This is a genomic window from Coprococcus sp. RTP31081st1_H1_RTP31081_211007, assembly GCF_040227275.1.
In the GTDB taxonomy this organism is placed as follows: Bacteria; Bacillota; Clostridia; order Lachnospirales; family Lachnospiraceae; genus Coprococcus; species Coprococcus aceti.
On record NZ_JBEHVP010000001.1, the window covers coordinates 403,701 to 461,371 of the forward strand.

The following is a 57,671-nucleotide window of genomic DNA, read 5'->3' on the forward strand; positions in this document are numbered from 1 at the left end:
TCCCTTTCATTCTGCGGAACCTTTATTCTCACATTTGTGGATGCCGGAATGTATGACAGAGTGTAATACTCGCTGTGTATCTCCTCCCTGAATGCCTTCTCCTGATCCTTATCATCGTATATGACCGTATAGTATGATGTCTTTGTGTCATCATTTATCTGCGCAAATGCAGACTCACTCACTACTGCATATCCAAATGTATCAAACAGGAACATGTTGTCAGACAAATTCTTGTATACCGCCAGATAATCAGGTCTCGCCATCGTTCCTACTATTTTGTAGTTTCTTCCATCGATATCAAGAAAGTCCCCTATCTGCAGTCCCCTGGCATCCATCAGATGAGGATTCAAGAGTATCTCGTCATCAGAAGTCACATCCTCACCATCCAGCAGCTTATATGTGTCGATCTTCTTTGACGGCGTGAATATCCTTAATGTGTAATCCTCCGCTATATCCTTACCTGTCCTGTCATCGCAGTTCTCCTCAGTCAGATCAATATCAGCATATGTCTGCTTTTCAAGCTGTACATTGTACTTCTCTTCAAGATTATTGATAGATTTAGCATATATAGGATTTGCTGTGACAAACTGAGCCTCCTCAACATTTGTATCTTCATAGAACGAATCAAGATATCTGCCCTCTCCATCATAAGCACCTGTAAAGCCGATATACATGACTATCACCAGCGCGGTGAGGATAGTAACACATATGTAGAAAGAAAGATTGTGCTTTATATTCCTTATATATCTTCTATTTAATGTCATGTCCCCACCTCTTATAATTCAAGCTGTTTTGCCGGTATTTTGTTTTCATTTGCCTTGCTGAGTGATACCTTGCCATCTTTTATTCGGATTATCCCATCGGCCATCCCCGCTATAGCCTCATTGTGGGTGATGATTGCAACAGTTGTTCCAAACTGTCTGTTGACCTTCTCCACAAATTCAAGAACACTTCTCGATGTCTTTGAATCGAGGGCACCTGTAAGCTCATCACATAGCAAAAGTTTCGGATTCTTGATGATGGCTCTGGCGATGGCAACTCGCTGCTGCTGACCGCCTGACAGTTCATTTGGGAATCTGTCCTTGTACTTCTCTATGTCCACAGCCTTCATGACCTCATCTATAGGAAGTGGATCCTTCGCAATATCTTCTACGACCTGTATATTCTCCTTAACTGTGAGATCCGGCAGCAGATTGTAGAACTGGAACACAAAGCCAACATCAGTCTTTCTGTATTTTGTCAGTTCACCCGACTTCAGTCTGGATATTTCCTTTCCATCCACCGTGATACTTCCCTCATCTAGTCTGTCGAGGCCTCCCATCATATTGAGGAGTGTACTCTTGCCTGAACCCGATGGTCCAAGTATCACATATATTTTCCCCTGCTCCAGTGCCAGCTCTATTCCATCTAAAGCATGAACAGTATTCTCCCCTTTTCCATAACTTTTTCTTGCATTATTCATCTGAATAAACATTCTGCTTACCTCCAAGTAAAATTTTTGTTTCTAACTATTTCATATACATTAAGTTGTCTCTCCGCCCAGTCTCCTGTACTCGAGAGGTGTGCAGCCATATTTGCGCTTGAACACCGTGCCAAACTTACTCTGACTCTCATATCCAACAGAAAGAGCTATATCCGCAACAGATATATTGCTGCCTGTAAGCTGCTTTGCAGCATATGCCATTCTCTTGCTTTGCATATACCTCTTCACAGTATCCCCATACACGATCTCAAAATACTTGTTGATAGATACTGAACTCATACCATACAGACTCTCCAGTTCTGCCATGGACACATCCCTGCTGAGATCCTGTCTGATTGTGTCGTATATCTCCTGCACGATACGTCTCTGTCCCTTTGTCAGATAAAACTGAGTATCACGCACCGCTATATCATCAGTTCTTATAAGATCGAGTACATACAGCATATTTATAAGATATGAATTTTTGTCCTTATCACCATTTTCTATGATATCTCTCAAATCATCAAATGCATGTCGTAGCCGGTCCTGGCACTCGCCGATATAGTATTGACCGTTCTGCTCACAGGCTTTTCTGATACTTTCCGCATCGATCCCTACTCTTCCCAGAAATGCCTCATCCTCACTGCTGATATTGTCGACACATATCACTATCTCCAGACCACCATATATGTCATCATAGAAATTGAAGCTCTTGCCCGCCTCCTGATGCCACTCTATACAGAGTGTTCCTGGCTTCATATATGCATATTTGCCATCATTTACTCTGATCTCCGCCCTTCCCCTGTTGCAGTAGTGGATAACCATTGTATTTTCAAGCGCTCTCACCTTGGAATGTCCCGGAAGTGCATCCATGCCTCCCATATAATATTCCTGTATATCGATTCCCGTCATAGGCGAAACAAAATTCATATACTGTCCATTTTGTCTCATTTTTAAACGGATCACTTCACCATATTTATCCGATATGTCAAGCTGGATCATCTCAAAGAAAAAGGACAGCATCTCCGGTGGAATACGCGATATAAGATTGCTTAAATACGTGCTTTTAGCCATGATTTTCTGTATTTTCTCGTCCATATATCCTCCATTTCTAACTTATGTTTGTTGTAACTAACCCTGTTATAACATGCCGCAAATAAAAATTCTATTCCATTTTCATTATTTTATTCCACTTCTAAAACAGGCTTGTAATCGTACCCGTACCCTGTATGTTTGTTGATATATCACCGCTTACCTATGAAAATGAAAAAAGACACAGGTACTATATAAAATGTCACACCCGTTACAACGGTTTTAACATCTTATATAGCACCTGTGTCTCAACACAAATATATTTATAAATTAAACTTTAAATTCTTTTTCCAGTTCTTATTCTTAAGTTTATTCCAGAATACTCTTTGCAAGCTTCTGCTCCTCATCAGTAGGCGGGTCGATTCCCTCAAGCTTATATGGTATTCCAAGTCTTTCCCACTCAGTGATTCCGAGCTTGTGATATGGAAGTACCTCAACTTTATCGACAGTCTTAAGAGTGTCTATGAACTCCTTAGTCTTTCTCAGATCATCCTCATCAGTTGTGATGGTTGGTACCAGTACGTGTCTGATCCACATATGCTTACCCTGATCTGACAGATACTGTGCAAGATCAAGTATATTGCTGTTGGAGAATCCTGTGAGATCTCTATGCTTGTCATCATTGATCTGCTTGATATCGAGCAGGAACAGATCTGTGAGATTCATCAGCTCATTGAACTTGGAGAAGAATGGCTCCTCCCTTGTAAATGGATTGCCGGCTGTATCTATTGTTGTATGAATACCTTCAGCCTTTGCAAGCTTGAAAAACTCGATGAGGAAATCCATCTGAAGCAGCGCCTCACCACCGCTCACTGTTATACCACCGCCGTTTTTCCAATATGGCTTATAGCGGAGTGCCTGCTTTAACAGATCCTCAGGGGTCCTCGCCTCTATCTTGACGCCCTTATCCTTCAGCAGCTTTGTATTCTCTTCTATCTTCTTCTCAAGTTCTTCTCTCTCAGCATCGCTTGTTTCATCTGAGTAAAGCTTACTATAGTCTGTCACAAGATTCCATGTCTCTGGGTTGTGACAATATTTACATCTCATCTTGCAGCCCTGTAAAAAAACTACAAATCTTATGCCTGGACCATCTACTGCTCCAAAGCTCTCTGTCGAATGGACATATCCTAAAACCTGTTTCTTTTCAGACATATTTCACCTCTAAGTTCTTCCTATTCAAATACAACTCTCAATTAATGAAAGTAATTACAAACAAAACTACATGTCTATTATCTCTTATAAAAATGATATAAATACATATTCTTAAAAAAAGTCCCGGAGAGGTTATCCCCGGGACCATGGTTCTTGTTATATCTGACAAAGCATCTATAACTTCACTGAAAATCCAGCGTCAGCTAAGAATTAAAGTGAGTCATGGAATGTTCTGTTGATAACATCGAGCTGCTGCTCACGTGTAAGTGATATGAACTTAACAGCATATCCTGATACACGGATTGTGAAGTTAGCGTACTCTGGCTTATCTGGATTCTCCATAGCATCAAGGAGCTTATCCTTACCAAATACGTTTACGTTCAGATGATGAGCGCCCTGATCGAAGTATCCATCCATTGCGCTTACAAGCTTTGTAGCTCTCTCTTCCTCATCATGTCCAAGTGCTGATGGGTTCATTGTCTGTGTATTTGAGATACCATCCAGTGACCACTCATAAGGAATCTTTGCAACAGAGTTAAGTGATGCAAGAAGTCCTGATGTCTCAGCGCCGTAGCTTGGGTTAGCACCTGGTGCAAATGGTGTCCAAGCACGTCTTCCATCTGGAAGGTTACCTGTGTACTTACCATAAACTACGTTAGATGTGATTGTAAGGATAGATGTTGTAGGCTCTGAATTACGATATGTGTGTCTCTTCTTGATGTCTGTAAGGAACTCATGAAGAAGCCATACACCGATGTTATCAGCTCTGTCGTCATCGTTACCATACTTAGGGAACTCGCCTTCGATCTCGAAGTCCTCAGCAAGTCCTGTCTCTGCGTTACGGATAACCTTAACCTTAGCGTACTTGATTGCTGACAGTGAGTCGATTACGTGTGAGAATCCAGCGATACCTGTTGCAAATGTACGACGTACATCTGTATCGATAAGTGCCATCTCAGCTGACTCATAGTAGTACTTGTCATGCATGTACTGGATGAGGTTAAGAATATTTACATAAAGTCCTGCTAACCAGTCAAGCATCTTCTTGTACTTAGCAAGTACTTCATCATAGTCAAGGTACTCTGATGTGATAGGTGAGTACTCTGGACCTACCTGCATTGGCTTACCAGTCTTCTTGTCAAGGAACTTCTCATCCTTACCACCATTGATAGCGTAAAGAAGACACTTAGCAAGGTTTGCACGAGCTCCGAAGAACTGCATCTCCTTACCAGTCTGTGTAGCTGATACACAGCAGCAGATTGAGTAATCATCGCCCCAGATTGGCTTCATTACATCATCGTTCTCATACTGGATTGAGCTTGTTCTTACAGAAATCTTAGCAGCATACTTCTTGAATGTATCCTGAAGAGCTGATGAGTAAAGAACTGTAAGGTTTGGCTCTGGAGCTGGTCCCATGTTCTCAAGTGTATGAAGGAATCTGTAATCGTTCTTTGTAACCATTGAACGTCCGTCAACACCGATACCACCAACCTCAAGAGTAGCCCATACAGGATCTCCTGAGAACAGCTCGTTGTATGACTTAATTCTTGCGAACTTAACCATACGAAGCTTCATTGTGAAATGATCGATAAGCTCCTGAGCCTCAGCCTCTGTAAGCTTACCAGCCTTAATATCTCTCTCAATATAGATATCAAGGAATGTAGATACACGTCCAACTGACATAGCTGCACCGTTCTGAGTCTTGATAGCTGCAAGGTATCCGAAGTATAACCACTGAACAGCCTCTTTAGCGTTTGAAGCTGGCTTTGAAATATCATATCCGTATGACTGAGCCATAACCTTCATCTCTTTGAGACGCTTGATCTGCTCTGAAAGCTCTTCTCTCTGACGGATGACATCATCAAACATGTTGCCATCGCCACAGTTAGCCTTATCCTCTTCCTTCCAAGCGATAAGCTGATCAATACCGTAAAGAGCAACTCTTCTGTAGTCACCTACGATACGTCCACGACCATATGTGTCAGGAAGTCCTGTTACGATATGTGTATGACGAGCTGCCATCATCTCTGGTGTGTAAGCATCAAATACTGCCTGGTTGTGTGTCTTGTGATACTCAGTGAAGATCTTGTGGAAGTTCTCGTTTGGAGTATATCCATACATCTGAAGAGCTTCCTCAGCCATCTTGATACCACCATAAGGCATAAATGCTCTCTTAAGTGGCTCATCTGTCTGAAGACCTACAATCTGCTCAAGATCCTTTGTCTCTGGATCAATGTAGCCTGGGCCATAAGATGTGATGCTTGATACAACATCAGCATCCTCCTTTAAAACTCCACCGTTATCTCTCTCAGCCTTCTGAAGTGCCTGAAGCTTATCCCAAAGCTTGTTAGTAGCATCTGTTGGGGCTGCAAGGAAACTCTCGTCTCCATCGTACTGTGTGTAGTTGTTCTGGATGAAGTCTCTTACATTACACTCTTCCTTCCAGAGTCTACCTGTGAATGATTCCCATTCCTGGTTCTGTAACATGATAAAATTTCTCCTTTCAGTGTTTTAATATGTGAAAATGTGACACACTATTTACTTATTATACAGAATAATCTTCTATAATTCAATAACGCTTATCACATTCCTTGCTTTTCATTTGTAAGTATATTATACTTTACTCATAAATTCGGTTGTTATAACCACGTAATGAAGATTTAAACAACTTTTTTTGAAAAAATTTGAGAAAATATATGAATAATATATATTGTGTATGGACAAGGGATAATTTATTACACATATACAATATACTGTGTTTTGAAAAAATATACATTCTATAGCTGAAAGCCTTATCGCACCCCTGCATCATGACACCTTGTCACTATAATATACTACGCTGCAGACTGTTGCTCTGCTTAGAAATAAATAATAAGATGGAGGTTATGTATGAAACTTAAAATCCCTCAATATCAATTGTCTGAGGTACTCAACATGATGGCTTTTAAAGGAATCTCTGAAGCCGATATCAAAACCATGATGGATCTCAGGATCCTGCGCGAACACTATTACAGATACAACTCCACTATATTCAAAGCCGGCGAAATAACCGAGGAGCTTGGAATAGTCATCAAAGGCCGGGTGATTGTTGAGAATGTTGACTACTGGGGCTCCAAAAGTATCCTGAGTTCAGCACTTCCTGGAAAGGTGTTCGGTGAAACATACGCCCTGTCCGGACACAAACTCATGATCGACGCAAGAGCAACAGAGCCTACTATCGTATTCCTGCTCAACGCACAGGATATCATGTCCGGCAAATACAACAGTTATCCGTGGCATCTGCAGATGCTGAAGAATCTTCTTCTCCTATCATCGAGAAGAAGTCTCACACTCTCTCTTCATATCTTCTATATAAAGCCAAAGAAGATACGTGAGCGTGTCAGCTATTATCTCTCAGGACTTGCCAGCTCTCTTGGAACAACTGAGTTCGATATCCCATTTAACAGGGAACAGTTTGCCGACTACCTGAATGTCGACAGAACCGCACTGTCAAAGGAGCTGTCCAACATGCAGAGTGAAGGACTTATAGAGTTCAAAAAGAATCATTTCAAACTGTTGGAGCTTGACCACGAGGAATTGACGTAATACTACTATTCTGAATCCAGTACAAGTCTATCTTATGGTTACCGGGTGCGGAATTGTAAAATGCCAGCACCCGGTAACTGAAATTATATCTAAGAGAATCATGAATTCAATATCTTCATAAACTCCTCGCCTGTGATCGTCTCCTTCTGATACAGATAATTGGAAAGCTCATCAAGCTTCGCTCTGTTCTCGAGGATAATGGTTGCCGCCTTCTCATGCTGCTTTCTTATAAGCTCCACAACCTTCTTGTCTATGAGTGTCTGCGTCTCTGCCGAGCACGAAAGTGATGAATCACCGCCAAGGTATTTGTTAGTTTCTACCTCCATGGCTACCATATCAAAATCTTTGCTCATTCCGTATTTGGTTATCATAGCTCTTGCAAGCTTTGTTGCCTGTTCTATATCGTTGGAGGCTCCCGTTGTAATAGATCCAAATACTATCTCCTCTGCAGCTCTTCCGCCTGTGAGTGTGGCGATCTTATTCTCAATCTCTTCCTTGGTCATAAGATAGTGATTACCCTCATCCACCTGCATGGTGTAACCAAGAGCTCCTGATGTTCTCGGAACTATGGTTATCTTCTGGACAGGCGCTGAATCAGTCTGCTTGGCAGCTACAAGCGCATGTCCAATCTCATGGTATGACACGACAAGCTTCTCCTTGTCTGTAAGTATCGCATTTTTTCTCTGGTAACCTGCAATTACGACCTCTATGCTCTCTTCCATATCGGCCTGTGTCACGAAGCCTCTGCCGGCTCTGACAGCCCTGAGCGCCGCCTCATTTACAATATTTGCAAGCTCGGCGCCAGATGCTCCTGATGCCATTCTGGCTATCTTATTGAAGTCTACATTGTCTCCTATCTTGACCTTCTTGGCGTGAACCTTAAGTATATCCTCACGTCCCTTGAGATCCGGAAGTTCCACAGGTACTCGTCTGTCAAATCTTCCCGGTCTGAGCAGTGCAGGATCAAGTGAATCCGGTCTGTTGGTTGCTGCAAGGATGATGACACCATTGTTGCCCTCGAATCCATCCATCTCGGTGAGAAGCTGGTTAAGTGTCTGCTCACGCTCATCATTGCCGCCTATCTGCCCGTCTCTCCTCTTACCTATGGCATCTATCTCATCGATGAACACTATACATGGAGCCTTTTCCTTTGCCTGCTGGAACAAATCCCTTACCTTTGAAGCACCCATACCTACGAACATCTCAACGAACTCTGAACCGGACATTGAGAAGAAAGGTACATTCGCCTCTCCGGCTACAGCCTTGGCAAGCATGGTCTTACCTGTTCCCGGAGGACCCACAAGAAGAATACCCTTTGGCATGGAAGCGCCGATCTCCTTGTACTTTCCAGGATTGTGAAGATACTCAACTATCTCAGTCAAATTCTCCTTCGCCTCATCCTCTCCGGCGACATCTGTAAACTTTATTCCCTCTGTGGAATTAACATATATCTTCGCATTACTCTTGCCCATTCCAAACATCATGGAATTCTTGCCGCCTCCGGCGTGCTTCATCATCTGATTGGCAAGCATTCTTCCAAGTAATGTGAATATAAGTATAGGCACGATCCAACTGAGTATAAAACTGAGTATCGGTGATGTCTGCTTGATCTCCTGACCTGAGAACTTGGCTCCCGACTTGTAAAGTCGCTCGGTTAAGTTCTCATCACTCACCATAGCAGTCTTATACACCTTCTTGTCATCTTTGCCTGTAAAATAGATGACATTTGACTGTGCCTCAATGTCTACCTCATCGATCTTCTTGTCATCTGTCATGGATATGAACGTACCATAGTCCACCTCCTCTATACTTCTCTCAGCAAACCATGGGACAAATATGAAATTGAGAACCATTATTATGATAAGCACTATCAGATAATAAAATATCAGCGGCTTCTTTGGCTGTTTTACTTCTTTCATATAAAAATCCTCCTTGTGATATTTTTTAGGATATATATGTCTGACACAATACAGAAACGCCATTATCATATATATTATTCTAACCTTATATCACAAGGAGGATTTATTCAATTAATTATTTCTAAAATTTGTATAATTCTTTTAATAATCTTTCACTATTTTCTCATTGACACTAATCCTGTAATCAAGACTCTTGTCATTTCCTGCTCATCTTCTTATATCTACATCGCCGCCCTCATAGCATGATGGTATGCACCATAGGCACAAATTTCATTTACAATGAACTTAATACGCTGTTAAACACCCTGTAATTGAAATCATCATTTGGTCTGCAGTATACAGCAAACTCGATATTCTCAAATGCGTATATATAATCACTTAGAACATTTGCAGCAGCTGATGCCACCGCATGAGGATCGTTGCGGAATGCACCACAGCCAAATGCACCGAGTATCACTGTGTCCGCATGGTTCATAACTGCGCTGTCAAGTATCCTTCTGAGTCTTTTCTCATGAATAATCTGAAGGTCATAATTGCTTACTCCCGCTGCGCTTGCACCATTCTCACAGTTATAAATATTTCCTGGAATTTCCCGTAGATTCGGCGCAGCACATGTGATCACATCCGCTTTATACCAGTCCTTTTGCTCCATGAGTTCCGGCAGATCTGTATCCGTCTTAAACACCACTATACCAGGTGTGTATATAATATCATCATTGTGTATAGGATCTTTTGCCGCTCTGTGAGGAGTATAGAACATTCCCCACATATCAGGAGTGTTCAAACAGAAATACAGATTAGAACATCTGCAGAGACATTCCTCCTGTGCACTCGCTCCATATACAACTCCGCCACCCGGATTTACCGCCGATGCAAAGTTATGCACAGCAACATGCTGTCCCTTATAATATGCCGCTGCCTCATATGTTCTCTTTCTGGATACCACAATCCTGGTCTGTTTCTTATAAATATTAAGATTAAGTCCCGGAATCTTCTCACTTTCTGCAATAAATCGCTGCCCTGACACTGATTTCTTTGTAGCATCTGACAATGCAGCATCCGTCTTGCACATATACTCTGTATTCTGAAATATAATTTTGTTCATCTCTTTGCGATCCATCTGTAATCCTCCTTAATTCTCACTGTCATACATGAAATTATGATAATATGCCCACGCTAAATGTTCTCGTTTTTCAATTTCATTCATTTTCTCTAGTCATAATTTTAAACCACAGGGAACCAATTTACCATATCCCTGTGGTTTAATCTTAAATTAATATTCACCTGTTATTCTATCTCAACTACGCCTGTATCCAGGAAGAATTTGCCAGTGCTCACACTATATTCATACACTGAATCTTCTTTATCCACGAATGAACTATGCATCTTACCAGTCACATCCGCATAGGACACGATCACATACTGCCAGTCACAGTCAAACTTTATTGTATCTGGTATATCCCCAACATCATAGGTTTTGGCGTCCAGCTCTTTGTTATTCTCAGACATAGCTGTAAATGTATACTTTTCTCCTGCTCGTTCAAACTTCCATTCCACATGTATGACCATTTCGTTTTCATCACTTGACGAACTTTCACTACCCGATAACGAAGTCGTCTTATACGACTCTTTTACATCCATTGCACCTGAGCCGTTCTCTGCAGTCTGATCCGTGGCCGCACACCCCATTGAGCTGCCACTCGTTATATAATATGTTCCATCTGTTTTCTCATATACCTTATTGAGGATTATTCCCACATCACCATCTGAGTCTGCATAGCTATCCTTATTGTCCAGATCATAGTACACACATCCGTTCACTGTCCGGCTTCTGGTGACACTTCCATCTGCATTCTCATTATACCCAACATTGTTTGTTCCAACACTTATACCATCAGATACCAGAGTCTCGTACATATCTTCCCCCTCGCCTGATCTGGCATAGATCATATAACATCCGTCAACATCAATGTCTTCATCTGTTATCTTAAGTGTACCTGCATCAATATCGATTTCGCACGAAACATCGGTAACTGTCCCAAGCCTTTCTGTTGTTACAAATACTCCAACCAGTGAATCTCTCTCATCTGTTTCAGTCATTTCTTTGTCCGCAAGCGAACAGCCTGTCAGCATACATGATCCAAGTATTCCAATAATACCCACAGCAGCCAAATTGCTCTTTCGTATCACTCTATGTGTCTCACCTGATTTCCTGTCTGTTTTCTTACCCCTGATAACTTTCATCACAACTCCCGCCTCCTTAGTCTTCTTCTATAAGTTCACCATCAAATGTCAATATGTCTCCAACATCGCAGTGCAGGTAATAACATATCTTGTTGATCGTGGTAAACCGCACCCCCTTTGCTTTCCCGCTTCTGAGAACCGACAGATTTGCCTCTGTTATCCCCACTAGTTTGCAAAGTTCCTTCGATGTCATATTATTCTCTTTTAAAACCCTGTCCAGAGTTACTTTGATCGCCATCCCTACACGTCACCTCAAATTCTATATATATGAATCATTTTCTTCTTTTATCGCTTTTGTCTTAGCAAGGTTTCTGACACCCATATACGCAACGACGAGTATTATCAGCTCATATAATGGAAGTGATATCTTGAAATCTGCATTTGAAAGAGTCGTCATGATAAAAAGCTGAAGCACATTCTTCGAGAGTTCCAGAATCACCATGACTGATATTGCACTCTTGCTCGTCTTTGAAAGTCTCTCTGCCATATGGATTGTTTCATCCGAATACTCATTTTCTATTATGCTGTTGCAAAGCCTGTATCCCCTGATCAGAACCCATATGACAAGAGCAGCATTTACAAGCTGGAAAATAAACAGGATCACTGCCCATCCGGCATCACCAGGCATAGCACCGGCATTTGTCCGATTTGTTCTGACAAGCTCCGGCAGTGACACACAGACAATCACAAAAGCTGTGAATACCACTATCACACCTATTATCTTCTTGATGATTTCTACTATCTGAGTGCTATCCGCCTTGTCTATACTCTCCACGATCCTGAGCACAGCATAACATGCCAGCACCGACCATATCACTGAGCTTATTGCAAGATTCAGCATATCTGAAGTTACCAGAGCATTTCCATCTATGACATACCCTGGATTTATCATCATATATATTCCTATGAAAAGCACCGCCGAAAGTCCCAGCAACAGGTAGTCAGCATCAATTTTTCTATTTCTTATACAGAGCACGATGAATCCAGCAAGTGGCATACATCCTATCAGGCAGAACATAAATATTGCAAATGCGTTCTGGCCTCCTCCTGCAAGTGACATATTCCTTAGCCACACCGCAATATACGCAAATATATTTAAAATACCATTAACCATAGCAGCCTCCAATCCAATGTAAAAATTATTGTTTCACGATAATTATCTTACTTGTATAGTACCATAGAATTATCGTTTGTCAATAATTATTATTGTTTTTCGATAATTAATTACAGTTGATACAAAATGTGTCTCCGTATATTCGACTTCATCGCCAGCATGACCGATGACTATTTCATAGATCTGTATGAATACCTTTTCCCAGATGGACCATACAAGGTCGACTATGTCGGATACTTTGACAACATCTGATCATAATTGTCAAAACAAATACCTCCCAGGCAGATTGTTATATTTCCATCATCCGCCTGGGAGGTATTATCATACATTTTTGTAATTAAAAATAACTATTCACTATCGACTACTTGCCGGTCTGATCTGACATTTTCTCTATAAGTTTCTTACATTCAGCCTCAAATTCATCTTCCACTTCTCGCCATGGTCTTTCGGCCTCAGCAGGGACTGAACTAAGGTTGTCCGTATTCCTGTACTCCTCGCCTTTCATCAGATTCTTAAGTTCGAAATTCATCATCTCATCATCTATCTGTTTCCACATAGCATTTTCTTCTTCGCTCAGATCAGCAAGTCCAAATTGCTCAAGTATAACGTTCATGATCGAACTCTCTATCTCAAGATAATTGGACAAATGCGCTTTTACCGGTCTGATTATGTCTGATATATACGCCTCGCTGGCATCGTGCAACAGACAGGCAAGCTGTAACCGCTCTGACCATCCCCTTGCCTTCGCCTCATTCATACAGTTGATGGAGTGCTGTGCCACAGAAAAGAAATAGGACACATGCCCTCCACCGCGGCACGTGAGGCTTAACGCATGCGCTATATCCTGTATTGATATGTCTGAAGCTGTCATATTCATCGGATCTATTTTGTTTCCTGTATACGTGTTCATCGTTGCCATATCACAGTCTCCTTATCCTTATTTATCAGCATTTTAAGATAGTATATCCTTGTCGTATCATATTCCACTTTTAATTCATTCAATGTCTAGCAATTCAGAAATAATATCATTGAATTGTCTGCTCTGATCTATGTTGCACACGTGACCACAATGCTCTATTATTATCAGCTCCGCATCTGTCAAATCAGCTTCCTCCACGATTCCATTTATAAAACATAGATCACCACGCCCGGAAATATATACATTCTCCTCGTGTAATCTGCTCACGAACTCGTCACAAAGTGAAAAATGCTCAATAAAAATATTCATATACGCCTTAAATTCCTGACTGTTTAATGCCTTGGCACATTTGCAGAACACCTTCCTGCTTGTCTTGCTGACTTTCCATGGCATAAATAACTTTGCCATTATTCTGTAGACAACAGGAAATGGAAGTTTGTCACCTATCTTAGCAAAGACATTGACAGCACGCCTGAGTGGTTTTCCAACCGTGCCAAGCGCACCCACAAGTATTGCTTTATCTATGTAACTTCCGCATCTCATCTCCATATATTTGATAAATATAGTTCCAAGTGATACACCCATAAAAACAGCTCGCTGTATCCCCCGCTCATCAAGCACCTGTGTTATCTCACCCACGACAACATCCAGCGTACTTCCCATCTTGGACAATTTTAGTTCACTGTCTCCATGACTTGGCAAAGTTATCGCCAGAACATTAAACTTCTTCTGAAGCAAGGGAATCTGCTTCTTCCATACCCTGTTGTTTCCTCCAAATCCATGAAGCAGAACTATATATCTATCGGTATCACATGAACTTTCAAAAACTTCATAATGTAACAATATCCTTGCATCCCCTTGATCATTTGTATTTTGTATTACAGCTTTACTATCAATCTGGTATGACCTCTATATACACCTGATCATACTTATCCCTTAGCTCCTGTTTTATCTCGTCTCTCACCTTATGAATGATACTTATATGTATCACATCCGTCTGATTTCCTATATATACCTCAACCCACAGCTTCCGCCCGGTCTGGATGACATCCAGAAAAGTGACCTCATATGGGTAATCCTTCATATGCTGATCCACTATGGCTCGTATCTGACTAAGCGTCTCTTCCTCCGGAGCAAAAAGAATAAGATTCTTGATACTCTGAAATATCTCGCACACCGGCTCTTTTATAAGAAGAAGTGCCATAACCACCGCTACAGCCGGATCAATATAAGGGGTAATAAAACGCAGGTTTGTATGCAACAGAGCAGTCTGTACCGCAAATGCTACAGCAACTCCCATACTGCTTATTACGTCAAGCTTCCACATATACAACTCCGCTTTAATAGTTGTAGACTCATATTTCTTACTGTAATGACCAAGTATCGCATACATAACCGCACAACATACACATACAAGAAATTCGAATACCGCTATGCTCCCCGCATCTACCTCATGTCCACCATGAAACAACAGCTTTATATTCTCAACCATGAGATTACATGTGAGTGCAAGTAATACACTGTACTTCACAAGGAGGAAAAGTGATTCCACCTGGGCATAGCCATATGGATGTTTCTCTGTCACAGGTTTATACAGAAGCGGAACCAGCACCATAAATGGTCCTATCATGACCAGATCTGCGGAGTCGAACAGGCAGTCCGTCCAAAGCGAATGTGAATGGGTATACCATGCCATCACGCCCTCCGCAAGTATGAAGAAGACACTTCCCATAAAAGACAGACGAAGTATTCTCTTCTCTATTGCAAGCTTGTCCTTTCTCGACCTACGTTCCTTCTTCTTAGCTTCTCTTTTACTAATTTCTACATCTCTTTCATTCATTATATATTCTTCCTATGTTTAATTTCCATAGACCACAATATCATCAGTACATAATATAATCAAGTATCGGCTATTGATTTCTCCTTTTGGATATGCATATTTTTTACAAAAAAGTCCCTGTAACCACCTCATGGCAATTACAGGGACTCATATTGTCTTTATTAAGCTAATTACTTACAAGTTCTGTTCGTCCGAATCCTACTTGTTAGCGATTGCAGCCTGAGCAGCAGCAAGTCTAGCGATAGGTACTCTGAATGGTGAACATGATACATAATCAAGACCAATCTTGTGGCAGAACTCAACTGATGAAGGATCTCCACCGTGCTCACCACAGATACCGATGTGAAGCTTTGGATTAACTGGCTTACCAAGCTTAACTGCCATATCCATGAGCTTACCAACACCTGTCTGATCAAGCTTAGCAAATGGATCGTTCTCGAAGATCTTAGCATCATAGTAAGCATTTAAGAACTTACCAGCATCATCTCTTGAGAATCCGAATGTCATCTGTGTAAGGTCGTTTGTACCGAAGCAGAAGAAGTCAGCTTCCTTAGCGATCTCATCAGCTGTAAGAGCTGCTCTTGGGATCTCGATCATTGTACCAACCTCATACTTAAGATCTACGCCAGCAGCAGCGATCTCAGCGTCAGCTGTCTCAACAACTACCTTCTTAACGTACTTAAGCTCCTTAACCTCACATACAAGTGGGATCATGATCTCTGGCTCAACTGTCCAATCTGGATGCTCCTTCTGAACCTCGATTGCTGCACGGATAACAGCCTTTGTCTGCATCTTAGCGATCTCTGGATATGTTACAGCAAGACGGCATCCTCTGTGACCCATCATAGGGTTGAACTCATGGAGTGAGTTGCAAAGTGCCTTAATCTCCTCAACGCTCTTGTTCTTAGCAGCAGCAAGCTTCTCAATGTCAGCCTCCTCTGTTGGAACGAACTCATGAAGAGGTGGATCCAGGAATCTGATAGTAACTGGGTTACCCTCAAGTGCCTCATAAAGAGCCTTGAAGTCTCCCTGCTGATATGGAAGGATCTTATTAAGAGCTTCCTCTCTCTCTTCTACTGTATCAGAGCAGATCATCTCACGGAATGCTGCGATTCTCTCTGGATCAAAGAACATATGCTCTGTACGGCAAAGACCGATACCCTCTGCACCAAGCTCACGTGCCTTCTTAGCATCTGCTGGTGTATCTGCATTTGTTCTAACCTTAAGTGTTCTATACTTATCAGCCCATGCCATAACACGGCCGAATGTTCCTGCGATCTGAGCATCAACTGTCTTGATAACTCCATCGTAAATGTTACCTGTTGTACCATCGATTGAGATGTAATCTCCCTCATGGAATTCCTTGCCAGCGAGTGTGAACTTCTTGTTCTCCTCGTCCATAACGATATCGCCACAACCTGATACACAGCATGTACCCATACCACGGGCAACAACTGCAGCGTGTGATGTCATACCACCACGAACTGTAAGAATACCCTGTGCTGACTTCATACCTGTGATATCCTCTGGTGATGTCTCAAGACGTACAAGAACTACCTTCTCGCCTCTAGCTGCCCATGCCTCAGCATCGTCAGCTGTGAATACGATCTTACCACAAGCAGCACCTGGTGAAGCGCCAAGTCCCTTGCCCATTGGTGTAGCTGCCTTAAGAGCTGCTGCATCAAACTGTGGGTGAAGAAGTGTATCAAGGTTACGAGGATCGATCATTGCAACTGCCTCTTCCTCTGTCTTATGTCCCTCATCAACAAGGTCACAAGCGATCTGAAGAGCTGCCTGAGCTGTTCTCTTACCATTTCTACACTGAAGCATGTAAAGCTTCTTGTTCTCAACTGTGAACTCCATATCCTGCATATCATGGTAGTGATTCTCAAGAGTCTCACAAACCTTGATGAACTCTGCATAAGCATCTGGGAACTCCTGCTCCATCTGAGCGATTGGCATTGGTGTACGAACACCGGCAACAACGTCCTCGCCCTGTGCATTGATAAGGAACTCACCCATAAGCTTCTTCTCACCTGTTGCAGGGTCACGAGTAAATGCAACACCTGTACCAGACTCATTGTTCAGGTTACCGAATACCATAGGCATTACGTTAACTGCTGTACCCCATGAATAAGGGATATCGTTGTCTCTTCTGTATACGTTCGCACGTGGGTTATCCCATGAACGGAATACAGCCTCGATAGCTAACTTTAACTGCTCAACTGGGTCTGAAGGGAAATCTGTTCCTAACTGGTTCTTGTACTCTGCCTTGAACTGCTCAGCAAGTGTCTTGAGATCCTGTGCTGTAAGCTCTACATCGAACTTAACACCCTTCTCTTCCTTCATCTTGTCGATGAGCTGCTCGAAGTACTTCTTACCAACTTCCATAACAACGTCTGAGAACATCTGGATGAAACGTCTGTATGAATCGTATACGAAACGCTCGAATGCTGGATCTGGGTTGTGTGCTATCATAGCTGCAACAACGTCATCGTTAAGACCAAGGTTAAGGATTGTATCCATCATACCTGGCATAGATGCTCTTGCACCTGAACGAACTGATACAAGTAATGGATTCTCAAGATCTCCGAACTTCTTGCCGTTGATCTCCTCCATCTTCTTAACGCCATCCATAGCCTGAGCCATGATCTCGTCATTGATCTTACGGCCATCCTCATAGTACTGAGTACAAGCCTCTGTTGTAATTGTGAAACCCTGTGGAACTGGAAGACCAATTGCTGTCATCTCTGCAAGGTTTGCACCCTTACCACCGAGAAGATTACGCATGGTCATGTCGCCTTCGCTAAACATATAAACCCACTTGTTTGCCATTTGTTTGTTACCTCCTACGTAAACTTTATATTTCATGGTGTGAAGTCCCCGTGAAGTCTCCACACGCGCTAGACTGATTATAACATATATGTCAACATTAGCAAACTCTTTTTTCTATATTTTGTGTATAAACCAGTCCATTTTTACATATAGTTGAATTATATGTATATTCCATTATATTACGCTTAATTACAGCAACATTTGTGTGCCGACCTGAAACAGACCGGCAACTGATCTTCGCTGACCAGTATTCAAAAATTTCCAAATTGGCAAACTGCCCGCACAGCCCTATTCATCCCACCAAAAACATAGGCTGCGGAAAACTCCGCAGCCTATGTTTAACTTTATATCATGTCGCCTATCGGCTTCATGTGGATATTCGCATTATATCAGTCTTGCGCAATTACAACTGTCACAATGCTCATTAAATTACAAATTACTCACCATCAATAGCTGCCTTGAGAATATCAAGACCTGCAATAAGATCCTCATCTGAGATGATAAGTGGTGGCATGATCTTGATGACCGCGTTGTCACGGCCAGCTCTCTCTATTACAAGACCCTTCTTGAAAGCTCTTGCTGTGATGGCACCTGCTGTTGCATCGTCCTTAACCTCTACGCCCCAGAGGAGTCCGATACCACGTGTTGCAATTACATTTGGATCGCCGTCTATATTCTTCTCAAGATACTCTCTAACTATCTCGCCCTTACGTCTTGTCTCTGCCTCGATGTTGTTGTCAAGCATGAACTCAAGTCCTGCCTTTGCAGCCACCATTGAGAGCTGGATTCCACGGAATGTACCTGAATGCTCACCCGGCTTCCAGAGATCATACTCCGGCTTGAACATTGCAAGTCCCATAGGGAATGGGTATCCGCCGATTGACTTTGAAAGTGAGAACATATCAGGCTTGATTCCTGCTCTCTCAAATGAGAAGAATGTACCTGTTCTTGCACAGCCTACCTGTACGTCATCAACAACCATAAGGATATCGTTCTTATCACAGAACTCACGGAGTGCCTTGAGGTACTCTACTGAGAATACATTTACACCACCATCTGCCTGTACTGTCTCGATAAAGATTGCTGCAGGCTTCTCAACACCTGAGTGATCGTCATCAAGAAGTGTCTGCATGAACTTGATCGTATCAAGCTCTGGGAACATGTAAGGAGCTGGAATGTGGTATACGTTGTCAAGTCCAACGCCTGCTCCTGCACGGCTTGCAGCATCACTTGTAAGTGATATTGAGCCAAGTGTCATACCATGGAAACAACCCATATATGCCCAGATCATCTCTCTCTTCTTGACCTTACGTGCAAGCTTTAAGAGTGACTCAACTGCATTTGTTCCTGTAGGACCTGCGAACATGATCTTGTAATCAAGTCCTCTAGGCTCAAGGACCTTTTTCTCAAAAAACTCGATGAATTCAGCCTTTGGTGCTGTCATCATGTCAAGAGAATGCATGATTCCATCGCTCTGGATGTAATCGATAACCTTCTCCTTTATATAATCATTGTTATGACCATAGTTCAGCGCGCCTGCTCCTGCGAAGAAGTCTATATACTCCTTACCATTCTCGTCATACATCTTGGCTCCCTTGGCCTTTGTAAATATCTCTGGGAAACTTCTGCTGTACGATCTTACATTTGCCTCGTATTCTGAAAATAACTCTTTACTATGCATCTTAATGCCTCCTGTAATTCAGTGTCCCGTATTATCTCCGGTCACACCATCAATTAATATTCAAATTTCTTCTCAAAGTAAGCCTTCAGATCTTCAATCTTGACTCTCTCCTGCTCCATGGTATCTCTGTCACGAACTGTGACTGCTCCATCCTCAACAGAATCGAAATCATATGTTACACAGAACGGTGTTCCTATCTCATCCTGTCTTCTATATCTCTTACCTATGTTGCCTCTGTCATCGAACTCACAGTTGTAGTACTTTGAAAGCTCTGCATAAATCTTCTCTGCACCCTCGTTGAGCTTCTTGGAAAGTGGAAGCACACCGATCTTAACCGGTGCAAGCTGTGGGTGGAAATGAAGGACTGTACGGATGTCTGGCTTCTCCTCTGTTCCGATGTTCTCCTCGTCATATGCAGCACACAGGAATGCCAGTGTAACACGGTCAGCACCAAGTGATGGCTCGATTACATATGGAATGTACTTCTCCTTTGTCTCGTCATCGAAGTACTCCATGGACTCTCCTGATGTATTCTGGTGCTGTGTCAGATCGTAATCTGTTCTGTCAGCGATTCCCCAGAGCTCACCCCATCCAAATGGGAATAAATACTCGATATCTGTTGTTCCCTTGGAGTAGAAACAAAGCTCCTCAGGTGAATGGTCACGGGCTCTCATCTCATCATCCTTGATTCCGAGATCCTTGAGCCAGTTGATACAGAAGCTTCTCCAGTACTCAAACCACTCCATATCTGTACCCGGCTTGCAGAAGAACTCAAGCTCCATCTGCTCGAACTCTCTTGTTCTGAATGTGAAGTTACCAGGTGTTATCTCATTTCTGAATGACTTTCCTATCTGGCCAATTCCAAATGGAACCTTCTTTCTTGAAGTTCTCTGTACATTCTTGAAGTTGACAAATATACCCTGTGCAGTCTCCGGTCTCAGGTATACAGTGTTCTTGGCATCCTCAGTTACACCCTGGAATGTCTTGAACATAAGGTTGAACTGTCTGATGCCTGTGAAGTTGTGCTTACCACATGTTGGACAGCAGATATTGTTCTTCTCAACGTACTCTTCCATCTGCTCGTTGCTCCATCCGTCTACTGCGCCCTCTGGAACAACTCCGTTTTCAGCCATAAAGTCCTCTATAAGTTTATCTGCACGGAATCTCTCATGACACTCTTTGCAATCCATAAGAGGATCAGCAAATCCTCCAAGGTGGCCTGAAGCAACCCATGTCTGTGGGTTCATAAGGATAGCACAGTCAACTCCTACATTGTAAGGGTTCTCCTGGATGAATTTCTTCCACCATGCTCTCTTAACATTGTTCTTGAGTTCAACTCCGAGATTACCATAGTCCCATGTATTTGCGAGACCACCGTAAATCTCTGAACCTGGATAAACAAATCCTCTGCTCTTTGCCAATGCAACGATCTTGTCTAATGTCTTTTCCATTGTAATCCTCCAAATCATATTCGAATTTGCATTTTTTCACTCTATCCGCCTTATTTTATACTCATTCAAATATTTTTGCAAGGTTCACGGCATATTTTGTAATATTATTTATACAAAGCTACTATAATTTGTGCCGTCAGACATCACCTTATGACTTCTTCTTATTGCTTACTCGCTATGACTCTTGTATAATAGCACCAGATTGGTTCTTTCTAAAGTTCCAATTTCAAGTATTTTTATAGTTCCAATTTGCAGTATTGGAATATGAACAAATCAAGTAATACGCAAATATCCAATGATACAAGGTATTTTTAACGCTTATAATATGCAGGAAAGGAACACGGAAATGATATCAATAGACAAGGCCTCCGATAAGTCTCTATACGAACAATTATATGAACAAATGAAATCCGAGATACTTAATGAGCACTATGCTGCAGGTGAAAAGCTCCCTGCAACAAGGCAGCTAGCCGCCGAACATAAACTGAGCCGCAACACAGTAGTATCTGCTTACAACCAGCTTGAACTTGAAGGATATATACGCTCCGTGACAGGCTCAGGCTACTATGTTGAGAACATCTCTGCATTTTCTCCGGACAAAAAGCCAAGACAAAGCCACAATATACAGCATTCTTCCAGACAATCAGGAAAGACATTTGACTACACGTTCAGCTACGGCAATCTGGACTACAACTGCTATCACTCCAGGGCATGGCGCAAATGCCTTATGAACGCCTGGGACATGATATCCATGGCCGATACCGCCTCCTACCAGATGTCACAGGGAAGTTACACCCTCCGCAGTCTTATCACCGAATATCTGTACATGTCCAGAGGTGTAAACTGCACACCGGAGCAGATCATTCTCACGAGCGGCCACCAGAGATCAATAGATATAATCACGCATATATTCAGTCCGTCAGACTATTCATTTGCCATAGAGGACCCTGGCTACAACGGAACATGGGAGATCGTCAGCCAGAGTCCGTTCAGGATCATCCCCATACCTCTTGAGAATGACGGTGTATCAATAGACCATATACAGAGGCTCAGAGACACGCTGTTATATGTGACCCCATCCCACCAATTCCCTATGGGAAGCATATTGCCTATCAGCAAGAGGCTAGAGCTCATAGAGTGGGCGGCTCAATCGGGAAGTTATATCATCGAGGATGATTACGACAGCGAGCTCAGATACCAAAGCAGACCAATTCCATCCCTGCAATCCATCGATAACAGCGACCACACTATATATCTCGGGACATTTTCCAAATCCATGTCACCGGATCTTCGAATATCATATATGGTGCTTCCAGCAGATCTGATGAAGGCATATGAATCCAGATATTCACACACCAACTGCACAGTTCCAACGGTTCTGCAGCTTGCACTTATTGAATTTATACAGAGTGGTAATTATCAGCGCCACATAGGCGCCATGAAGAATCACTATAAAAAGAAGCATGATTATATATTGAATTATGTGAAACAGAATCTTGAAGATGATGTGATCATGTATGGTGCCGGAGCCGGTCTCCACTTTGTGGCAGAGGTTAAGAACTCAAAGCTTACCCAGACAGAGCTCATATCAGCTTTTGAACAGAAAGGCATACGAATCTTCTCCACAGAACCATTCTGGATAAGAAAGAATCTCTGTCCTGAGAACCAGCTTCTGTTTGGTTTCAGCGCCATACCATATGAAAAACTTCCCGGCGCGATGAAGGCGTTCTCTAAAATAATACACTCTCTGTGATTTGTATTTTAGACAGGTAATATACAAAAAGAAGAGAATCTCACGTCATGTAGGATTCTCTTCTTTTTTTCATGGCAGCGAGTCTATGATCTCCACCGATTTGAACTTCCTGTCCACATACATATCCATGAACTGCTTCGACACTAGCTGTATCTCCGCCAGTACAGGATCTGACACATTGAAGTTGTACATCTTGCCAAGCGGTGCACCATTTATGTATTGTATCGTGTATACTGCGTCATCCGATAGATGAAGCGGATGTTTTGCCCGGCCTTTGCATCCATCGCAGAGCAGTCCACCCGATGCTGCATCGAATACATTTGACACCTCAGCCTTGCCACATACCGGACAGTGGAAGCTCTGTATTCCCTGTCCGAACACATCCATGAGTTTTATCTCGTACACACACCGGATGAGCTTTGCAGGCATCTGCCCCTTCTCCAGAGCCTTAAGACTCACATACAGAAGATTGAGGTAATCTGCTGCCCTGTCTCCCTCATGGGTCATGAAGCCCATGACCTCGCAGAAATACGATGCATAACAGTATGCATCTATGTCCATGGTGAGCTGATGGAAATATTCATCCACATCTATATTCACAAGCCTGTATGAATCCCGCGCCGGGATCAATGTAAAACTTCCCATGACAAACATCTGTGTCTTGGACTGGAGCGGATTCGTTCCTCTCCTCACACCTGTTGCAAATACTGTGATCCTGCCCCGTTCTTTTGTGAGGACCACCATTCTCCTGTCATATTCGCTCTGGAGGCTGCTGGACAGTACAATTCCATGCAATGTTACTTCTTCTCTCAATTGTATATCCACCTCCATAACAAATTTAACATGACAAGATCGGCAAACTATGCACTGCCCGCAGCAACTGCACATTTACCGATCCTGTTTGCACACACTACTCGTCTCTAAACCCAAAGTTCCTTAGCAATGTATCTGTATCTCTCCAGTCCTTCTTGACCTTTACCCAAAGCTTCAGATTGACCTTGGTGTCAAGAAGTCTCTCTATTCCATATCTCGCATGAGTACCGATCTTCTTCAGCATGACGCCCTGCTTTCCTATGATGATTCCCTTGTGGGAGTCCCTCTCACATATGATTGTCGCATCGATATCGATCAGGCCGCCATCCGGTCTCTCTTTCATGGAATCAATCACAACTGCAATACCATGGGGAACCTCTTTATCAAGCTGACGGAGCGCCTGCTCCCTGATGAGTTCGGCAACTATCTGTCTCTCCGGCTGGTCAGTGATCGTGTCCTCATCATAATACTGTGGTCCATACGGAAGATACTTCATAATGGTATCTATGAGCTCATCTGTGTTCTTGCCCTTTAATGCCGACACAGGAACTATTTCCGCAAAGTCACAGGCATCTTTATAGGTATTTATCGCCTCAAATACCTTGCTCTCCTCCACGTTGTCTATCTTGTTCACAACCACAATTATAGGTGTCTTTACATGCTGGAGCTGTTCTATGATATACCGCTCTCCTGCACCGATAAATGTTGTGGCCTCAACTATCCAGAGAACCACATCGACCTCATCCAGCGTACTCTCAGCAACCTTGAGCATGTACTCTCCAAGCTTGTTCTTCGCCCTGTTTATTCCCGGTGTGTCCAGGAAGATAATCTGTCCCTTATCGCTGGTATACACGGTCTGTATCCTGTTTCTCGTGGTCTGCGCCTTGTTGCTTGTTATCGCTATCTTCTGTCCTATCAGTCTGTTCATAAGTGTCGACTTTCCAACGTTTGGTCTGCCTATGATGGACACGAAGCCTGATTTGTATTCTTTATTCATATATCTCCTTCATCCTGCATGCGCAGGCTAACCTACGCATACGCATCTAGCTTTACTATGTCATGACCCTAATTCGCCGCTCGCAAGTCATGCAAGCACGCCCACTCACTTGCGCTCATTATATCGACTGTCGGCTATACCTAGAAAATCGCAAGTACATCCTTGAAGTTGTCCTTATTCTCCTCTATCTTGCTCTCTCCGCCGATGGCGCAGATGATTCCTGAATCCGTAACAGCCTTCACAAGTGGTGCAAGGGCTCTGATGGCATCTCTGTCGGTGGAGAGGATCTTATCACGCTCTCTCTGGATCTGTTCATCTGTAACTCCCATAAAGTATCTCGCCATATGGCTTATACCCTCCGCAACAGGAGTCGTCGGTGCATCTATCTGAGCCATGGTTCCAATGATATACTTGGTCATATCTCTGTCTGAGCACTCAAAGTTCTCCACGAACTTATATGCATTCTTGAATATGTCATATGTCTCCATGAGGTTTGGATCTCTGTATGAGCTCATATAGCAGGTTCCATTCCTGAGGAATGAGCACATGGCACCATATGCGCCGCCCTTCACACGGACATTTTCCCACAGATAACCATATGAGAATATGATTTTGAGAACGCTCAGTGAGCTGTCGTACTTGTATCCCGCATCCTCAAAATTACCCGCTATGGCAACATACTGAACCTGGCTGGCTGTCTTGAAGCCCTCATTCTTGAGATCCTTCTCAAAAGGCTTCACATCCTTATGTGCAGGTCTTGTAGAGAGTGCCATGCCAAAGTCCGCAAATGATTCCTCAAGCAGATCTGTCACGTCCTCATTTCCTGTATATGAAACCGTAAGTGCCCCCTTTCTGAGTACCTCTGCAAGGGCATACTGAAGCTTCTCAATGAAGTCATCGTACTTCTCATCGAAGTGATCCACTATGTCACACAGGAATTCATAATAAGCGATTCCACAGGTCTCATCCGTGAATCTTGCTCCCTCATCTATATAGGACATGGCTCTGGTGTATGCGGTCACATGTCCCGATGCAGCCATGCCATTCTTCATGCTGGACTTCTCCTCCGTCAGGAGCTCCTTCAGTCTCTTCCTGTCATCGATCTTAGATGAGAACATAATCTCCTTCATCAGTTCAACGGCATATGGAAGCTTCTCATAGAGTGCCTTCATTGACACGTAAAAGAACTTCTTGATATCCGTGTCACTGGCATATCCAACCATATCAAATTCTATTCCACCTATATTACTGTCTATCTCATTTGAAAGCTGTCCATAGGTATGCTTCTCTGTGTCAATATATTTAAACAGGCATGACAGCACAGCAAGATATGGCACAAGGTCATTATCTATATCATTTATATTGAAATAGAACCTCAGATATCCTATACCGTTTGTAAATATATCGTGGCTTACAACCGGAAGTCCGCCGATCTCAGACTCAACATTCTTGAGCTTCTCAGCCTCTTTGTCAATGTCATCTATCGCCAGAAGCGGAACCTTGGCAAGATCCTCTGCGGATGAAGGAGTCGCCTGATACTCCTTGAGCGCCTTTGTATCCTCCACGATCTTCTCAAGCTCCTCACGGCTGAGCGTAGCCTTGTATGCCGCAAGCTCATCAGCGATCTTCTTCTCATTCTCCTGGTCAAGACCCTTCTTAGGGTTCATGGTGAGATACAGGCCAAATGTATTATCAATGAAACATTCCTTTATAAGCTGCTCAAAGTATCCATTCTGAAGATCCTCTCTCAGCTCCTTATACACATCATTCATCTCAAAAAACATGAGTGCCTTGGTATCGTCATACAGCCAGCTGTTAAATGCATCCAGTCCGTACATAAGTCCCTTAGGAAACCTTCCAAAATTGGCCTCCTTGTGCTTGAACTCAAACTTGTTGATTGCAGCCTCAACCGCATCCTTATCTATACCATGGCTGAGTTCTTCAAATGTATCATCTATTATCTTTATGAATCTGTCCTTATCGTTCTTATCCGCGCCTCTTGCTATGATAGAGAATGTGGTCTGCTGACAGCCATTGTCAAATGAGCTGTAGACCTCCTCGCCTATACCCGCATCAGTCAGAGCTTTCTTCAGGACAGCTCCCGGCGCATCCATGAGCACGTACTCAAGTATTTCAAGGGCTGTAACCTTCTTCTTTTCGGTGCTGAGCCCTGTTATCTTGCTGTATGTGAGTATGGAATTGTTCTCCTCTGGATCAGTATCAGCTATGGAGTACTCCTTAGTGATATCCTTCATCTCGTCAAATGGCTTCTGAAGAGGGATCGCTGAATCTATCTCCTTGTAATCGTAATGTGACAGATACTCCTCATCTATAAATTCCAGCTCCTTCGCCATATCACAGTCACCATACAGATAAATATAACTGTTCGATGGATGATAATATGTCCTGTGGAAATCTCTGAATCTCTCAAGGGTGAGTGTAGGTATGGATACCGGATCACCGCCTGAATCATTGCCATATGGAGTGTCCGGCATGAGTGATGACTCTATCTCTCTGTACATAATCGACTCAGGACTTGAGTACACGCCCTTCATCTCATTATACACAACTCCGTTGTACTTCAGGTCTCCGTCCATAGAGTCAAGCTCGTAGTGCCAGCCCTCCTGCTTCATGATCTCATCATGTATATAGATATCCGGATAGAACACTGCATCCAGATACACACTCATGATGTTCTCAAAGTCCTTCTGATTGAAGCTCGCTATAGGATATACCGTCTTGTCTGAATAAGTCATGGCGTTTAGGAAGGTGTTCAGAGAACCTTTTGCCAGCTCAACAAATGGATCCTTTACCGGATATTTCTTTGAACCACAAAGCACTGAGTGCTCAATTATATGAGGTATTCCTGAATCATCATATGGAGGTGTCCTGAAGCCTATATTGAATACCTTATTCACATCGTCATTCTCAATAATGAGGACCCTTGCCTTTGTCTTTATATGCTCCAGCACATATCCCTTGCCATGTACCTCCGGTAGATCCTTCTCCTCAACTATTCTGTAAGCCTTTAAATCTTTGATATTTCCCAATTCATATTCTCCTTCTATATAAATTTTCAACGCTCACTATTCCATCTGTCCGGCACCAAACGAAGCCGGAAGAAACTCTGACAATCTTCTCATGTCGTAATCATCCTCTGAATGTGCTGCGATAACATACATATCCGCAGAAAATTCCGAGAGCACCTGTCTGCATATCCCACATGGATATGTTATTCCATTTATCCCTGTACTATTCAGGCCACCGACAATAGCAATCGCTTTGAAATCTTTATAGCCACTACTCACTGCATTACACACCGCTGCACGTTCTGCGCATATAGTTGCACCATACGAGGAATTTTCTATATTACAGCCCGTGAACACTCTGTATTCATTCGCATTTCTATCGCGGCTGTCTGTCTCTCTGCCAACGACTTCATCTGCATCCGAAGAATTCTCCCGGCCAGCCAGGAGTGCTGCCCCAACCTTAAACTGTGAGTACCTGGCATATGCCATTTCTCTCGCCTCTACCGCTTTCACAATAAGACGCCTGATGTCTGTATCTTCAATAATATAATCACTCTCCATAATACAGGACCTCCTTTCTGATACCTTCTACGCACTTCCATAATAATAACACTAATCCACCTTTAGATTCAATCACCCACACAGTATTAAACGTTCAAATATTATCAGCTTGGTGCACATAACAAGAGGCCGCCCGAAATCCGGCGGCCTCTCGATCACTTCTCTTTATTCAATTTATTACATTTTTAATAGCTTCCTGACTGTATCTGTCTGAGTATTTCGTCCACCATATCCTGATATGTGTCCGATGTAAGAACCAGGATAATACAGAACACCAGGAACACAAGTGCTATTGCGCTCATTATAATACCTGCGATAGCCATTCCCTTGCCAGGCTTCTTATCCTTAAGACTTATGATACCTGTTATCAGTCCCGCAATGGCTGTGGCAATTCCCACATATGTGATACAACATCCAAATGTAAGAGAAAAGATACCAAGCACCATAGATGCTATGGATACGCCTTTGCTCTCCTGTGGCTGCATATTATTCTGTGGATATGCCGGACCTCCGCCCATATTCATGTCCTGGTTAGCATAATTCTGTCCGTATGGATCTCCCGGCTGTCCGTAGCCCTGACCATACTGACCATATCCCTGTCCGTACTGTCCACCTGGCTGGCCATAATTCTGTCCATACTGGCCGCCTGGCTGACCATAATTCTGATCATACTGTCCACCTTGCTGACCATAATTCTGTCCATACTGGCCGTCTGACTGACCATAGTTCTGGTCGTTCTGTCCATACTGGCCGTCTGACTGACCATAGTTCTGGTCGTTCTGTCCATACTGAGGCGCACCGGCGTATGGATTCTGCTGTCCCGCCTGTCTGTTGTCTTCTGTTGGCTGATAGCCGCCAAAGCTGTTGTTATCTTCTCCCATCTCTTCCTGCCTTTCATTTATAACTTTTTTGTAACCCATACTTTCCCTTAGTCGAAAAATATCTGTTCTGATTATCTCACACATGCCGGTTAGTGTCAATTAACCTACATAAAAAAAGAAACACATCACCCGATTACGAATGATGTGATCCTTTTTTATCTTAGTCTTTGTATTTTACTGCGAAATCGTGTCTGACTCTATTCCTTAGAAGCCCATTCCGCCGCCCATTCCTGCTCCGCCTGCTGGCATTGCTGGAGCGTCTTCCTTGATATCAGCTACAACTGACTCTGTTGTGAGCATTGTTGAAGCAACTGATGTAGCGTTCTGAAGTGCACTTCTTGTAACCTTAACAGGATCAATGATTCCTGCCTCGATCATGTTGACATATGTCTCATTGTATGCATCAAAGCCCACACCAACCTCAGACTCTTTGATCTTGTTGATGATGACTGATCCCTCAAGTCCTGCATTGGCTGCGATGTGGAACAGTGGAGCCTCCATAGCCTTGAGAACTACCTTAGCGCCTGTCTTCTCATCGCCCTCAAGATCCTTTACAAGCTCTGCAACCTTCTTTGCAGCGTGGATGTATGCTGAACCACCACCTGAGATGATTCCCTCTTCAACTGCAGCTCTTGTGGCATTAAGGGCATCCTCCATACGGAGCTTAGCTTCCTTCATCTCTGTCTCTGTAGCTGCGCCGACTCTGATAACTGCAACTCCACCGGCAAGCTTTGCGAGTCTCTCCTGAAGCTTCTCTTTATCAAACTCTGATGTTGTCTCCTCAAGCTGAGCCTTGATGACATTTACACGACCTGCGATGTCTTCCTTAGCGCCCATACCATCAACGATAACTGTGTTCTCCTTTGTGATCTTAGCACTCTTTGCACGTCCAAGGTCATCAAGAGTAGCATCCTTGAGCTCATATCCAAGCTCCTCTGAGATTACCTTACCGCCTGTAAGAATAGCGATATCCTGAAGCATCTCTTTTCTTCTGTCGCCATAACCAGGAGCCTTTACAGCTACTACCTGGAATGTACCACGCAGCTTGTTGACGATAAGTGTTGTGAGAGCCTCGCCCTCGATATCCTCAGCGATGATCAGTAGCTTTGATCCGCTCTGAACGATCTGCTCAAGAAGTGGAAGGATCTCCTGGATATTTGAGATCTTCTTATCTGTAATAAGTATATATGGGTTATCAAGCTCTGCAACCATCTTCTCCATATCTGTTGCCATGTAAGCTGAAATATAACCTCTGTCGAACTGCATACCTTCTACAAGGTCGAGCTCTGTCTTCATTGACTTTGACTCTTCGATTGTGATGACTCCATCCTTTGACACTTTCTCCATAGCGTCGGCAACCATCTGTCCAACCTCATCGTCACCAGCTGAGATAGATGCAACTCTTGCGATCTGATCCTTTCCGCTGATAGTCTCACTCATATCAAGAATAGCCTCAACTGCCTTGTCGCAAGCCTTCTTCATTCCCTTTCTGAGAACGATAGGATTAGCACCTGCTGCCAGATTCTTCATTCCTTCATTGATCATAGCCTGTGCAAGAACTGTAGCTGTTGTAGTACCATCACCTGCAACATCGTTTGTCTTTGTTGCAACTTCCTTGACGATCTGAGCACCCATGTTCTCAAATGCATCCTCAAGCTCGATGTCCTTTGCTATTGTAACACCATCATTTGTGATGAGTGGTGAACCGTATGACTTTGCAAGTACAACGTTTCTTCCTTTAGGTCCAAGTGTAACTCTTACTGTATCTGCTAACTGATTAACTCCTGCCTCAAGTGCCTTTCTAGCCTCAGCACCGTACTTAATTTCCTTTGCCATTTCTATCTACCTCCATGTTATATTACATATATATCATCCGCATATGTCTCCCACAGCTCACGCTGTCTGGATATATGCTTTTACTTCTCAACGATTGCAAGGATGCTGTCCTGCTTGATAACTATGTACTCTTCGTCGTCAAGCTTAACCTCTGAACCAGCGAACTTCTGATATATAACTGTATCTCCAACCTTAACGTCCATAGGAACCAGCTTGCCATCAACAACTGCTCCAGGGCCAACCTCTATAACCTCTGCATACTGTGGCTTCTCCTTTGCCTGGCCTGGTAATACGATTCCTGACTTTGTTGTCTCCTCTGCTACTGACTGCTTTAATACTACTCTGTCTCCAAGTGGTCTTAACTTCATGATATATACCTCCTGATTTATTTTTTCTTTTATTTTCTCATCTTCGTTCTTAGCACTCAATTTATGTGAGTGCTAACACTGTTTTATATTCTATCCATTTCTATAAAAAAATCAACCCTTATTTTCTAAAAAATATATAAAAATATGTCTGTCATCTACAGTAATACATATCACTTAAAAAGAGTCGTTCTTGCATAGTCAAACAGATACTGCTGCGCATATCCCCCGAGATTTCCGAACTTTTTCACGGCAAATGCCTCTATCTCCAGCTTTTTTGTGTCCTTGCCATCAAAGTACATGCTCTCCATGATCCTCTTCATCCACACATCCACAGGGAAAGCCTCACGTCTTCCAAGTCCAAAGAGCAGGACACAGTTGGCAACCTTCTCTCCTACTCCCTTTATAGTCATGAGAAGTTCCCTTGCCTGTTCTATGTCAAGTGCGTCAAGCTTCTCCTTTGTGACATTTCCCGAGTACACCGCCTCCGTCGCATTCATTATGTATGGAGCACGGAATCCGACCTTGCACTCCCTGAGCTCATCCTCTGTGACCTCATGAAGTCTGTCTACATCAGGGAACACATAAAATGCCTCGCCATTATATCCTATGACCTCATCACCAAATCTATGCGATATATTTTTCACACACTGTTTTATCTGAGGGATATTCTTGTTCTGGGATATGATAAATGATATAAGCGTCTCAAAGAAGTCCTGATTAAGTATACGTATTCCATCCTTCTCATTCACAGCCGTCTGAAGTGCGCTGTCCGCCTTTATGACACTCTCCTTGATGAGCCCGTAATCGTTGTCCATATCCAGATAAGGGCGCCATATTCCTTCATAGTCTTCCATGGATGAACCATATATCCTGAGCACGCCGCCTGACTGTTCCATCTTCACAGCCCTGCCAAATGCTATGACCTCATACACTTCATCATCAAGCTTGTCAAAATGAAAGCACTGACCACACTCAAGTATCTGAGAAAGTCTGAAATCCTTCACTCCGTCTACCGTAACTATATTGCCATCACAACTTACATTCATCTTCCGTACACCTGCCATTTCATATTTGTATAATTGTGCTTTTTGTCTTATAAATTTCTCCAGGCTATTGTATAATACCTGTATATTATTTTCAATGTCACATAAGCAGTGTGGCAAAAACTGACACTATCACAAACAGGAGGATCTATGGCTGAACAGATATACACTATACCAGTAAACGATGCATTTGACAGCGGCTGCGAATGCCCTATGTGCCAGATGCAGAAGGATCTTGAACGAAATGCAATTGAATATACGATGGGGCCAAGCTACATGGAGGACGACAACCGTGCCATGACTGACAAGCTTGGTTTTTGCAGTCATCATCTGAGAATGCTCTATCAGGAAAAGAATCGTCTGGGTCTGGCACTCATGATGAACACCCATATGAATAAGACTATACAAGATATGAGGGCGCTGGCTGCCAAAGGTCCCGCCGCCAAAGCCGGTCTGTTCGGCAAGAACACACCAAATGCACCTGTTGTCGATTATATAGAGAATATGGAGAAAAGCTGCTTCATTTGTGGACGTATGGATGACATGTTCGTACGCTATGTAGACACTATCTTCCATATGTGGAAAAGAGATTCCGAGTTCAGGGACAAATTTGCTACGAGCAAAGGCTTCTGTACATACCACTACGGAATACTGTACAAGACAGGCCAGAACAAACTGAGCAAGGAACAGTATGCGCAGTTCATCGAAATCCTCAACAAGGTATACTTTGACAATATGGAACGTGTCAATGGTGACCTGAGCTGGTTCATAGACAAGTTTGACTACAGATACAAGAACGAGCCATGGAAGAATTCCAAGGACGCCCTCCCGAGAGGGATCATCAAGATTGGCCATACATTTGTAGAATAATAAACACATGACAATAAATAAAAGCCGCCTTACATATCTGTAAAGCGGCTTATTTTAACTGACTCTCCATGCAATGAGACCATCCGGAAGCGCCGGCTTTATCATGCCAGGCCTTCTGCCTGTGTTCTCTATGCCATGAGCCTGTTTCATTCTCTCATGGAGATATGCTCTGTATTCTGTGAGAAGCCCGGTAAATATCGGTCTGAGCTCAGGGCACCTTCTGAAATCCCCCGGCTTGACAAGTCCCGGTTTCTTGTGGAATATATCCACACCAGCATTTTTCAACACCGATGCCACGAACTGTGAACAGAAGAAACTGTATTCCCTCTCATACGCAAGATGGAAAAATACGCTGAATACACCCATGAAGTTATATCCGTATCTGTCCGGATGCTTCTTGAATCTGGCGAGCTCCTGCTGTATCCTGTCATACTGCTTACTCGTGACCTTCAGCTCATACACAGCGCATCTGGTTCCCTTGTGCTTTCCAAATATTCCCTTTTCTATGTTCTCACTGATAAATCCACTGTTAAATGGATTGTATACACCTTTCCTTGCAAAACTGTACATCTCATCAAGACTTATGTCCAGTGCCAGAGATGTGTGACAATACGGCTCTCTGGTCATAAGCTTTATGAGATTTGAAGGAACTGTTTTTGTCTTTGACAAAAGTATGTATACCTTCTTACTCTCATCTTTCATATTTTTGTTTCCAATCACCTATTTTGATGTACGCATATCCCCCACAGGATAAGCGCCAATCCCCACATCATAAATTATAAACGCATCCCCGGTAATTACTTGCCCGGCTTGTAAGAACTCTTGAGTGACACGATCCTGTTGTATACAGGATGCTCCGCTGTAGAATCCTTTGAGTCAACACAGAAGAAACCATTTCTCAGGAACTGGAATGCCTCTCCCGGCTGAGCCTCCTCAAATGCCTTCTCAAGCTTACATCCCTGTTTGATAACAAGTGAGTTTGGATTGAGATTCAATGTACCATCGTCGTTGAGCTTCCCCTTCTCCTCATCGATGATATTCTCATACAGACGAACCTCTGCATCTATTGCGCTCTCTGCCGATACCCAGTGAATGGTTCCCTTGACCTTACGTCCCTCAAAGCCTGAACCGCTTCTTGTCTCTGGGTCATATGTACAATGTACTGTTGTGACATTGCCGTCCTCGTCCTTCTCAAATCCCACGCACTTTACGAAATATGCATTCTTAAGACGAACCTCGTTGCCAGGGAACAGTCTGAAATACTTCTTAGGAGGCTCCTCCATGAAGTCCTCTCTCTCTATATACAGATACTTGCTGAATGCTACCTTTCTGCTTCCGAGCTCCTCGTTCTCCTGATTGTTCTCGACATCGAGGTACTCAACCTGATCCTCAGGATAGTTGTCGATGACAAGCTTTACAGGATCAACAACTGCCATGTATCTCTTGGCTGTGAGCTTCAGGTCGTCTCTCACGCAATACTCAAGCATAGCGTAATCAACAGACGACTGGCTCTTGGATATTCCAACCAGCTCCATGAACTTCTTAATAGCTGATGGTGTGAAGCCTCTTCTTCTGAGGGCTGCAATACTTACAAGACGTGGGTCATCCCATCCGTCTACTATTCCGTCCTCGACAAGCTTCTTGATGTATCTCTTACCTGTTATGACATTTGTCAGGTAAAGCTTTGCGAACTCTATCTGCTTTGGTGTGCCCTCAGGTGAATCCTTGTAACCGAGCTCCATAACCACCCAGTCATACAGAGGTCTGTGATCCTCAAACTCAAGTGTACATATAGAATGTGTAACACCCTCGATGGCATCCTCAATAGGATGTGCAAAGTCATACATAGGGTAAATGCACCACTTGTCACCTGTGTTGTGGTGGTTCATTCTCGCTATTCTGTAGATAATAGGATCTCTCATGTTGATGTTAGGGCTTGCCATATCTATCTTTGCACGGAGTACCTTACTTCCGTCAGGGAACTCACCGTTCTTCATTCTCTCGAACAGATCAAGATTCTCCTCTATGCTTCTGTCTCTGTATGGACTGTTCTTGCCCGGCTCAGTGAGAGTTCCTCTGTACTCTCTGATTTCATCTGCTGTGAGGTCACACACATATGCCTTGCCCTTCTTGATGAGCTTTATGGCAGCCTCGTACATCTGGTCAAAGTAATTTGATGCAAAGAACACTCTGTCTCCAAAGTCTGCTCCCAGCCACTTGACATCTGCAAGTATTGACTCTACGAACTCTGTCTTCTCCTTTGTAGGGTTGGTATCGTCAAATCTGAGATTAAACTGTCCGCCATACTGCTGTGCCAGTCCGTAATTCAAAAGTATTGACTTGGCATGTCCTATATGTAAATATCCATTTGGCTCTGGTGGGAATCTGGTAACGATCTTCGGCACCTTACCCTCTGCGATATCTTTCTCAATTATCTGTTCAATGAAATTCTTACCTGTCATCTCTTCAGCCATTTCCAAACTGCCTCCCGCTTTTTTTGATAATTCTAAATGTCTGCAACCGAATTTGCACACGATTACAGTTAGTTTACCATACTTTTACTGCTTGTACCACAATTATCTTTTGATTTGTCATTATTTTTCGCACAAATGTAAATATTTTACTTGATTTTTGATGTTCATTTTGTTATAGTTATTATTGCTTTTGAAAAGCAAGCTACTATAGCTCAGGTGGTAGAGCGCAACATTGGTAATGTTGAGGTCACGGGTCCGACTCCCGTTAGTAGCTTTTATTTTTTGTCCGTATTTACGCCGCCCTGAGCGGCTTTATTTTTATCCACCGCAGACCGGATCACTTACTTTCCGCCCGCAGTCTCAGCTTCATATATTCCATCCCAGTCCGTCAAACTGTTCTTAAACATATCCACAAATGGTATATAAGTGAATACGATAAGAAGCAATACCGGCAAAGCCAGGAACAATACGATCGTTCCCACCTTACCTTTACCTTTTTTAGCTTTGCTCTCCGCTCTCATGCCACCACTCCTTAATCTGATGATCAATAAAAAATAATCATTTTTACCTTTTGTTACTTTCGATTAAGGTTGGCTATACATTTATTTTAGTTTATTTCAAGCTAATATGCAGGCTTATTAGCAAATTCTTTGCAAAAAAGGAAGCGGCACTATGCCGCTTCCTGTCTTTGATTAAACAACATAAAATTTTATTATTCTAATTACACATCCCTGAGCTTAGCTCTGATCCTCTGAACCGCATTGTCTATGGATTTTGCCGGTTTGCAGAGTCTCTCCCCTATCACTTCATAAGAAGCGCCTGTTAAATATTCGTCAAGAACATGCTTCTCAAACTTAGAAAGCTTACTGTCGATAAGCTTTATAAGATCTGACTCACGCAGCTTCGCCATCATGATATCCTCAGGATTAGTTATGACACCCGAATCTATCTCATCAAGCGGGCTGGAGTAATCTCCCCCGCCATCGCCATAGATCGATATATAGTAGTTCAACGGTCCGTTTTTCTTGTTGTTTGAATTGTTCACCGCGGTAATGAGCTGCCTTCTCACGCACATGAACGCAAAGGTCTTGAATGTCGCGCCCTTGTCAGGTCTGTAATTATTCACAGCCTTGACCAGTCCGATCATGCCCTCCTGTATAAGATCCTCCTCATCAGCACCTATGATATAAAGGCTTCTGCTCTGTCCCGTTATCATTGGGCCATAGCGCTTGATAAGTGTCTCCATAGCATCGTTATCCTTTTGTTCATTTATAAGCTCCAGCAGTTCATTATCTGATAATTCCGAATACATATACTCTACCTTTACTTGTTCATCCTCTGTCTTACGACCTCATAAGCCAGAACTCCGGCAGCAACTGACGCGTTGAGTGAGTCTATGTCTCCCTTCATAGGAACAGATACGACATAATCACACTTCTCCTTGACCAGTCTGCTGACACCGCTTCCCTCATTACCTATGACAAGTCCAAGGGAACCTGTGAGGTTACACTTGTACATGAGTTCTCCGTCCATATCCGCACAGGCGAACCACATGCCTCTATCTTTCAGCTCCTCTATGGTCTTGCTGATATTTGTAACCTTTGCAACAGGTGTATAATTGATAGCTCCCGCTGATGCCTTTACAACCGTTGCTGTGATTCCGACTGCACGCCTCTTAGGTATGATCACACCGTGGGCACCACAGAGATTCGCTGTTCTGATGATCGCACCAAGATTGTGTGGATCCTCTATCTCATCGAGTATGAAGAAAAATGGATCCTCTCCTCTGCTCTCAGCCAGTGCAAACATATCCTCTATCTCTGCGTACTTATATGCCGCTGCATGAGCTATCACGCCCTGATGCTTGCCAGCCTGTGACATCTGGTTTAACTTTTCCTTTGAGAGGTAGTTTATCACTGTGTCCTGCTTCTTTGCCTCTCTGACTATGCTGTTCACGATTCCATCCCTGCATCCGTCAAGGACATACAGCTTATCTATGGTCTTGCCTGATCTGAAAGCCTCGAGGACTGCATTTCTTCCCTCTATGACAAATGCTTCCTCATCGCTCTCTGTCTTAATGTTATTCTCAAATTCTCTATTCTGCATCTTTTTCTCCATCTGTACTCTCTGTACTCTGTTCAAGTGTTGAGGTATCCTCTATTGTATCTTCCTGTACTGCTTTGCCCGGATCCTTGTGCTGCTGTTCTGCCCTGTCCGTTTCAACTGGATCATGGTTCAGTATGATCCTCGTGATCTCAAACATCCTGTCATACTGCTTATCAAGATACAGAAAGCCTATAAGGCACTCAAAGCCCGTTGCCATTCGGTACTGTCCCACAGTCGCATTCTTGGCTGTTGAATGAGTCTTGGTGTTCCTGCCTCTCTTGTATATCCACTCTTCCTCCTCGGTGAGCAGTCCGTTGTCCAGAAGATACATTATATATCCCGCCTGAGCCTCCGCCTTCACAAGCTGGCTCACCTCTTTGTGGTATTTGTATGCCTGCTTGTTATCCTTTGTGACAGCAAGGGTCTTTATGAGAAGATCAAACACGCTGTCACCTATATATGCAAGTGAAAGCGGTGAATACTCCCTTGGATTAGTATATGTCACCCCGAGTATCTCAGTAAAGTAACTGTCTATGCTCTTTTCCATTTTACGCCCTCTCTGGTATCCTCAAGGATAATTCCCATATCACTGAGCTGGTCACGGATCTCATCTGCCCTAGCAAAGTTCTTTGCCTTTCTTGCAGCCTGTCTCTCCTCGATAAGAGCCTCTATATCTGAATCAAGTATCTCTTTCTTCTTCTCTGTGATGATTCCAAGTATGTCGCAGAGCTTTGTCACTGTATTGAGCACAAGCTCCACAGTAGCCTTTGTTGACTCCTCTGTCACATTTACATTTGCATATTTTACGAGCTCAAATATAACTGAGATCGCATCTGCAGTGTTGAGGTCGTCATCCATGGCTGCCTCATATTTCTTCACAAATGCATCCATCTCGTCTGCAACTGCCTTATCTACTTCTCCTTCTGTTCCGCTTATAGACTTCAGTCTGTCAACTGCTGTAAGGATTCTCTCAAGGCCGTTCTTTGAAGCCTCAACAAGGTCTGCTGAGAAGTTGAGCGGACTTCTGTAATGGGCTGACAGCATGAAGAATCTAATGACCTGAAGAGGGTACTTCTCTGCTATCTCTCTGACTGTGAAGAAGTTGCCAAGTGACTTGGACATCTTCTCATTGTTGATCTTGAGGAAGCCGTTGTGCATCCAGTATCTTGCGAACTCTGTGCCATTTGCAGCCTCACTCTGTGCTATCTCGTTCTCATGGTGTGGGAATACAAGATCCTCTCCACCCGCATGTATATCTATTACATCTCCGATATATTTCTTGGACATAACCGAGCACTCAAGATGCCAGCCTGGTCTTCCATCGCCCCATGGTGATGGCCATGATGGCTCGCCCTCCTTCTTTGGCTTCCAGAGAACGAAATCAAGCGGATCCTCCTTCTCATCAACACCTGATACAAGAAGGTCTCTGTTACCTGAACGGAGGTCATCGATATTCTTCTTGGACAGCTTGCCGTAGTCCTTGAACTTTCTGGTTCTGAAGTATACGGTTCCATTCACCTCGTAAGCGTATCCCTTCTCTATAAGAGTCTTTACCATCTCAATCATATCCGGTATCTCTTCTGTTGCCTTTGGATGTGTTGTCGCCTCACGCACATTGAGAGCCGCCATATCCTTCTTGACCTCTGCGATATATCGCTCTGATATAACGCTGGCATCCACACCCTCCTCATTTGCACGCTTTATGATCTTGTCATCGACATCAGTAAAATTCGATACATAATTGACATCATAGCCCTTGTACTCCAGATATCTTCTGAGCGTATCAAATACTATCATTGGTCTGGCATTTCCTATATGGATATAATCATATACAGTAGGACCACATACATATATTCCCACCTTACCCTCGTTGATAGGCACAAACTCTTCTTTTCTTCTTGTGAGCGTGTTTAAAATCTTCATAAATATAATGTCCTTTCTATATTGGTCGATAATATATCTGTAAGCAAACAAAAAACTTCGTCCCAATATACATATGATATGCATATAGAGACGAAGTATTATCTCCGCGGTTCCACTCTGATTGTATTAAATACTACAATTCCTGTTCTTCGCCTTTTGTGTCTAGTATATGTGCGGGTGCAGGCTTTGTCAATAATTTCATTTTATAATTGTACTGGACATAGCACCAATTATTTACTAGAATAAACTGAATAAAACAATCAGGAGGATACCTATATGTCAGATATAAACAATAACGAAACCGACGAAATGGATATCGAGATGATCGATATAACATACGAGGATGGAACATCCTGCACATGTGAGATCATTGCCAAATTCGAGGTAAATGACATCTCTTATGCCGCTCTGCTTCCTGCAGATGACGAGGATGCCGATATCATCGTGTACAGATACAGCGAGCAGGGAGACGATGTCACCCTCGACGAGATCACCGACGAGGCTGAGTTCAACGATGTCGCTGACGCCCTCGACGAGATCCTGGACGATCTGGAATTCAACTCAGATGACGAGGAATAATATCCGTACATCTATGCGTTTTCTATAAGCTCGTTATTTATCGTGTATTCAAGGCTGAGCGTCTTTGTTTCATGTATATCATCGAAGTGGACACACAGCTTTCTGTCATCTACATATGTGATGACTCCACGTCCATACCGCTTGTGGATTATGGTGTTTCCTGTTTTTATCAGAGACCTGTCCACAAGCATTTCCTGGACAAATCTCGAGGTCACCGCTTTTCTTCCATACATTTTCTGGGGAACATACACATACAGTCCATACTTAGCCCTCGTGACTGCCACATAGAACAGCCTGCGTTCCTCCTCTATATTTCCATCTCCGACCGATTTCTTATGAGGCGTTATGTCCTCAACAGCATCCATTATGAATACATATGAATACTCAAGTCCCTTTGAGCAGTGCATAGTCGAAAGCGTGACTGCATCACCTGCCACACTGCCCTGCCTGCTCTGCTCTCTGAGCTGTTTTGTATATTCGTCTATATACTCCATCCAGCCGTCGAAGCTCAGAAAGTCTTTTGCACTGTCCTGTATCTCCTCCAGGATATCCATATAATCGTCCTCACTCACGCCCCTGTACTCAGCATATTCCCTCACATACGCATCCAGTCCAACCGCTTTCCTTATATAATTCACGGCCGCGTACGGCGCAAGTCTGCTTATCCTCTCCAGATCGTTCTCAAGGACATTTATGTTGTTGACTATCCTATACTTATCCTTATAATTCTGCCTCAGCTCCTCAAAGTTCACCACCGGCGAATCAAATGCATCCCTGCTTATATACCTGTTCGGCTTATTGATGATCCTGAGGACCGTTCTCCTGTCCCTGCTGCCCCTTGCAAGCCTTATATAGTCAAATATGTTCTCAGCTAGGAAGTGCGTGAAGATATTTGGTATGTTATCCTTCATCAAAAATGGTATGCCATTTTCCATGAGCTTTGAAGCCAGCGCCCTCGGCTCGGTATTCGTCCTGAATATGATCGCCATTTCACGGTATGGAATACCAGCCCGGTTAAGCTCTGTTATCCTGTCTATGATCTTCTTATTCTGCTCCGTCATGCTGTCCGTCTTAACTATATGGACTCTGTCGCTCTGTCCCGCGGCAAATGCCGACCTGAGCTGCTTCTCATATCTGTCCCGGTTGTTCTGTATTATCCGCTTCGAGCACTCAACTATATCGTAGCTGCAGCGGTAATTGACATTCAGGTATTCTATGACCGTACCATGGAAATCCTCCGGGAACTTCTTCATTATAGCCGGAGCAGCCCCCCTGAAGCCATACACCGACTGATCATCGTCACCCACGGAAAATACGTTCTGTCTCTCTCCGGCTAGCAGCTTCACAATGTCATACTGGATCATATTTATATCCTGGAACTCATCTATGAGTATGTACCGAAACTTGTTCTGCCACATCTTAAGTATGTCTGGTCTCTCCGACAATAGCTCATATGTGAACACCAGCATATCGTCAAAATCTATCTTCCCGCATCTTCTCAGAAAATTCTCATACTCATCGTACACAATGCGGAAATCCTCAAGCTTCATCGTTGTGCTCTCATAGTTCTCAAGACTCACTCTCCCGCTCTTGACATTGCCTATCTCCCCGACAACATTCTTGGCAAAATCCTCCTGGCTGTCATACCTGAAGCCATGTCTGTCTATGCTGTCCCTGATTGCTCCATACTTTTCGGAATCCGTGACGATATTCGCCGCTGTGTAATTATATGCATTTCTGAGCATCCAGAAAAACACAGAGTGAAACGTTCCAAATGTTACTCCGCGGGTTCCCGGACACAGCTCCTGAAACCGCCCCTTCATCTCATTCGCCGCAGCCTTCGTGAAGGTTATGACCAGGATATTGTCCGGTCTCACACCATGTTCCTCTGTCATGTATTTTATCCTGTGGGTGATGACCGTAGTCTTACCTGAACCAGGCCCCGCTAGCAGCAGCATCGGCCCATCGCAGTGTCTCACCGCTCTCTTCTGGGATTCATTAAATTCCATCTGTATATCCTTTCACGCAAATATAAAAGGCGGTCAAAAGTTTACCCTTTAACCGCCTTCTCATATCTGCCAGTTATATCAGCATGATATATATCATTACTTACCGCAGCACTTCTTGTACTTAAGTCCGCTTCCACATGGACATGGATCGTTTCTTCCAACCTTTGGTGCCTTGATGATAGTCTTAGATGACTTCTGTATCTTGTAGAGCTCGTCTCTCTTTGCCTTGGAGAATATTCCCTCCCACTGAGGAAGAGTGTAGAGCCACTCTGCATTGCACTCAACCATGTTCATATAAAGCTTCTCATAATCTATAGGAAGCTTAACCTCTGAGTCCTCTGTCACATCATCAAGATTGTTTGATTCTGCAAGACTGTCATCTATTCCGTCGAGGAATCCGATCATATACTGAATAGTGAGTCCGTACTTCTCAGCAAGCTCTTTTACAGTTCCATGTACAGGGTCTGCAAGAGGATTAGCAAGAAGCTGCTCATATACGCCCTTCTCTGCCTGGAAATAACTAACCCAGAATTCCTTCCCCTCAGGTGTTCTGTCATCTAATCCGTATGCGTAATCACGCCATTCTTTTAATAAACTCATTTCATCTACCTCTTAAGTATTTTTTGAACTTTAAAGAGTATATCAAATTATGTAATTTTTTTCAACACATTTGTACTGTTCTACTTGTTCTGATCTCTCATATCTTCGCCCTTGCGTCTGAGCACCCTGGCGATGAGCCATATTCCCCAGCACACAACAGGAATGACCACATCAAGGAATATCATACCCATCAGATTATCACTTCCGGTTATTCCCATTATAAATGTCGCAACATACATTCCGATGAGCACAAGTACAAGCACTATAGCTCCAATTCTCTTCAATATATCCATATCAGTCTCTCTTCTTTATCTTATCAAAATACGCCTTGATATCTCTCTCATAACCATTGTCCGACGGCTCATAGAATACCCTGCCTGCAATCTTATCAGGAAGATACTGCTGGTCAACGTAATTATTCGGATAATCATGAGCGTATTTGTATCCTGAGTGTCCAAGCTTTGCTGCACCGCCGTAATGTGCATCTCTGAGATACACCGGAACCTGACCCGTGTCCTCATGCTTTACCGCATCCATAGCCGCAAATATCGCATTCACCACAGAATTGCTCTTCGGTGCACACGCAACGTAGGAAGCCGCATGGGCAAGTATTATCTGTGCCTCAGGCATTCCGACTCTCTCCACAGCCTGTGCACATGCCGACGCCACCACGATAGCATTCGGATCAGCATTGCCCACATCCTCACTGGCACATATCATGATCCTTCTGGCAATAAACTTTATATCCTCACCTCCGTAAAGCATCTTTGCAAGGTAGAATATCGCCGCATCAGGATCTGATCCACGCATGCTCTTTATAAATGCGGATATTATATCATAATGATTATCTCCGTCCTTGTCATATCTTATAGCTCTCTTCTGGATACATTCCTCCGCCACTTCAAGCGTTATGTGTATCCTGCCATCCTCGCTTCTCTCCGTCGACAGAACTCCGAGCTCTATGGCATTTAACGCACTTCTCGCATCTCCCGACGCCATGTCTGCAAGAAAGTCCTCGGCATCCTCATCAATGTCTGCATCAAATGCACCCATGCCATTTTCTGAGTACACCGCCTTGTGGATGAGCTTCTTGATGTCCTCCCTGGACAATGGATTGAGCTGGAATATATGGGATCTGGATATAAGAGCCCCGTTAACCTCAAAATAAGGATTCTCCGTGGTCGCTCCTATGAGTACCACCGTTCCATCCTCAACAAATGGCAGGAGATAATCCTGCTGTGACTTGTTGAATCTGTGGATCTCATCGATGAACAGTATAGTCCGTCTGCCATACATAGCCTTGGTATTCTTCGCCTCTTCCACAACCTTTTCCATGTCCTTCTTGCCCGCCGTTGTGGCGTTGAGCTGTCTGAACTCCGCTTTGGTTGTATTGGCTATGACCATGGCAAGCGTAGTCTTGCCGGTCCCCGGAGGGCCATAAAATATAAGCGAACTTATCTTATCCGCTTTTATCGCCCTGTACAAAAGCTTGTCCTTGCCTATAATATGTTCCTGTCCAACCACGTCATCAAGGCTGGTCGGTCTCATTCTTTTTGCCAGAGGAGAATCATCCTCCGAGAAATTCTCCCTCATATACTCAAATAAATCCATCTTTATGTCCCTGCCATCTAATATTCAGTGTCATAAGACACTTCGAAGCCCGATATCTTACAATAACGGGCTTCGCATGTATCAATATCATATCATCTACTTGATAATGTCCAGTTTCTTCAGCATGTCATTAAACTTCATGATATCAATCGGCTTACATATGTAATCATCATAATCGTCGCTGGCGAGATTACTGTCAAAGCTTGCCTCGTCAAGTGCGCTGGTCATTATGACCTTCGATCTGAGCATCCTTGACACTCCGTGCTTTCTCTCTGCACTTCTTATGGATGCCAGAACTTTATACCCATCTATCTTTGGCATCATGATATCAAGACACACCAGCTCGAACAGTTCGCCCTTCTCAAGAGCATTTACAAATTCATCAACCGCTGCGATTCCATCAGGTGTTATGACCACATCACCAAACTTACTCAAATACTTGGATAAAAATTTTGCATTTGCAACATCATCCTCAGCTATTAATATCTTCATGACAATTCCTCCCTAATTTTACAACCTAAGTACTTTCTCAAGATGACTGAGCATCTCCTTGATCTCACCCCTGAAACTCTTCCTTGAGTATTGGTTTCTCCGTTCAAGCAATCCCTCTGTAAAAATTCCGTTGAACATGAGCGTAAGTTCCTTCGGTGAGAAAACCGCTCGTATCTCCTTGCTGTCAATCGCACTCTGAAACAATGTGCATACAAAATCATTACGCTTCAACATACACTCAGAGATGATCTCTCTCGTCTCTGACATGTGAAGCAATTCTTCATAATGCAGCATTATCGCACCCATACCAATATAGTTATCATAATATGTTGCATATGTATCTGCATAATACTTGATCTTATCCAGGTATGTCCCGTCAAGTCTCTCAACAGTCCTCTGGATATTGACATCAAATGCCGCATATTCGTTCACAACCGCTATAAGTACCTCATCTATACCCCCAAAATACTTATATATCAGTGTATCAGATATATTCTGCTTTCGTGCAAGGTTCTTCAGTGTAAGAGCATGTAATCCCAAATCTCCAATTAGTTCGATAGCTGAAGCGACAATTTTATCTCTGCGCGAAATATAACTATCCTCCAATGTCTGTTCCTCCCATTACACATAATTTTGCCCTTAGAACACTGATTTTATTCTATGTCATGGGATATATTTTGTCAACATTTTAGACTATCAAGAGTTTTCCTTTTTCCCTGCTGTACATATACAGACTGTCAGACAGATAATCCAAGGCAGACACTGTTACCTTGTTCGCCTCTCTTATGAGATCCTTGTAATAATCCTCTGTGTAATCCGCACTTGCCCTGATAAACAGCAGCTCATGCACACTGGATGGCAGGATATATATGTCATCACCCACCATATTCGCACACTCCTCAAGCATTCCATCATACAGTACGGCCGTGGCCCCATTGATACCGTGCGTGTTTGACAACATGTACAGTTCGTCCACATTGTCACAGTCGTCATCGAAATCTATCCCTTCATATCTGCCCTTCAGCGCATCAAAAAGGTTCTGCCTTACACACGGAAACATTCTCTGGGTGTTCTTAAGTGCATTCTTATACAATGTATCCAGACTGACTCTCCACCTCTTCACATCATTATTGTTGACTATCGTGGTTGCCAGTCCGTCGTTATCCAGACTCAGCACCCTTCTGAAAGTTATCGCAAGATCATTAAACTCTATAAATGGTGCACTCTCAAGCAGCCGGCTATTTCGCTCCCTATTGACAAGCCGCAATATTATGTTGTCCATAACCTTCGTCTCATCCACCACATCGCGTATATCAAGCTTCCTGCACCTGCAGTTCGCCTCTCTGAGCCTGCATATATCTTCCATAACAACATCAAAATCCATCCCCTGCTCATAATCCCTGTAAAACGGATCAAGATATATCGTAGGACACACCTCTTCAGAGCTCTTGCACACATTCATCGCAGTGAGCTCCACCCCATTATTCTTCAAAACCTTATTGACCCGGATGTCTGATCCATCTCCCTGTCTGAGAAGTCTGCTTCTCATTTCATCCACTACTCTGGCTATAAATTCATCAAAATTCATTCAATTCTCCTTTTACAAACAAAATCAAACGAAACGTCCCGATATTTTTTCCTGAAATATTTCATGGGTGAATTCTATAGAAAAATTCTGCCAAATTCAATAGTTTTGGTGCGCTTTATAGTGGAATCCTGCGCTTTATAGTGGAATCCTGGCACAGTTGTTGCCGCCATATCAAGAAAAAACCGCCATGCCTTCGGCACAGCGGTCTGTTTATTATCTCTCCTGTATATAATTTGTAAGGAACTCTGTGAATTTATCCATCTCTTCATCCGTACCAATGGATATCCTCAGATAATTGTCTATACGTGGTTTGTCAAAATATCTGACATATATATGGGCATCCTTCGCAGCCTGGAATATCTCCTTTGCCGGAATATCCTTATGCGTTGCAAATACAAAGTTTGCAGACGAAGGAAGGCATGTAAAATCAAGTGGCTTTATAGCTTCCACGAATCTCTCTCTCGTGGCGACCACCTTTGAAACAGTCTCCTTAAAATACTCATCGTCCTTAACTGACTCTGTTCCCATTATCAGTGACGGTCTGTTCATTGTATATGAGTTGTATGAATACTTTACGTCATTGAGGGCCTTTATCAGAACCGGGTTGCTTATTGCATATCCTATCCTGAGTCCCGCCATGGATCTCGACTTTGAGAACGTTCTTACAACCACAAGATTGTCATATTTGTCTATAAGGCCAAGTGCCGATTCGCCGCCGAAATCTATATACGCCTCATCTACTATGACTATCGAATCTTTGTTGTGGCTGACTATATCCTCCACATTCTTTATGTCCTCGTATATTCCTGTAGGGGCATTTGGATTAGGGAATACGATTCCCCCGTTCTCTCTGTAGTAATTCTCCTTCACCAGCCTGAAGTTTTCGTCAAGTGCCGGTCTCTCGTAAGGGATACTGAAAAGCTCTGCCCACACCTCATAGAAGGAATATGTAATGTCAGGGAACAATATTGGTTTGTCAGAGTTGAAAAATGTAAGAAACGACATGGCAAGCACATCATCCGAACCCACTCCCACAAATACCTGTGAAGGATTAACTCCGTGATACTCTGCAAGCACATCGACAAGTGCCGATGCTGTTGGATCCGGATATAATCTGAGTGTATCGATATCCATCATTGCATTCTTCACTCTCTGTGACGGGCCGTACGGATTCTCATTCGTATTGAGCTTTATCACATCTGTATCCTTAGGCTGTTCACCCGGAACATAAGGTTCTACTTTTCTTATATTGTCACTCCACGCTGCCATATTATTCCTCCTCATTCACCTGTGCCAGCTTTGCTGTCTGGTCAGCCGCTATAAGACTGTCTATAAGTTCATTCAGATCTCCGTTCATGATCTGGTCAAGCTTGTATAATGTGAGCTTGATCCTGTGATCTGTAACTCTTCCCTCAGGGAAATTGTATGTTCTGATCTTCTCTGATCTGTCTCCTGTTCCTATCTGGCTTCTTCTGTCCGCAGCCTCTGCGTCATGCTGCTTCTGGAGCTCCATGTCGTACAGCTTTGATCTCAGAAGGGCAAATGCCTTTGCCTTGTTCTGGAGCTGTGATTTCTCTGTCTGGCTGTAGATTACTATTCCTGTCGGTATATGTGTAAGACGTACTGCCGAATCGGTTGTATTGACACACTGTCCACCGTTTCCTGATGCTCGCATTACATCTATCCTTATATCATTCTCATTTATCTCTACATCAACTTCCTCAGCCTCAGGCATAACCGCAACTGTTATGGTCGATGTATGGATTCTTCCGCCTGACTCTGTCTTAGGTATACGCTGTACTCTGTGTACACCACTCTCGTACTTCATCTTAGAGTAAGCACCGTCTCCGGTGATCATGAACACAGCCTCCTTGAATCCTCCGATACCGTTCTCGTTGACACTCATAAGTTCAACCTTCCACTTGAACTGGTCAACATATTTCTGGTACATTCTGTACACCTCATATGCGAACAGAGCAGCCTCATCTCCGCCTGCACCGGCACGGATCTCCACGATTACGTTCTTGGAATCGTTAGGGTCCTTTGGAAGCAGAAGAATCTTGAGTTCCTGCTCTATGGTCTCGAGATTCGCCTTTGCCTCATTCATCTCTTCCTTTGCCATCTCGCGGAGCTCCTCGTCGCTCTCCTCCTCAAGAATCTCAAGACTGTCCTCTATGGTAGTCTTTGCATCCTTGTACTCATGGTACTTCTCAACTATAGGTGAGAGATCGCTCTGCTCCTTCATGAGCTTTCTGAATTTGTTCTGATCTGACACAACATCAGGATCGGTGAGCTGATTATTTATCGTATCAAGCTTATCTACAAGTTCTTCTAATCTGTCAAACATATCTATACCTCTCTATATTCATTCTGTCACGCTGTCTCCTGCAGCGTTAAATCTACCGGTTATCTTCTCTGTCATATCTGCCGTACACCACCCGGTCATTACCACTCAGATCCTGTACAACATGTATATCGTCATAACCTGAATCTACAAGGAGGTACTGTACATCTTCTGCCTGATCATTGCCAATCTCGAATACAACATATCCTTCATCCTTTATATATTCTCTCGCCTTATCGGCTATTATTCTATAAAAATACAATCCATCCGCCGTTCCGTCAAGTGCCAGATGTGGTTCATGCTCCCTGACCTCCGGCATGAGTGTCTCTATGACATCACTTCTTATATATGGAGGATTCGACAGTATGAGGTCATATTTCCCGGATATCTGCTCAAAGAGATCCGTCCTGACCACTTCAAATCTATCATCCCCTGCACACAGTTTCGCTACATTTCTCCTTGCAAGACCGATCGCTGCCTCAGATACATCGGCAAGTACGATCCTGCTGTTCTTGTTCCAGAGTCCAAACGATACTCCTATGCAGCCCGAACCGCAGCACATGTCCAAAACATCAACGTTATGGTCAGCGTCCTTTACAAGCTTCAATGCCGTCTCAACAAGAGTCTCTGTGTCCATCCTTGGAATGAGCACATCTTCTGCGGTATCAAAATCATATCCCATGAAATTCTGCTCACCTGTGATATACTGAAGCGGAATCCTTGTGCTCCTCTTTTCTATGAGCTTCATGTAGGCTTCCGATTTATCATCATCCACGTCATCTTCTCTGGCCATGATCATATCCATACGGTTCATACCCGACAGGTACTGCCACAATATATCAGCGTCTATATCCGCATCAGGAACATCACTTTTCTCCAGCCTGTCCCGTCCCATTCTCAAAAGTTCACACAGCTTCATCTCTATCGAAATCCTTTAATCTTCTATCTCGCCCTTGTGCATGGCGTCCTGGTATGCCTCCCAGTCTATAACTGCCTCCACGGACTTTATCGCAACTGCTATCATGTCAAGATCCGGCTCCCTTGTGGTGAGTCTCTGAACCCACATTCCCGGAACTGACAGCGCATTTGCAAGCTTTGAATCACTCTTGCCAGCAAACATTATAAATTCGTATGATATACCGGCGATTACCGGAACCAGCAGCAGTCTTATGACAAGTCTGAGCCATGCCGTATCTGCGCTTATAAACATGAAAACAATTATGCTTATTATCATTACGATGAACAGAAAGCTTGTTCCGCATCTCTTATGATATCTTGAATACTTCTTCACGTTCTCCGGAGTCAGTGGCACCCCAGCCTCAAAACAGTTGATCGTCTTGTGCTCTGCCCCATGGTACATGAACACTCTCTGTATATCCTTCATAAGCGATATGAGTGCCACATATCCCAGGAATATTCCAAGTCTTATAACTCCCTCTATGGCAGACATTATGATCCTGTTATCTATAACCTTGTCTATGAGTTCCCCGATAAATGCAGGAAGCATCATGAATAACGCGATGGCAAATACAAGTGAAAATAACACTGTACCTATCATCGCCGCATCGTCCGCTCTTTTCTGCTGCTCAGGTGTCCTCTCTTTTTTCTTTTCTTTTTTCTCTTTCTCCGCCTTCTCAGGCTCCTCGTCATCGTAAAACGATGCTGAGTATGTGAGGGTCTTCACTCCTATCACGAGGGATTCCACGAAATTGACAACTCCCCTGATTATAGGAACTCTGAAAAATACACTTCTCGATGCCATGGACACATAATCCACAACTTTCACTTCTATATCTTTATCCGGTTTTCTGACTGCCACCGCATATCTGTCGCCATTTTTCATCATGACACCTTCCATGACAGCCTGACCGCCTATTCTTACTCTCTTCACGCCAATCTCCTATCGGTATATTTAACTGGATAATAAAAAAACAGCTTGAGATTATTGTAAAATAACCTCAAGCTATCAACGTTTTTATTAGTTGGCCTGAACGCCATACTTCTTATTAAACATATCAATTCTACCACGTGCTTTGATTGCCTTCTGCTGACCTGTGTAGAATGAATGACACTTTGAGCAAATTTCTACGTGAATCTCTTCCTTTGTTGATCCTGTAACGAACTCGTTACCACAGTTACATACAACCTTTGCCTGATAGTAATCTGGATGTATTCCTTTACGCATTCTTTTTCACCTCTTTACATATATATTTATATATGAGAACAGGCATAAAGCCAGGGTTCTTCATAACACAACTTCTGTATTCTAACATAGTGACCAGTACAATGCAAGCAGTTTTTTGATTTTTTTGACAAAATCATCTCAACAATCCTGCTGTTATTTTCTGAGAAGTGACTGCTTTACATAGTGGATAAATTCTTTGTTGTTTCTGGTACGAACAAACAGCTTTCTGACATCCTCAAGAATATCCTCTGATTTACTTCCCATGAGCTCCTTGTGAATGGCTGTGACAACCTCCTGCTCTTCCTTGTTGAGCAGAAGATCATCTCTTCTGGTGCCGGATTTTGCTATATCTATGGCAGGGAATATCCTCTTCTCTGAGAGCTTTCTGTCAAGCACAAGCTCCATGTTACCGGTTCCCTTGAACTCCTCAAATACAACGTCATCCATCTTGCTGCCCGTGTCGACCAGCGCTGTGGCAAGGATCGTAAGGCTTCCTCCCTCACGCATGTTTCTGGCGGCACCAAAGAATCTCTTTGGCATGTGAAGCGCTGCAGGATCAAGACCACCTGACAGAGTTCTTCCGCTAGGAGCGACCGTGAGGTTATACGCTCTTGCCAGACGTGTGATACTGTCGAGCAGGATCACGACATCCTTCTTGGACTCCACAAGTCTCTTTGCTCTCTCAATGACCATCTCTGACACTCTCTTATGATGCTCTGGAAGCTCATCAAATGTTGAATAGATAACCTCCACATTAGGGCCCTCTATGGACTCTCTTATGTCTGTTACCTCCTCAGGTCTCTCATCTATGAGAAGGACGAGCAGGTGCATATCCTCATATCTTCTGCTGATCTGCTTTGCGATCTGCTTGAGAAGAGTCGTCTTTCCTGTCTTAGGTGGTGAAACGATCATGCCTCTCTGTCCCTTACCTATAGGGGCAAGAAGATTGATCATCCTGATAGGGATAGGAGCACCGTCTCCGTCAAGCTCTATCCTCTCATTAGGGAAGATAGGGGTCATCTCCTCAAAGCTCTTGCGGGCCGCTATGACCACAGGATCCTCATCGTTCACGCTTGCCACATATAAAAGGGCACTGAACTTTTCTCCCTGTGTCTTGTTTCTTATATTACCTGTGACTATATCTCCTGTCTTGAGACCAAATCTTCTGATCTGTGCCGGTGACACATATATATCCTGATCTCCCGGAAGATAGTTTGCACTTCTTATGAAGCCATATCCCTCAGGCATGACCTCAAGTATTCCGTGAGCCTGTCTTCCACTGTCGAGCTCCGGCAGATACTCGTTCACGTTCTGTGCCGTCTGATTTGACTGGACTCTGTCCTGGTATCTCTCCTGGCTCTGACCTCTGTCCTGATTCTGACCTCTATCCTGGTATCTCTCCTGATTCTGGCTGTGATCCTGATATGTAGCCATTCTTCTCATACGTCTCTGTCCATTGTTCTCCCTGGAATCATCACCTCTCGAGCCCTCAGAGTGATGTACTATCCTGGTTTTTCTGTATTCTGTGTCTCCGGCTGTCTCTCTGACCACATGCTCGGTCTTAGGCTCTGACACATTTTTCTTATTTTCCACTGAAACCGCTGTCACATGCTCCTCCACATATTTTATGAGGAACTGCGCAAGCTCCGCCTTCTTCATTCCCGAGCAGCCTTTTATACCATTATCCTTGGTAAACTGACGCAGCTCTGCAAGAGAAGCTTTACTAAAATCCATATATAATTGTCTCCTTTCACTGAAACCAATGATCAACAAATAAATTAAGTATTATGGGAATATAAACACTCTAAGAAATAAGTAGTGTCTCTCAATGATACATCAAATTCAATTACGGTAAAAAATAAAAATGCGCTAAGCACGCATATTATTCCCGCTCATTATAACATAAATAGAACAATTGTAAATATATTGATTTTAAATTTTACTAATGTTATCATATGAATGTTGTCCGTTCATCAGCACGGACAAACATTTTAACAAAGGATACACGATATGGGAACCGAATCTATTGTATTATATAAACTCATAGTGCTCTATATGCTTGACAGAGTTAACTTCACTCTGACCAATTCACAGATTTCAGACTTTGTTCTGGAGAAGGGCTACACCAATTATTTCACTCTTCAGGAAGCCATAAACGGACTTATAGAAAGCGAATTTGTATATGTATCAAGCATAAGAGGCGCATCCCATTATAAGATAACCTACAAAGGTGAGGAAGCCCTGAGCATGTTCGAGAACAGGATCCCATATGCCATCAAACAGGATATACTGGATTTCTTTGAGAAACAGCAGATCAACCTCAAAAAGGAAACTGAGATACAGTCTGACTACTACCTCAACGATTCCAATGAATATACCGTCTCCTGCGTCATCAACGACAGGAACGAGCCGCTGCTGGATATAAAGTTCAGCGTGCCTACCCAGGCCGTGGCTGTTGCCATATGTGACAACTGGCGTCAGAAAAGCACTGAGATATATGATATACTCGTAAAACAGTTATGGGCATCCAACACATCCAGCTAATATCAGCATAAAAATGACTGAGAATACCGAAAAGAATTATACTCCTCGATATTCTCAGTCATTTTTTTGTCTATTTATCTGACTATATGTTCATATTACTTTACTGCTGCTCCTGTGCCAGTGTCTCCTCTATGAGATTCCAGATCTCATCTCTTCCCTGCTTTGTCTGTGCGGAGAACGGTATCATCGTTGTTCCAGGAACAAGATCCAGTTTCTCACGTATGAGCTTCAAGTTCTTCTGAACCTGGCTTCTCTTGATCTTGTCCAGTTTTGTGCAAATGATCACCGGCTCATAGCCATTGTCCACGATCCAGTCATACATCATGCAGTCATTCTCCGATGGCACATGTCTTATGTCTATCAGCAGGAATACCTTTTTGAGCTGCGGAGAACCGTGAAGGTATCTCTCGATCATCTTGCCCCATTTTGCTCTTATCTCCACCGATACTTTTGCATATCCATATCCCGGCAGATCCACAAAGTACAGATTTTTATTTACATTATAGAAATTGATCGTCTGTGTCTTACCTGGCTGCGCGGATGTTCTGGCAAGCGACTTCCTGTTAAGCAATCCATTTATCAGAGATGATTTTCCTACATTTGACTTGCCGGCAAATGCGATCTCCGGGAGATCGTTATCAGGTAATTTACTTGTAATTCCACACACAGTCTCAAGCTCAGCGCTCTTTACTATCATATACTTCTCCTTATCTGACAAGGGCAAGGTCAAGCACCTGCCTCATGTCTTCCACTAAATGAATATTGACTCCCGATGTTATCTCTTCATCCAGCTCCAGATAATCGCTCTCATTTTTCGACGGTATCAGTATATCTTTAACACCGATCATCTTGGCTGCAAGGAGCTTCTCCTTCAGGCCTCCAATAGGAAGCACCTCTCCTCTGAGAGTTATCTCTCCTGTCATAGCTATTCTGCCATTAACCGGCACGTTAAATATGGCTGAATACAACGCTGTCGCCATGGTTATTCCGGCAGACGGACCATCCTTTGGAACTGCCCCCTCCGGTATATGGATATGGAAATCGTGCTTTGCAAAGTAATCGTCTCCAAGCGCCAGTGATTCCTTGAGGGATCTGATATAACTCATTCCCGCATAAGCGGATTCCTTCATAACATCGCCCATCTTACCTGTGAGCTGAAGAGTTCCTGTCCCCGGAAGCACATTGACCTCTATCTCCAGAGTGACACCGCCAACCGCCGTCCAAGCAAGGCCTCTGACAGCGCCAATTTTATTCTTCAGATTTCCATTCTCATCTTTATATTTGTATGGGCCAAGAAAATCCTGGATATTCTTCTTTGTGACTTTGACCACATCCATCTCACCGGTGAGTATCTTGCGGCAGGCCTTCCGACACACCTTGTCTATATTTCTCTCAAGACTTCTGACTCCCGCCTCTCTCGTGTAGTGGCTTATGATCTCCCTTATGGCACCGGCATCTATCTTGAACTGAGATTTTGTCAGTCCGTTCTTCTCACGGGTCTTCTCCACAAGGTACAGCTTTGCTATATGATACTTCTCATTCTCCGTGTATCCCGATATATTTATAACTTCCATTCTGTCGAGGAGCGGCCCCGGTATACCGGAGAGGTCGTTCGCCGTTGCTATGAACAGTACATTGCTCAGATCCACCGGTACTCCAAAATAGTGATCATTGAACTCTTTGTTCTGCTCACCATCAAGCACCTCGAGAAGTGCCGATGACACGTCTCCCTTGTAATCACTGCTCACCTTGTCTATCTCATCGAGAAGCATGAGCGGGTTGTTCGTCTTTGCCTTTATCATGGATTGTACAATCTTTCCAGGCATAGCTCCCACATATGTTTTCCTGTGACCTCGGATCTCCGCCTCATCGTGGACTCCGCCCAGTGATAAGCGGACATATTTCCTCGATGTTGCACGGGCTATCGACCTTGCTATGGATGTCTTTCCTGTTCCCGGAGGTCCCACAAGACAAATGATCGGAAGGTCCCCCTTATTGCTCAATATATGAACAGCAAGATAATCAACGATCCTCTCTTTGACCTCCTCAAGGCCATAGTGATCTTTGTCAAGTATGTCTATGGCTGACTGCAGATCATTATTATCTTCCGTTGACACATTCCACGGATAGCTGAGCATCACATCGATATAGTTTGCCGACACACTGCTCTCAACTGCATTCTGAGGTATGCCCTTATAGTAATTTATCTCTTTTTCTATCTTATCGTATACTTCCTGGCTGCAGCCCGCCTCATCGAGTCTCTTCTGAAATTCTCTGACATTTGCATCTACGCCGTCGTCACCAAGCTCCTTACGGATAACGGACATCTGCTCTCTGAGCACATACTTTCTCTGATTCTCAGCGGTCTCCTGATTGACCTTTTCCATGATCTCTTTCTTGATCTTGCCGATTCCGAGAACTTCCTCCATTATCTGTATCAACCTCATAGCGCGGCTTCTGACATCTAGCATCTCCAGAAGCTCCTGCCTGTTGTCATCAGATATATTCACATAGTCGGCCATGCTGTCAACCAGCTTTCTGACAGACTTGAATGAACGTATCTCCCTGTACAGAACGTTGTTCTTCACTATACCCTCGTCAAATGCTTCCTTAAGCTTTTCCTTGAGTATGCTCTGTATAGCCTTCTCCTCATCCTCGCTGATGTCGTTAGTCTCCTCCACATCTGTCACGTGGCACACATAATATTTATCCTTGCTGTAATCCACAAGGCGCGCTCTCTTCTCAGTCTGTATGAGAACTCTCATGCCTTTGTTCTGAAGTCTGACAAACTGCTTTATCCTGGCTATGACACCTATCTCATAAAACGAAACTGTCTTATCGCCGTTCTTATGAACAGGATTTGCCAGAAATATACATTCCTCATTCTTGACTGCATGTCCCACCGCCTCGCAGGCTTCACGCGTTGTCGCATCAAGATAGAAGGACAATTCCGGCATAACCACGCCATCGTCAAGACTAATCATTGTCATCTCTAACATTTTCTCATTCATACCTGTTATCTCCGTATATATCATTAAAAAATAAGACGTTATCAACACTGCACATTTAAAGGCTTATAAGGGCGCAAATGTATGTCAGCGTTGTAACGTCTCATTTCGGCAATAATGACTATGCACTCTCGCCGTTATCTGTATTTGCCTTTTTCTTCCTTACCTTTTTCTTAGGAAGGTCTGTATCCTCTGATGGATCTCTGTAAGTCAGTACAGGTTCTTCATCGCCTGTTATGACACCCTTGGTAATAACACACTTCTCTATAGTTGGATCTGAAGGGATCTCGTACATAAGATTAAGTGTAGCATTCTCCATGATAGCTCGAAGTCCTCTAGCTCCGGTCTTACGCTCCATAGCTTCCTTTGCTATCTCTCTGAGTGCATCATCCTCTATCTCAAGCTGAACTCCATCAAGCTCAAAAAGCTTCTTATACTGCTTGCATATTGCACTCTTTGGCTCTGTCAGTATTCTCACAAGTGCATCCTCATCCAGAAGATCCAGAGTCACTGCAACAGGAACTCTTCCCACAAATTCAGGGATAAGTCCATACTTTACAAAGTCATGTGGCATAACCTGCTTGAGGAGCTGTCCAACGTCCTGCTCTGACTGCTCTATAACCTCTGCATTAAAGCCAATTGATTTCTGGCCAACTCTGTTCTCTATGATCTTCTCCAGTCCCTCGAACGCACCACCACATATGAATAATATGTTGGTCGTATCGATCTGGATAAGCTCCTGATGCGGATGCTTTCTTCCACC

General features: G+C 43.4%; 53 protein-coding genes and 1 tRNA gene (2 of these 54 cut by a window edge). 7 read left to right on the forward strand and 47 right to left on the reverse strand.

Annotated features, from left to right (window positions below):
- From ABUA31_RS01755 to pflB, 5 genes are all read right to left on the reverse strand, one after another.
- Positions 1 to 764, reverse strand: partial view of an ABC transporter permease gene (locus tag ABUA31_RS01755; protein ID WP_349818398.1) — the start only. Its footprint begins 1,513 nt before the window's first position; the window shows 764 of its 2,277 coding nt (coding positions 1-764); it begins with the start codon at positions 762 to 764; the stop codon falls past the left edge of the window.
- 11 nt (positions 765 to 775) lie between these two features.
- A complete protein-coding gene (locus tag ABUA31_RS01760) occupies positions 776 to 1,474 on the reverse strand; it encodes an ABC transporter ATP-binding protein (protein WP_349818399.1) in 699 nt (232 codons plus the stop codon).
- 48 nt (positions 1,475 to 1,522) lie between these two features.
- Complete coding sequence (locus ABUA31_RS01765; protein ID WP_349818400.1) at positions 1,523 to 2,560, reverse strand: helix-turn-helix domain-containing protein; 1,038 nt, start codon at positions 2,558 to 2,560, stop codon at positions 1,523 to 1,525.
- A gap of 303 nt (positions 2,561 to 2,863) precedes the next feature.
- Positions 2,864 to 3,706: a radical SAM protein gene (locus ABUA31_RS01770; RefSeq protein ID WP_055144263.1), complete on the reverse strand. Its 843-nt coding sequence runs from the start codon at positions 3,704 to 3,706 to the stop codon at positions 2,864 to 2,866.
- 210 nt (positions 3,707 to 3,916) lie between these two features.
- Positions 3,917 to 6,193 carry a formate C-acetyltransferase gene (gene pflB, locus ABUA31_RS01775; RefSeq protein WP_117548842.1) on the reverse strand — a complete coding sequence of 759 codons (2,277 nt, stop codon included), beginning with the start codon at positions 6,191 to 6,193 and terminating at the stop codon, positions 3,917 to 3,919.
- 402 nt (positions 6,194 to 6,595) lie between these two features.
- Here pflB and ABUA31_RS01780 point away from each other — a divergent pair, with 402 nt between their 5' ends.
- Positions 6,596 to 7,291, forward strand: a complete 696-nt coding sequence (locus tag ABUA31_RS01780; RefSeq protein ID WP_004854105.1) for a Crp/Fnr family transcriptional regulator — start codon at positions 6,596 to 6,598, stop codon at positions 7,289 to 7,291.
- Positions 7,292 to 7,389: 98 nt separating this feature from the next.
- Here ABUA31_RS01780 and ftsH read toward each other — a convergent pair whose 3' ends face one another.
- The 5 genes from ftsH to ABUA31_RS01805 form a co-directional block, all read right to left on the reverse strand.
- The gene (gene ftsH, locus ABUA31_RS01785) at positions 7,390 to 9,210 is read right to left on the reverse strand and encodes an ATP-dependent zinc metalloprotease FtsH (RefSeq protein ID WP_173794490.1); all 1,821 of its coding nucleotides are present in this window, start codon (positions 9,208 to 9,210) and stop codon (positions 7,390 to 7,392) included.
- Positions 9,211 to 9,484: 274 nt separating this feature from the next.
- The gene (locus ABUA31_RS01790; RefSeq protein WP_055222759.1) at positions 9,485 to 10,330 is read right to left on the reverse strand and encodes a TIGR02452 family protein; all 846 of its coding nucleotides are present in this window, start codon (positions 10,328 to 10,330) and stop codon (positions 9,485 to 9,487) included.
- 167 nt (positions 10,331 to 10,497) lie between these two features.
- Positions 10,498 to 11,454, reverse strand: coding sequence for a hypothetical protein (locus tag ABUA31_RS01795; protein ID WP_349818401.1), 957 nt, complete (start codon positions 11,452 to 11,454; stop codon positions 10,498 to 10,500).
- Positions 11,455 to 11,470: 16 nt separating this feature from the next.
- Entirely contained in the window at positions 11,471 to 11,692 is a 222-nt protein-coding gene (locus ABUA31_RS01800; RefSeq protein WP_055222763.1) for a helix-turn-helix domain-containing protein, read from the reverse strand.
- Positions 11,693 to 11,713: 21 nt separating this feature from the next.
- Positions 11,714 to 12,568, reverse strand: coding sequence for a hypothetical protein (locus tag ABUA31_RS01805; protein ID WP_161171961.1), 855 nt, complete (start codon positions 12,566 to 12,568; stop codon positions 11,714 to 11,716).
- 126 nt (positions 12,569 to 12,694) lie between these two features.
- Between ABUA31_RS01805 and ABUA31_RS01810 the strand changes: the two genes are divergently transcribed.
- Positions 12,695 to 12,820, forward strand: a complete 126-nt coding sequence (locus ABUA31_RS01810; protein ID WP_270227155.1) for a hypothetical protein — start codon at positions 12,695 to 12,697, stop codon at positions 12,818 to 12,820.
- 109 nt (positions 12,821 to 12,929) lie between these two features.
- Here the strand turns inward: ABUA31_RS01810 and ABUA31_RS01815 are convergent, their stop codons facing one another.
- The 6 genes from ABUA31_RS01815 to ABUA31_RS01840 all read right to left on the reverse strand — a co-directional run bounded on the left by ABUA31_RS01815 (position 12,930) and on the right by ABUA31_RS01840 (position 21,294).
- Complete coding sequence (locus ABUA31_RS01815; protein ID WP_349818402.1) at positions 12,930 to 13,487, reverse strand: phosphohydrolase; 558 nt, start codon at positions 13,485 to 13,487, stop codon at positions 12,930 to 12,932.
- A gap of 75 nt (positions 13,488 to 13,562) precedes the next feature.
- Positions 13,563 to 14,330 (reverse strand): alpha/beta fold hydrolase, encoded by a 768-nt coding sequence (locus ABUA31_RS01820; RefSeq protein ID WP_055222776.1) that lies wholly within the window; start codon positions 14,328 to 14,330, stop codon positions 13,563 to 13,565.
- A 49-nt stretch (positions 14,331 to 14,379) separates the two neighbouring features.
- On the reverse strand, positions 14,380 to 15,327 hold the full coding sequence (locus ABUA31_RS01825; protein ID WP_055144244.1) for a cation diffusion facilitator family transporter: 948 nt from the start codon (positions 15,325 to 15,327) through the stop codon (positions 14,380 to 14,382).
- Between the two features lie 198 nt (positions 15,328 to 15,525).
- The gene (gene ppdK, locus ABUA31_RS01830) at positions 15,526 to 18,162 is read right to left on the reverse strand and encodes a pyruvate, phosphate dikinase (RefSeq protein ID WP_015534133.1); all 2,637 of its coding nucleotides are present in this window, start codon (positions 18,160 to 18,162) and stop codon (positions 15,526 to 15,528) included.
- 436 nt (positions 18,163 to 18,598) lie between these two features.
- A complete protein-coding gene (locus ABUA31_RS01835; protein WP_022216005.1) occupies positions 18,599 to 19,843 on the reverse strand; it encodes an aspartate aminotransferase family protein in 1,245 nt (414 codons plus the stop codon).
- A gap of 53 nt (positions 19,844 to 19,896) precedes the next feature.
- Positions 19,897 to 21,294, reverse strand: coding sequence for a glycine--tRNA ligase (locus ABUA31_RS01840; protein ID WP_022057995.1), 1,398 nt, complete (start codon positions 21,292 to 21,294; stop codon positions 19,897 to 19,899).
- A 346-nt stretch (positions 21,295 to 21,640) separates the two neighbouring features.
- On the opposite strand from ABUA31_RS01840, the gene pdxR reads away from it, so the two are divergent.
- Positions 21,641 to 23,047, forward strand: coding sequence for a MocR-like pyridoxine biosynthesis transcription factor PdxR (gene pdxR, locus ABUA31_RS01845; protein ID WP_015534136.1), 1,407 nt, complete (start codon positions 21,641 to 21,643; stop codon positions 23,045 to 23,047).
- Between the two features lie 69 nt (positions 23,048 to 23,116).
- Here the strand turns inward: pdxR and recO are convergent, their stop codons facing one another.
- The 8 genes from recO to ABUA31_RS01885 all read right to left on the reverse strand — a co-directional run bounded on the left by recO (position 23,117) and on the right by ABUA31_RS01885 (position 32,578).
- On the reverse strand, positions 23,117 to 23,860 hold the full coding sequence (recO, locus tag ABUA31_RS01850) for a DNA repair protein RecO (RefSeq protein ID WP_022216007.1): 744 nt from the start codon (positions 23,858 to 23,860) through the stop codon (positions 23,117 to 23,119).
- Positions 23,861 to 23,957: 97 nt separating this feature from the next.
- The gene (era, locus tag ABUA31_RS01855; RefSeq protein WP_015534137.1) at positions 23,958 to 24,857 is read right to left on the reverse strand and encodes a GTPase Era; all 900 of its coding nucleotides are present in this window, start codon (positions 24,855 to 24,857) and stop codon (positions 23,958 to 23,960) included.
- A 140-nt stretch (positions 24,858 to 24,997) separates the two neighbouring features.
- A complete protein-coding gene (locus ABUA31_RS01860; RefSeq protein ID WP_173795373.1) occupies positions 24,998 to 27,907 on the reverse strand; it encodes an insulinase family protein in 2,910 nt (969 codons plus the stop codon).
- 36 nt (positions 27,908 to 27,943) lie between these two features.
- Complete coding sequence (locus ABUA31_RS01865) at positions 27,944 to 28,447, reverse strand: cytidine deaminase (RefSeq protein WP_015534138.1); 504 nt, start codon at positions 28,445 to 28,447, stop codon at positions 27,944 to 27,946.
- A gap of 185 nt (positions 28,448 to 28,632) precedes the next feature.
- Positions 28,633 to 29,367 (reverse strand): DUF4190 domain-containing protein, encoded by a 735-nt coding sequence (locus ABUA31_RS01870; protein ID WP_015534139.1) that lies wholly within the window; start codon positions 29,365 to 29,367, stop codon positions 28,633 to 28,635.
- Between the two features lie 165 nt (positions 29,368 to 29,532).
- Entirely contained in the window at positions 29,533 to 31,164 is a 1,632-nt protein-coding gene (groL, locus tag ABUA31_RS01875; RefSeq protein WP_004853959.1) for a chaperonin GroEL, read from the reverse strand.
- Between the two features lie 80 nt (positions 31,165 to 31,244).
- Positions 31,245 to 31,532 carry a co-chaperone GroES gene (locus ABUA31_RS01880; RefSeq protein WP_015534141.1) on the reverse strand — a complete coding sequence of 96 codons (288 nt, stop codon included), beginning with the start codon at positions 31,530 to 31,532 and terminating at the stop codon, positions 31,245 to 31,247.
- 170 nt (positions 31,533 to 31,702) lie between these two features.
- Positions 31,703 to 32,578, reverse strand: coding sequence for a DNA-3-methyladenine glycosylase family protein (locus ABUA31_RS01885; protein ID WP_022216012.1), 876 nt, complete (start codon positions 32,576 to 32,578; stop codon positions 31,703 to 31,705).
- Between the two features lie 147 nt (positions 32,579 to 32,725).
- Between ABUA31_RS01885 and ABUA31_RS01890 the strand changes: the two genes are divergently transcribed.
- Positions 32,726 to 33,445, forward strand: a complete 720-nt coding sequence (locus ABUA31_RS01890) for a DUF6062 family protein (RefSeq protein ID WP_015534143.1) — start codon at positions 32,726 to 32,728, stop codon at positions 33,443 to 33,445.
- Positions 33,446 to 33,499: 54 nt separating this feature from the next.
- Here ABUA31_RS01890 and ABUA31_RS01895 read toward each other — a convergent pair whose 3' ends face one another.
- Positions 33,500 to 34,147, reverse strand: coding sequence for a hypothetical protein (locus ABUA31_RS01895; RefSeq protein ID WP_015534144.1), 648 nt, complete (start codon positions 34,145 to 34,147; stop codon positions 33,500 to 33,502).
- Between the two features lie 95 nt (positions 34,148 to 34,242).
- Positions 34,243 to 35,919 carry a glutamine--tRNA ligase/YqeY domain fusion protein gene (locus tag ABUA31_RS01900; protein WP_055144198.1) on the reverse strand — a complete coding sequence of 559 codons (1,677 nt, stop codon included), beginning with the start codon at positions 35,917 to 35,919 and terminating at the stop codon, positions 34,243 to 34,245.
- A gap of 201 nt (positions 35,920 to 36,120) precedes the next feature.
- On the opposite strand from ABUA31_RS01900, the gene ABUA31_RS01905 reads away from it, so the two are divergent.
- Positions 36,121 to 36,193 (forward strand) — tRNA-Thr (locus ABUA31_RS01905).
- A 67-nt stretch (positions 36,194 to 36,260) separates the two neighbouring features.
- On the opposite strand, the gene ABUA31_RS01910 is transcribed toward ABUA31_RS01905, so the two are convergent.
- The 5 genes from ABUA31_RS01910 to cysS form a co-directional block, all read right to left on the reverse strand.
- The gene (locus tag ABUA31_RS01910) at positions 36,261 to 36,440 is read right to left on the reverse strand and encodes a hypothetical protein (RefSeq protein ID WP_015534147.1); all 180 of its coding nucleotides are present in this window, start codon (positions 36,438 to 36,440) and stop codon (positions 36,261 to 36,263) included.
- 200 nt (positions 36,441 to 36,640) lie between these two features.
- Positions 36,641 to 37,231 carry a sigma-70 family RNA polymerase sigma factor gene (locus tag ABUA31_RS01915; RefSeq protein WP_117548824.1) on the reverse strand — a complete coding sequence of 197 codons (591 nt, stop codon included), beginning with the start codon at positions 37,229 to 37,231 and terminating at the stop codon, positions 36,641 to 36,643.
- 11 nt (positions 37,232 to 37,242) lie between these two features.
- Complete coding sequence (rlmB, locus tag ABUA31_RS01920; protein WP_015534148.1) at positions 37,243 to 38,025, reverse strand: 23S rRNA (guanosine(2251)-2'-O)-methyltransferase RlmB; 783 nt, start codon at positions 38,023 to 38,025, stop codon at positions 37,243 to 37,245.
- Complete coding sequence (locus ABUA31_RS01925; RefSeq protein ID WP_055272798.1) at positions 38,015 to 38,572, reverse strand: Mini-ribonuclease 3; 558 nt, start codon at positions 38,570 to 38,572, stop codon at positions 38,015 to 38,017. The genes rlmB and ABUA31_RS01925 overlap by 11 nt, the downstream gene beginning before the upstream one ends.
- A complete protein-coding gene (cysS, locus tag ABUA31_RS01930) occupies positions 38,557 to 39,948 on the reverse strand; it encodes a cysteine--tRNA ligase (protein ID WP_015534150.1) in 1,392 nt (463 codons plus the stop codon). The genes ABUA31_RS01925 and cysS overlap by 16 nt, the downstream gene beginning before the upstream one ends.
- Before the next feature lie 276 nt (positions 39,949 to 40,224).
- Between cysS and ABUA31_RS01935 the strand changes: the two genes are divergently transcribed.
- The gene (locus tag ABUA31_RS01935) at positions 40,225 to 40,527 is read left to right on the forward strand and encodes a DUF1292 domain-containing protein (RefSeq protein WP_015534151.1); all 303 of its coding nucleotides are present in this window, start codon (positions 40,225 to 40,227) and stop codon (positions 40,525 to 40,527) included.
- Positions 40,528 to 40,538: 11 nt separating this feature from the next.
- On the opposite strand, the gene ABUA31_RS01940 is transcribed toward ABUA31_RS01935, so the two are convergent.
- From ABUA31_RS01940 to rho, 13 genes are all read right to left on the reverse strand, one after another.
- Positions 40,539 to 42,536: an ATP-dependent helicase gene (locus ABUA31_RS01940; protein WP_349818403.1), complete on the reverse strand. Its 1,998-nt coding sequence runs from the start codon at positions 42,534 to 42,536 to the stop codon at positions 40,539 to 40,541.
- A 96-nt stretch (positions 42,537 to 42,632) separates the two neighbouring features.
- Positions 42,633 to 43,136, reverse strand: coding sequence for an SEC-C metal-binding domain-containing protein (locus ABUA31_RS01945; RefSeq protein WP_118649196.1), 504 nt, complete (start codon positions 43,134 to 43,136; stop codon positions 42,633 to 42,635).
- A gap of 80 nt (positions 43,137 to 43,216) precedes the next feature.
- Entirely contained in the window at positions 43,217 to 43,429 is a 213-nt protein-coding gene (locus ABUA31_RS01950; RefSeq protein WP_015534154.1) for a hypothetical protein, read from the reverse strand.
- Position 43,430: 1 nt separating this feature from the next.
- Complete coding sequence (locus ABUA31_RS01955) at positions 43,431 to 44,747, reverse strand: replication-associated recombination protein A (protein WP_055144185.1); 1,317 nt, start codon at positions 44,745 to 44,747, stop codon at positions 43,431 to 43,433.
- A 96-nt stretch (positions 44,748 to 44,843) separates the two neighbouring features.
- Entirely contained in the window at positions 44,844 to 45,239 is a 396-nt protein-coding gene (locus ABUA31_RS01960; protein WP_015534155.1) for a response regulator, read from the reverse strand.
- A gap of 18 nt (positions 45,240 to 45,257) precedes the next feature.
- Positions 45,258 to 45,845, reverse strand: a complete 588-nt coding sequence (locus ABUA31_RS01965; RefSeq protein WP_349818404.1) for a TetR/AcrR family transcriptional regulator — start codon at positions 45,843 to 45,845, stop codon at positions 45,258 to 45,260.
- Between the two features lie 82 nt (positions 45,846 to 45,927).
- Positions 45,928 to 46,827: a DUF5688 family protein gene (locus ABUA31_RS01970; protein WP_055144183.1), complete on the reverse strand. Its 900-nt coding sequence runs from the start codon at positions 46,825 to 46,827 to the stop codon at positions 45,928 to 45,930.
- A gap of 213 nt (positions 46,828 to 47,040) precedes the next feature.
- Positions 47,041 to 48,096: a histidinol-phosphate transaminase gene (gene hisC, locus ABUA31_RS01975; protein ID WP_349818405.1), complete on the reverse strand. Its 1,056-nt coding sequence runs from the start codon at positions 48,094 to 48,096 to the stop codon at positions 47,041 to 47,043.
- 1 nt (position 48,097) lies between these two features.
- Positions 48,098 to 49,174: a peptide chain release factor 1 gene (gene prfA / locus ABUA31_RS01980; RefSeq protein WP_015534158.1), complete on the reverse strand. Its 1,077-nt coding sequence runs from the start codon at positions 49,172 to 49,174 to the stop codon at positions 48,098 to 48,100.
- Between the two features lie 52 nt (positions 49,175 to 49,226).
- Complete coding sequence (gene prmC, locus ABUA31_RS01985; RefSeq protein WP_015534159.1) at positions 49,227 to 50,090, reverse strand: peptide chain release factor N(5)-glutamine methyltransferase; 864 nt, start codon at positions 50,088 to 50,090, stop codon at positions 49,227 to 49,229.
- A 15-nt stretch (positions 50,091 to 50,105) separates the two neighbouring features.
- On the reverse strand, positions 50,106 to 51,062 hold the full coding sequence (locus ABUA31_RS01990) for a DUF1385 domain-containing protein (RefSeq protein WP_022216026.1): 957 nt from the start codon (positions 51,060 to 51,062) through the stop codon (positions 50,106 to 50,108).
- Between the two features lie 87 nt (positions 51,063 to 51,149).
- Positions 51,150 to 51,356 carry a 50S ribosomal protein L31 gene (gene rpmE / locus ABUA31_RS01995; RefSeq protein WP_004853176.1) on the reverse strand — a complete coding sequence of 69 codons (207 nt, stop codon included), beginning with the start codon at positions 51,354 to 51,356 and terminating at the stop codon, positions 51,150 to 51,152.
- Between the two features lie 153 nt (positions 51,357 to 51,509).
- The gene (gene rho, locus ABUA31_RS02000) at positions 51,510 to 53,090 is read right to left on the reverse strand and encodes a transcription termination factor Rho (RefSeq protein ID WP_349818406.1); all 1,581 of its coding nucleotides are present in this window, start codon (positions 53,088 to 53,090) and stop codon (positions 51,510 to 51,512) included.
- Positions 53,091 to 53,366: 276 nt separating this feature from the next.
- On the opposite strand from rho, the gene ABUA31_RS02005 reads away from it, so the two are divergent.
- On the forward strand, positions 53,367 to 53,900 hold the full coding sequence (locus ABUA31_RS02005; protein WP_015534160.1) for a DUF4364 family protein: 534 nt from the start codon (positions 53,367 to 53,369) through the stop codon (positions 53,898 to 53,900).
- Between the two features lie 100 nt (positions 53,901 to 54,000).
- On the opposite strand, the gene yihA is transcribed toward ABUA31_RS02005, so the two are convergent.
- From yihA to clpX, 3 genes are all read right to left on the reverse strand, one after another.
- Positions 54,001 to 54,597: a ribosome biogenesis GTP-binding protein YihA/YsxC gene (gene yihA / locus ABUA31_RS02010; RefSeq protein WP_015534161.1), complete on the reverse strand. Its 597-nt coding sequence runs from the start codon at positions 54,595 to 54,597 to the stop codon at positions 54,001 to 54,003.
- A 10-nt stretch (positions 54,598 to 54,607) separates the two neighbouring features.
- Positions 54,608 to 56,911 (reverse strand): endopeptidase La, encoded by a 2,304-nt coding sequence (lon, locus tag ABUA31_RS02015; RefSeq protein WP_117874156.1) that lies wholly within the window; start codon positions 56,909 to 56,911, stop codon positions 54,608 to 54,610.
- A 118-nt stretch (positions 56,912 to 57,029) separates the two neighbouring features.
- Positions 57,030 to 57,671: the 3' end of an ATP-dependent Clp protease ATP-binding subunit ClpX gene (clpX, locus tag ABUA31_RS02020; RefSeq protein ID WP_022216030.1), read on the reverse strand. The gene runs 669 nt beyond the window's last position; 642 of the gene's 1,311 nt are visible here — the last part of the coding sequence; its start codon lies beyond the right edge, outside the window — the gene reads right to left on this strand; its stop codon occupies positions 57,030 to 57,032.

Bases quoted from the DNA above. Each gene is read 5' to 3' on its own strand.
- ABUA31_RS01800 (WP_055222763.1), bottom strand. From the start codon at position 11,692: ATGGCGATCAAAGTAACTCTGGACAGGGTTTTAAAAGAGAATAATATG.
- ABUA31_RS01890 (WP_015534143.1), top strand. From the start codon at position 32,726: ATGGCTGAACAGATATACACTATACCAGTAAACGATGCATTTGACAGC.
- ABUA31_RS01825 (WP_055144244.1), bottom strand. From the start codon at position 15,327: ATGAATGAAAGAGATGTAGAAATTAGTAAAAGAGAAGCTAAGAAGAAG.
- ftsH (WP_173794490.1), bottom strand. From the start codon at position 9,210: ATGAAAGAAGTAAAACAGCCAAAGAAGCCGCTGATATTTTATTATCTG.
- pflB (WP_117548842.1), bottom strand. From the start codon at position 6,193: ATGTTACAGAACCAGGAATGGGAATCATTCACAGGTAGACTCTGGAAG.
- ABUA31_RS01780 (WP_004854105.1), top strand. From the start codon at position 6,596: ATGAAACTTAAAATCCCTCAATATCAATTGTCTGAGGTACTCAACATG.
- ABUA31_RS01940 (WP_349818403.1), bottom strand. From the start codon at position 42,536: ATGGAATTTAATGAATCCCAGAAGAGAGCGGTGAGACACTGCGATGGG.
- lon (WP_117874156.1), bottom strand. From the start codon at position 56,911: ATGAATGAGAAAATGTTAGAGATGACAATGATTAGTCTTGACGATGGC.
- hisC (WP_349818405.1), bottom strand. From the start codon at position 48,096: ATGGCAGCGTGGAGTGACAATATAAGAAAAGTAGAACCTTATGTTCCG.
- groL (WP_004853959.1), bottom strand. From the start codon at position 31,164: ATGGCAAAGGAAATTAAGTACGGTGCTGAGGCTAGAAAGGCACTTGAG.
- cysS (WP_015534150.1), bottom strand. From the start codon at position 39,948: ATGAAGATTTTAAACACGCTCACAAGAAGAAAAGAAGAGTTTGTGCCT.
- pdxR (WP_015534136.1), top strand. From the start codon at position 21,641: ATGATATCAATAGACAAGGCCTCCGATAAGTCTCTATACGAACAATTA.
- ABUA31_RS01950 (WP_015534154.1), bottom strand. From the start codon at position 43,429: ATGGATATATTGAAGAGAATTGGAGCTATAGTGCTTGTACTTGTGCTC.
- ABUA31_RS01925 (WP_055272798.1), bottom strand. From the start codon at position 38,572: ATGGAAAAGAGCATAGACAGTTACTTTACTGAGATACTCGGGGTGACA.
- ABUA31_RS01895 (WP_015534144.1), bottom strand. From the start codon at position 34,147: ATGAAAGATGAGAGTAAGAAGGTATACATACTTTTGTCAAAGACAAAA.
- era (WP_015534137.1), bottom strand. From the start codon at position 24,857: ATGAATAAAGAATACAAATCAGGCTTCGTGTCCATCATAGGCAGACCA.
- ABUA31_RS01945 (WP_118649196.1), bottom strand. From the start codon at position 43,136: ATGAGTTTATTAAAAGAATGGCGTGATTACGCATACGGATTAGATGAC.
- rlmB (WP_015534148.1), bottom strand. From the start codon at position 38,025: ATGCAGAATAGAGAATTTGAGAATAACATTAAGACAGAGAGCGATGAG.
- ABUA31_RS01915 (WP_117548824.1), bottom strand. From the start codon at position 37,231: ATGTATTCGGAATTATCAGATAATGAACTGCTGGAGCTTATAAATGAA.
- ABUA31_RS01955 (WP_055144185.1), bottom strand. From the start codon at position 44,747: ATGGATTTATTTGAGTATATGAGGGAGAATTTCTCGGAGGATGATTCT.
- ABUA31_RS01880 (WP_015534141.1), bottom strand. From the start codon at position 31,532: ATGAAGTTAAGACCACTTGGAGACAGAGTAGTATTAAAGCAGTCAGTA.
- ABUA31_RS02005 (WP_015534160.1), top strand. From the start codon at position 53,367: ATGGGAACCGAATCTATTGTATTATATAAACTCATAGTGCTCTATATG.
- ABUA31_RS01760 (WP_349818399.1), bottom strand. From the start codon at position 1,474: ATGTTTATTCAGATGAATAATGCAAGAAAAAGTTATGGAAAAGGGGAG.
- ABUA31_RS01970 (WP_055144183.1), bottom strand. From the start codon at position 46,827: ATGAATTTTGATGAATTTATAGCCAGAGTAGTGGATGAAATGAGAAGC.
- ABUA31_RS01805 (WP_161171961.1), bottom strand. From the start codon at position 12,568: ATGGTTAATGGTATTTTAAATATATTTGCGTATATTGCGGTGTGGCTA.
- ABUA31_RS01865 (WP_015534138.1), bottom strand. From the start codon at position 28,447: ATGGAGAGTGATTATATTATTGAAGATACAGACATCAGGCGTCTTATT.
- ABUA31_RS01870 (WP_015534139.1), bottom strand. From the start codon at position 29,367: ATGGGTTACAAAAAAGTTATAAATGAAAGGCAGGAAGAGATGGGAGAA.
- rho (WP_349818406.1), bottom strand. From the start codon at position 53,090: ATGGATTTTAGTAAAGCTTCTCTTGCAGAGCTGCGTCAGTTTACCAAG.
- ppdK (WP_015534133.1), bottom strand. From the start codon at position 18,162: ATGGCAAACAAGTGGGTTTATATGTTTAGCGAAGGCGACATGACCATG.
- yihA (WP_015534161.1), bottom strand. From the start codon at position 54,597: ATGATAGTAAAGAGCGCTGAGCTTGAGACTGTGTGTGGAATTACAAGT.
- ABUA31_RS01770 (WP_055144263.1), bottom strand. From the start codon at position 3,706: ATGTCTGAAAAGAAACAGGTTTTAGGATATGTCCATTCGACAGAGAGC.
- ABUA31_RS01910 (WP_015534147.1), bottom strand. From the start codon at position 36,440: ATGAGAGCGGAGAGCAAAGCTAAAAAAGGTAAAGGTAAGGTGGGAACG.
- prfA (WP_015534158.1), bottom strand. From the start codon at position 49,174: ATGTTTGACAGATTAGAAGAACTTGTAGATAAGCTTGATACGATAAAT.
- rpmE (WP_004853176.1), bottom strand. From the start codon at position 51,356: ATGCGTAAAGGAATACATCCAGATTACTATCAGGCAAAGGTTGTATGT.
- ABUA31_RS01795 (WP_349818401.1), bottom strand. From the start codon at position 11,454: ATGAAAGTTATCAGGGGTAAGAAAACAGACAGGAAATCAGGTGAGACA.
- ABUA31_RS01810 (WP_270227155.1), top strand. From the start codon at position 12,695: ATGTGTCTCCGTATATTCGACTTCATCGCCAGCATGACCGATGACTAT.
- ABUA31_RS01840 (WP_022057995.1), bottom strand. From the start codon at position 21,294: ATGGAAAAGACATTAGACAAGATCGTTGCATTGGCAAAGAGCAGAGGA.
- prmC (WP_015534159.1), bottom strand. From the start codon at position 50,090: ATGAAGCTGTGTGAACTTTTGAGAATGGGACGGGACAGGCTGGAGAAA.
- ABUA31_RS01960 (WP_015534155.1), bottom strand. From the start codon at position 45,239: ATGAAGATATTAATAGCTGAGGATGATGTTGCAAATGCAAAATTTTTA.
- ABUA31_RS01935 (WP_015534151.1), top strand. From the start codon at position 40,225: ATGTCAGATATAAACAATAACGAAACCGACGAAATGGATATCGAGATG.
- ABUA31_RS01815 (WP_349818402.1), bottom strand. From the start codon at position 13,487: ATGGCAACGATGAACACGTATACAGGAAACAAAATAGATCCGATGAAT.
- ABUA31_RS01765 (WP_349818400.1), bottom strand. From the start codon at position 2,560: ATGGACGAGAAAATACAGAAAATCATGGCTAAAAGCACGTATTTAAGC.
- ABUA31_RS01900 (WP_055144198.1), bottom strand. From the start codon at position 35,919: ATGGCTGAAGAGATGACAGGTAAGAATTTCATTGAACAGATAATTGAG.
- ABUA31_RS01885 (WP_022216012.1), bottom strand. From the start codon at position 32,578: ATGAATGTAAGTTGTGATGGCAATATAGTTACGGTAGACGGAGTGAAG.
- ABUA31_RS01835 (WP_022216005.1), bottom strand. From the start codon at position 19,843: ATGCATAGTAAAGAGTTATTTTCAGAATACGAGGCAAATGTAAGATCG.
- ABUA31_RS01790 (WP_055222759.1), bottom strand. From the start codon at position 10,330: ATGGATCGCAAAGAGATGAACAAAATTATATTTCAGAATACAGAGTAT.